We start from the raw sequence: 57,671 nt of genomic DNA, 5'->3' as shown, positions 1-57,671 counted from the left end.
ATGATGTTCGTTATGAAAAATATTCAAAATATGCACTTGGAGGTTATTATATTCCTAATTATACTTCATTTACAAATTATTTCAGCAGAGTTACTTATAGAGCTGGTTTGAAATATGAAAAAACGGGATTAGTAATTAATAATCAGGAAATAAATGATGTCGGAATGACGTTAGGAGCTGGTTTCCCAATTACAGGTTCGTTCTCAAATGTGAATATCGGAATTGAATTTGGAAAAAGAGGTACTACTTCTGCAGGTTTGATTCAAGAGAATTATTTGAACTTTAGTGCAAGTTTCTCTTTCAACGATAGATGGTTCTCACAACGAAAATTTGACTAATACCTGAGTTATATTTTTCTAAGCTCATTACAATTTACTACTTTTGGCAAATGAATTTACCAAAAAGATATACTATAGCCGTTGTCACAGCTCTTGCTGTGACACTGTTTTTTGGATGCGAAAGTAATTTTAAGGAAGTGCAAAGAAGTAATTTTGCAGAATTTGTTCCAGGAAGCGATGTTGATACGGTAAATATAAAATATACAGATTCTGGGCGCATAACCGGTGTTTTGATTAGTCCAAAAATGCTGGATTATTCAAATCTTGAATTTCCTTTTACTGATTTCCCAAAAGGAATTGATGTGACTTTATATGACAAAAAACAAAAACGTACTTTTATTAAATCGAATTACGCAATCTCATATAAGGCAACCGGAATTATTGATTTGCAAGGAAATGTAAAAATTACTTCGGAAACGGGACAAATGTTGGAAACCGAACAACTTTATTTCGATCAGAAAAACGAATGGTTTTACACCGAGAGAAAATTTAAGCTTACAGATGCCAAAGGAGTGTCTACAGGTCAGGGAATAGATTTTAGTAAAGATTTTAAAATGATCAATTCACAGCGAATAAGCGGTGAGATTGAATCAAACGAATAAAAATAGTATGGGTTATTTAAAATACACACAATACGTATATATTGCATTTGCAGTTTACTTTATATATGACGGAATTACAAAAATGAATGAAGGCAATGAATCTTATGCCTTAAGTTTTGTAATTGCTGGAATGGCAGTATTTATGTTTTTCTTCAGAAGAAAATTTGTCAAGAAATTTGACGACCGTAACAAAAAGCAGTAAAAATGGAAATTAGTATTATAATATTGTGTTTAATACTATCAGCCTTTTTTTCGGGAATGGAAATAGCTTTTATTTCCTCTAATAAAATTTATCTTGAAATCGAGAAAAAGCAAGATAATTTTTTATCAAAAATCCTAACCAGACTTACTCAGAATCCTTCAAAATTTATTGCCGCAATGCTTATTGGCAATAATGTCGCGCTCGTTATTTATGGGTTTTACATGGGAGATTTGCTTCTGGAATGTATGGCAGGTCTGGGATTTCAATTTTCAGATTTGACAAGTTTGTTGATTCAAACGGCACTTTCTACTTTCATTGTTTTGATAACGGCAGAATTTCTTCCGAAAGTCTTCTTTCAAATTTATGCCAATTCATTAGTTAAGTTTTTTGCTGTTCCGGCTTATCTTTTTTACAAGCTGTTCTATTATATTTCGACTTTTTTTATTTGGATTTCTGATTTCGTTCTAAAGAAGTTTTTCAAGACCGAAGGTGATCAGGTGCAATTGTATTTTAGCAAGGTCGAATTAGGGAATTATATAACCGAGCAGATGAATGCTGTTGAGGATGACGAAGAAGTGGATTCAGAAATTCAGATTTTTCAGAATGCATTAGAATTTTCGGGCGTAAAAGCACGTGATATCATGACGCCTCGTACTGAAATCGTCGATGTTGATTTGTTTGACAGCGTTTCAGATCTAAAAGCACTTTTTATAGAAACAGGCTATTCAAAAATCATAGTCAGTCAAAATTCTCTTGATGATATAGTAGGTTATGTGCATTCTTTTGATTTGTTCAAAAAGCCTTCTACAATCAAATCAGTTTTAATGACAGTCGAGTTTGTTCCAGAAACTATTTTGATAAAAGATGCTTTAAATCTTCTTATTAAAAAAAGAAAAAATGTCGCTGTAGTTCTTGATGAATATGGAGGGACATCTGGAATTATTACCATAGAAGATATTGTTGAAGAACTTTTTGGAGAAATTGAGGACGAGCATGATCTTGATGAAGAGCTTGTTGAACAGGAATTGGGAGATGGAAAATACCTTTTTTCTGCCCGATTGGATGTTGAATACTTAAATGAAACCTACAAATTAGAAATTCCAGAAGAAGATTCATACGGGACATTAGGAGGTTTTATAGTGAATTCCACTAAGAAAATTCCGCAAAAAGGAGACGAAATTGTAATCGATAGCTATCATTTTGTGATCGAAGAGGCGACAAACAAGAAAATTGAATTGGTGAAAATGTCCATAAAAGACTGATTTTTTTCAATAATTAAAAAAATTGTGCAAAATAAAACGCTAGTTGTATTGTTATTAACTAGATAATTGTATTTTCGCAAACTGAATATAAAATTAACGATAATAAAAATGGCAGTTTTAGCAAAAATTAGACAGCGTTCCGCTTTGTTGATAGGAGTTATTGCACTTGCATTATTTGCATTTATAATACAAGATCTATTCACAAGAGGGACATTTAGTCAAAGTTCAAAAGATGTGGGAAGCATCGACGGAAAAGATATTTCATTTGAAGACTTTAGAGTTAAAGTTAGCAATGTTGAAAAAAGTGGTCAAGGAATTACTTCCACTGAAGCTGCAAACAGAGTTTGGGATCAAGAGGTTTCAATCGCATTATTATCTACTCAATTTGAAAAATTAGGATTAAGAGTAGGTGAAAAACATTTGATTGAGGTTTTAAAAGCAGATCCAAATATTGGTAAAAATCCAATGTTTTTAAACGCAGCAGGAATATTTGATGTTGTAAAATTCAAAGAATACTTCAAAACTAATCCTGAAGCGGCTCAATATATTTCTCAAAAAGAAAAAGATGCTGAGTTGAATGCAAAATTCCAAATCTACAATACATTAATCAAATCTGGACTTTACACAACTGCTAGTGAAGGAAAGTTGAAATATGAAATGGAAGCGAACAAAGTAAACTTTAGTTATGCTGCAGCTTTATATTCTTCTATTAAAGATAGCGACGTGAAAATCTCTGATGATGAGATTGTAGAATACATGAAGAAAAACGAGAAAAAATTCAAAGCTGATGAAACTCGTGAAATTCAATATGTTTTAGTTGAAGACAAAGCTTCAAAAGAAGACGAGGCTGAAATTAAAGCTAAAATCACAGGATTGTTGAACGGAAGTGTTGTTTACAATGCTAAAACTGGTAAAAATGATACTTTGCCAGGATTTAAAAACGCTACAAACATCGCTGATTTTGTAAACTCAAATTCTGATGTTCCTTACGATTCTACTTATGTTCCTAAAAACGCTTTGCCAGCTGTTGATGCTGACAAATTATTCAGCTTGCCAGCTGGAGCAATTTATGGTCCATACGTTTACGGAAGATATTATGCTATCTCTAAATCTTTAGGATTTAAAGCTGGTGTTAACGCAAAAGCTAGCCATATCTTAATTGGTTACGAAGGATCTCAAACACCTAACCAAAAAGAGAAAAGAACTAAAGAAGAAGCTAAAGCTAAAGCAGAAGAAATTTTAGCTCAAGTTCAAGCTAATCCAGATAGTTTCATGATGCTTGCTTTCACAAGCTCTGATGATTCATCTGCTCAACAAGGTGGTGATTTAGGATATTTTGGTCAAGGCCAAATGGTAAAACCATTCAATGATTTTGTATTCAACAACGGAATTGGTAAAGTTGGATTAGTTGAAACTCCATTCGGTTTCCACATCATCAAAATTACTGACAAACAAGACGGTATTCGTTTAGCTACAATTGCTCAAAAAATCGAGCCTTCTGAAGCTACTTCTGATAAAGTATTTACATTAGCAACTAAATTTGAAATGGATGCTGCTGATAAAGATTTTGCTGCAACAGCAAAAGAATTAGGTTTAAAAGTTGCTGCTCCAGTAACTGCTAAAGCTATGGATGAAGCGTTTGGTCCTCTAGGAAACCAACGTAACATTATCAGATGGGCATTTGACAAAGAAACTAACATTGGTGATGTAAAGCGTTTTGAACTAGCAAATATCGGACACGTAATTGCACAATACAAAAGTGAAAACAAATCAGGTTTAGTATCTGTAACTTTAGCTAGACCTTATGTTGAGTCTATCTTGAAAAACAAGAAAAAAGCTGAAATGTTAAAAGCTAAATTAACAGGTTCAACAATCGAAGCTGTAGCTAAAAGTGCTGGTGTAGCAGTTCAACAAGCAACTAATGTTACTATGGACAATCCTGTTTTGCCAGGTGGAGTTGGACAAGAGCCTAAAGTTGTTGGAAATGCATTTGCTTTAGCAGCAAACAAAATTTCTGCACCAATTGAAGGAAACACTGGAGTTTATGTAGTGAAAAACGTAAGTACAGTTAAAGCGCCTGCAATTGCAAACCACGCAGAATATGTGGCTAAATTAAAAGCTCAAAGTGCATCTGACGCAGGTAGAGTTTTGCCAGCCTTGAAAAGCAATGCTAAAATCGAAGATAATAGATTACAATTTAACTACTAGTTTTAGAAGTTAAACCAAAATATAAAAACCCGAAACATTTAAATGTTTCGGGTTTTTTGTTTTAAAAAAAGGAAGAAACGTATTTGTTTTGTAAGGCAAACAACAACTTTTTTTGTAAGTTATATAGGAATAATAGAAATATAATTTAAAAAATTTGGGTTATTAGAATTATTGCATTTAATTTGTTAAAGTTTTTATTTAAACAGAATAAATTTTATCCGTACGATATTTAAAAAATTGTGAGAGAAAATGAATGAGTACTTTAATAATCAAATAGTTAATGTTTTTTTCGTTTAACCCTTTTAGAAGAAAAGCGAGAGTATATTCCAAAATTGAGAATCATATTTACGGAATTATTATTGAGCTTTTGAAAGTAAGCAGTACTGACATCAATGTTGATGAATTGGGTGGCAAATACTATTTAAGCAACGAGGAGCAACATTTTAAAGTTACAATATTGAGCAATGATTATGTGATTAGATTAACTAATACGCGTGATTCTGTTGCTGAAAAATATGACAAAGGATTTGTTGAAGATGTTTTGAAAGCGGTTAAGGAAGAAAAACATCGAAGAATGGAACTTGTTTATGAGTCGATCAATAATAGCATCGAAAAGATGGCGGAGCGTCTTCATAATACGCTTATTGAATCTAATGAATTAGAGAATCAAAAGGTCCGTCATTTGCAATCTGAACCTTCTGAAGATAAAAAGGTAAATTCTTAAGTTTTATAAAATCATTTCTTCATACGTAAGAATCGTTGGATATCCTTTTGAAAGAAAATAATCTTTTGGGTCTTCTTTAGAAATAACCATCACAAAATCGCCTCCCCACGCGCCAAGACTTTTAATTGTACCATTAAAATCAGGAAAGACTTTTTCTTTAATTGTGCTTAATTCAAGAATATCGCTTAAATGGTTTTCATGTCTTTCAATTGCGTGTGCAAACTCTTTCAACGTTTTGGCATGCAGGATTGCATTTGTGATTTTATTGTTTTCGGCAACGTTTTTAGTTAAGTTCTGATTTTTATGTTTGTTGTAAGCATGAATGGCTGTTTTGCTGTTCTGCTTTTTATTTAGATAAACAAAATATAAGTTTTTTGTAAAATCAGGATTGAAAGTTACAGGCTCAACAGCGTTGTTTTCTATTTTGTAAAGAATAGGCGTATCGTTTTGTGCGCAGGCAATGTCGTAACCGCTTCCGCCAAAGCTATTTCGCAATAAGGTAAAAGCATTGATTTTCGTCCATTGTGCAATGTTGTTGATCAAAGTCGACGAAGTGCCTAATCCCCATTTTCTAGGAAAAGTAAGGTTTGTAGTGATTTTATACCCTTCCGATTGATTAATGAAATCTGGATTTAGCAAATAAGCTTCATGTAAAATATTGATCAGAGTGCTTTTTACAGTTTCAATTTCTGAATTCACATTATTGATAACTTCTTCAAATGTGATTGTGTTTTCAAACCAAAGCGTGTTGTCAAAATCATAGCTTTTCCAATCAATGATTTTGTCTTTTGCATTTTCAACAATCAAGTTCTGTCCAAATTTAGTTGGCAAAGCAAAAGCATCTGCACCGTCTAAAACTAAATATTCTCCAGATATGAATAATTTTCCGTTACTGTAAAAAGTTGTTTTCATGCTTCAATTTTTTAAAAAACCAATATCTAAATTCCAAATTCCAATTATTTTTGGAATTTGGAATTTTATTTTGACGTTATAAATTCTTGGAATTTTTATTTATTTTATTTTCTTAAATTTTCAATAAACTCAACTACTGCGCTGTGGGAAACGGCAGTTTTCTTAAAATGAGTTTTGATCAAATGGCGTTCTTCTGCTGTTGCTTCAAACTGATTGATAATGTTGTTCAGGTGCATTTTCATATGTCCTTCCTGGATTCCTGTTGTAGTCAAAGAACGCAATGCCGCAAAATTTTGCGCCAATCCGGCAACGGCCGTAATTTCCATTAATTCTGTTGCTGAAGGTTTTTCAAGTATTTCTAAACATAATTTGACCATTGGATGCAACGAAGTCAATCCACCGACTGTTCCTAGTGCTAAAGGGATTTCCATCCAAAATGTAAAAATTCCGTTTTCGATTTTTGCGTGAGATAAACTTGAATATTGGCCATTTCTTGATGCATAAGCATGAACTCCTGCCTCAATTGCTCTAAAGTCGTTTCCAGTTGCTAGAACAACGGCATCGACTCCGTTCATGATTCCTTTATTGTGTGTAACGGCTCTAAATGGTTCCACTTCGGCAATTTGCACTGCTTGAACAAAACGCTCGGCAAATTCATGTGGATTCGTAATGTGTTTTTCTGATAAATCTTCAATTGGACATGAAACTTCAGCTTTAACAAGGCAATGCGGAACGTAATTTGATAAAATACTCATAATTACTTGCAGATTGTCTTCTTCGGAAAATAAATCAGAATGCTGAAATTCATCTTTTAAGGTTGAAGCAAATTGCTCTAGACATGAATTGATGAAATTTGCACCCATGCTGTCTTTCGTTTCAAAAGTGGCATGAAGCTGAAAATAATTTTCAAGCAAATTTCTTTTGTCTTTTAATTGTATGTCCAAAATTCCACCACCACGCTGTTGCATGTTTTTGGTAATGTTTTGGGTTTCAGAGAAAAATTTTGGCTTTATTTCGTCAAAGAAAGAATGCAGTTTTTCAGCATTTCCTTTGAATGTAAAATGAACTTGCCCAATTTTTTCGGTATTGATTATTGTAGTTTTGAAACCGCCACGTGTTGACCAGAATTTGGCCGCTTTTGATGCTGCAGCAACAACTGAACTTTCCTCAATTGCCATTGGAATAGTTTTATACTTCCCATTTATTAAAAAATTGGGTGCAACTCCAAGGGGAATATATAAATTGGTGATTGTGTTTTCAATGAATTCATCATGAAGTTGTTGAAGCTTTTCGTCTGAATTCCAGTAATTTCTTATAATATTTAGCGCCTCTTCGGGTGTAGAAAAATATTCGTTGGCGATCCAATTAATTTTTTCTTTTTTGGATAATTTAGAAAATCCGGAAACAGCGTTGTTCATTCTCAATGTATTAAATAATATTGTGTGCACAAAGATACTATTTTAAGAGTTTTGATTGCAATCTATTTCATACATGAAAGTACGCAATCGTTATTTTTTTTAACATTTAACACTTAAAATGTGTATTATGTTTATTTTTTTTACTAAAATTGGGCTCTTTTTATATTTAAAATAATTATAATGAATACAAGTAAATTTACTGCAGTACTTTTATTTTTAACTGCGGTTGTTTTTGGACAGCAGAAAATAACTGTCGAAAACATTTTTGGAGGTACGTTTCGGGCTAAAGGAATGGACCAAATGCAATCCCTAAAAAATACTAATCAATATACTGTTTTAAATGTCGATCAGGCAAGCAGAAGCATGCAGGTTGATTTATATGATTTTGCAACTTTAAAGAAAGTTTCGAATTTAATTGACACAAAAAACTTTAAAGAACTTGCCGACGGAATTGATAGCTACACTTTTGACGCTTCTGAAAAAAAGATGCTAATTGCTTGTAATTCAAATAAGATTTTCCGTCACTCTTTTACTGCTGATTATTTCGTTTATGATATCGCAGGAAAGACTTTGACAAAATTGGTTGATTCTCAAATTCAAGAACCAACTTTTTCACCTGACGGAACAAAAATAGCTTACGCAAAACAAAACAACCTTTATATCTACGATGTAGCTTCTAAAAAAGCAGTTGCAGTTACAACAGACGGTAAAAAGAATGCTGTAATAAATGGTATTACGGATTGGGTTTATGAAGAAGAATTTGCATTTGTGCGGGCATTTGACTGGAGTAAAGACAGTAAAAAATTAGCGTATATTCGTTTTGACGAAAGCCAGGTTCCTGAGTTTTCGATGTCAAAATTTCATAAAGATTTATATCCAACGATCGAAACGTTTAAATATCCAAAAGCGGGAGAGAAAAATTCAGAAGTTTCATTGCATATTTTTGATGTAGCAGTTTCGACTTCTAAAAAAGTGGATTTAGGAAATTATAATGATTTCTACATTGCGAGAATGCAATGGACAAATGACAATAATATACTGTCGGCTCAAGTTTTAAATCGCCACCAAGATAATTTAGATTTGTTGTTTATCGATGGAACTACAGCTGCTGCAAAAGTGGTTTTGAACGAAAAAGACAAAGCTTATGTTGATGTTACTGATAATTTGACTTTCTTGAAAGACAACAGTTTTATCTGGACAAGCGAAAAAGACGGATTTAATCATATTTATGTTTATGATAAAACCGGAAAACTTAAAAATCAAGTTACTAAAGGGAACTGGGAAGTTACTAATTACTACGGTTTCGACGAAAAAACAAAAACTATTTTCTACCAATCTACAGAAAATGGTTCTATCAACAGAGCAGTTTACCGTATTTCATTAGACGGAAAAAACAAAACAGCTTTAACTTCTAAAATTGGAACAAATGCTGCGACTTTTAGTCCGAATTTCCAATTTTTCATCAATACATATTCTAGTGCTTCTCAGCCAACAATTTATACTTTGAACGAAGCAAAATCTGGAAAAGAGATTCAAGTTATTGAAAACAATCAAGCACTTTCTGATAAATTGAAAGCATATGATCTTCCTACAAAAGAATTTTTTGTTTTAAAAACGGCTAAAGGAAACGAATTGAACGCTTGGATCTTGAAACCAAAAGATTTTGATGCCTCAAAAAAATATCCAGTATTTATGATTCAATATTCTGGTCCAGGTTCACAACAAGTAGTAAACGGATGGGGAAGTTCTAATGAATATTGGTTTGAAATGCTAACACAGCAAGGTTATATCGTTGCTTGTGTAGATGGAAGAGGAACTGGGTTTAAAGGTGCTGCTTTCAAAAAAGTAACACAATTACAATTAGGTAAATATGAAGTTGAAGATCAGATTGATGCAGCAAAAGTAATTGGTTCATATCCTTATGTTGATGCTTCAAGAATTGGTATTTGGGGATGGAGCTATGGTGGATTCATGGCATCTAACTGTATTTTCCAAGGAAGTGATGTTTTCAAAATGGCAATTGCTGTTGCTCCAGTTACAAACTGGCGTTTTTATGACAGCGTTTACACAGAAAGATACATGCAGACACCACAGGAAAATCCAAACGGATACGATCAAAACTCACCAATAAATCACGTTGAGAAATTAAAAGGGAAGTTTTTATTGATTCACGGTTCAGGTGATGACAACGTGCATGTTCAGAATTCAATGCAAATGATGGAAGTATTGATTCAAGCGAACAAACAGTTTGATTCTCAAATCTATCCAGATAAAGATCATGGTATTTATGGCGGAAAAACGAGAATTCAGCTGTACAATAAAATGACTAACTTTATCAAAGAAAATTTATAATCTAAATCTAATAACTTAAATTAATACTGAATAAATATGGAAGAAACTAAAGTAAAAACTGGGCATCCAAAAGGGCTATGGGTATTGTTTGGAACGGAGATGTGGGAGCGGTTCAATTTTTATGGAATGCGTGCTTTATTGACTTTATTTCTTGTAAATTCATTGTTGATGAAGGAAGAAGAAGCTTCATTGATTTATGGAGGCTTCCTTGGACTTTGTTATTTAACTCCAATGCTTGGAGGATTTATCGCTGATAGATATTTCGGAAATAGAAATTGTATCATATTGGGAGGTTTGCTTATGGCGCTTGGCCAACTTTTGCTTTTTACCAGTGGAAGTGTTTTTGAAGGAAATCAGGATTTGGCGAGAGTGATTATGTTTTGTGGTTTGGGAACAATTGTGTTTGGAAACGGTTTTTTTAAGCCAAATATTTCTAGTATGGTTGGTAGCTTGTATCCAAAGCAAGAGAAAACAAAACTAGATTCTGCTTTTACAATTTTCTATATGGGAATCAATATTGGAGCCTTCTTGGGGCAGTCTATTTGTCCAATTTTAGGAGATGTTAAAGACGCGTCAGGTTTTAGAGATGTTCATGCGTTTCGATGGGGATTTTTAGCGGCTGCTATCGCAATGCTTTTAGGAACGATTTTATTTTATTTTTTAAAGAATAAATATGTGGTTTCTCCAGAAGGAAGGCCATTAGGAGGATTGCCGTCAAAAAATGTTGCTGAGGATTTTGAAGAAGGAGAAGCGCAAAAAGCTAATTTTTCAAGTCAAGCATTAACAATTGCAGGAGTGGCATTTTTAATTTTAGGAGCAATTATTCATTTTGTTTTTGGCCAGAATTTAATCTATACTCTAATTTATTCGAGTGGTTTGGCTTTGGCTGGATTGATTATTTCAGATAAATCTTTAACAAAAGTTGAGCGTGATAGAATTTTTGTAATTTACATAGTTTCATTCTTCATTATTTTCTTTTGGGCGGCATTCGAGCAGGCAGGTTCTTCTTTGACATTTATTGCAGACAATCAAACTGATAGAAACTTCTTTGGGTTTTTAATGCCGGCTTCTATGGTTCAGATTTTTAATGGAATGTTTGTAGTGATATTAGCTTTGCCTTTTAGTATTTTATGGGATGCTTTAAGAGCAAAAGGAAAAGAGCCAATTTCTCCGGTAAAATTAGCATGTGGTTTAGTAGTAATTTCTATAAGTTTCTTTATGATCGCTACTCAGGTTTCTTACATTGGAACTTCAGGTTTGCTTTTAGTTAAATGGCTGATTTTATTATATTTCTTAAATACTTGCGCAGAATTATGTTTATCTCCGATTGGTTTGTCATTAGTTGGTAAATTATCTCCAAAACGTTTTGCTTCTTTATTATATGGAGTGTTTTTCTTGTCTAATGCTTCAGGATATGCATTAGGAGGAACTTTAGGGGCAATTTTGCCTGCTACTGGTGATAAATTTGCTAAAGCAAAAGAGTTAGGTATTGATCTTCAGGCTGTTTTGGACAAAACGGTTACACCTACAGCAGAGCAATTAGCATTGTTGGAAAAAAATCAAATCAGCGCCGCAAATCACTTTTTTGCAGGATTTGAAATTCATAATCTTTATGAATTCTTTATGGTGTTTGTTGTGCTTACGGGTATCGCGGCAGTTGTATTGTTTGCTTTGACTCCGCTTTTAAAGAAAATGATGCACGGGGTTAGATAATTAGAATGGAAAAGAATATTACTTTAGAAGAAATTCAAAATTTTAAAGGCAAATATCCAAAGCAATTATGGTATTTGTTTTTAGTTGAAATGTGGGAACGTTTTTGTTTCTACGGAATGAGAGGGGTTTTGGCATTTTTTATGGTTGACCAATTAGGCTTGCTAGAAGGAAAAGCAAATCTTCAATATGGTGCCATTCAAGCTTTTGTTTATGCATTTACTTTTATCGGTGGAATTTTTGCTGATAAAATTTTAGGATTCAAAAAATCACTTCTTTTTGGAGGAATCATTATGATTTTGGGGAATTTGCTTATTGCGGCTTCTCCACATGATTTCTTTTATTACGGAATAACACTTTCGATTATTGGAACAGGTTTTTTCAAGCCAAACGTTTCGTCAATGGTTGGTGAATTGTATCATGAAGAAGATGGAAGAAGAGATGCTGGTTACGGATTATTCTATGCCGGAATCAATATTGGAGGAATGTTGGGTGGAGCTATTCCTATTTACTTAGGGAAAAACTATTCATGGAGCCTTTGTTTCTTGTCTTCGGCAATTGTAATGATCATTGGAGTTGTGACATTTTTGCTGACTAAAAAACATTTAGCGCCAATTGGAAATTCTCCTCTTGCAGATGCCTTGCCTTCAAAAAGGAAAACGTATGAAATTGCGGTTTACGTAGGATCGTTACTAGTTATTCCACTTATTTATATAATGGTGATCAACTCTGATTTCACAGATTATTTCATGTACACAATCGGAGCTATTGCGGTGGGCTATTTTATTTTTGAATTAATATTGATTAAAGATAGGAATCAGCAATATAAATTATTGGCAGCATTTATCTTTATTTTTGGGTATTTTATGTTCATGGCAATTTCTGAACAATCTGGAGGATCACTGTCATTGTTTGCGAAGGATAATTTAACTAACAATCTGTTGTTTTTTAATATCGATCCGAATGTTGTAAATAATAGTATAAACTCTTTATACGTAATTATCTTTAGCCCACTAGTTGGTTTTCTTTGGATATTTATGGGGAAGAAAAAAATTGAACCAAACACTGTAATTAAATTTGGATTCTCATTTGTTTTATTGGCAATAGGATTTTTTGTTTTCTATAGTGCAAGATTTTTTGTGAATCCAGAAGGATTAAGTTCTTTAAATGTTTTTGCATTTGGGTATTTGGTTTACACACTTGGCGAATTATGTATTGGGCCAATTGGAATGTCGGTAATTACGAAACTTGCTCCGAAACGTTTGTTTGGAATGATGATGGGGCTTTGGTTCTTGTCAAGTGCATTCGGACAATTAGCGGCAGGGAAACTTGGATCTGAAATGTCAGACGCAAATACCGGAACAACTTTAATGTCTAAGCTTATTGCATATACTGATGGATACTATCAATTAGCGTTATATTCTTTAATTACAGGTATAGTGTTGATCGTTATTACTCCATTGATTAAAAAATTAATGCAAGAAGTAAAATAGAAGATGTTTTCTGATTCCTTTTTTGTTTAAATTTGTGGAAAAATATAGAATATGAAAAAATTTTATTTAGTCGCTTTGTTTTTCATCGGAGCTTTTGCAACTCAAGCGCAGGAACTTAAATGGTACACTGATGTCAGAGAAGCTATTACAGTGAGCAATACTGTACACAAGCCAATGCTGATGTTTTTTACAGGAAGTGATTGGTGTGGATGGTGCATTCGTTTGCAGAATGAAGTTTTGAAGACACCAGAATTTAAAAAATGGGCAACTGATAATGTTGTTTTGGTTGAATTGGATTATCCAAGAAGAACACCTCAAACACCTGAAATTAAAAATCAGAACAATGAATTGCAACAAGCTTTTGGAATTCAAGGTTTTCCAACTATCTTTTTCACAAGTGCTGAATCTAAAGATGGAAAAGTAAATTTTAAAGGTCTTGGTCAAACAGGTTACGTTGCTGGTGGTCCAACAGCATGGTTGACTGTAGCTGATGGAATAATAAATCCGAAGAAATCTTAAAGATTAAAATATAAAAATTTAAAGCTCCTTGTGCTCTTTGCACAAGGGGCTTTTTTTTGTTTAGTAGGAAAGTTTTTATATTAGTGATGGTTGAATTGTGTATTTGATATTTTATTGTGTATAAAAAAACACATTATGTATTTTTTGTATTAATAAAAATTGGATAATTAAAATATTATGTTAATTTCGTCAATCTAATCTAACCAAAACCAATTATAATATGACCAAAAAATTACTTTTCCTACTATTTTTTTTAGGTTCATTTTTTATGCAGGCGCAAAATCTTCTTTGGAAAACAAATATGGCCGATGCAATTGCAATGAGTAATGAACAAAGAAAGCCAATGTTAATTCTTTTCACTGCCTCAGGTGTACCAGAGAATCTTCAAAATGAAATTTTTAAAACGCCAGATTTTGCTGTTTGGTCACGAGACAACGTGATTTTAGTGAAGCTTGATTTGTCTGATAATTCGGCATCTGATAGTGATAAAGAGCAAAATCTTAGATTAAAAAGTGCTTTTGGTGTTGACGAACTTCCTCAGGTTTGTTTTGCCAGCGCATCGATCAGAAAAACTAAAACTACTTTCAGTGCTTTAGGAAAAATATCTTATAAGCCAGGAGGAGCAAAGGCTTGGATCGCCGAATCTAACGCGATTTTGCACCCAAGCGAGTAGGTAGAAACTGAAATTTCTTGTGATATTAATCCCTTTTTACAATGTAAAAAGGGATTTTTTTATGATAGCTACAGCTAGTTTGATAATTTAGGACAGGTTTTTTTTTCATTTTTATATTTATTTAACTTTTAATTAGCAATTTCGATTTTCTTAAGTTTTTTTTCATTTTTTTGTTTAAAGATGGGCTTTTTAGTGGGATATTATATTACTTTAGTCGAAATTAACCTACTCCTAAAACCCAAATTATTATGACTAAAAAAACACTTACCCTGTTATTTTTACTTGGTTCGTTTTTTATGCATGCGCAAGGATTAGTCTGGAAAACTTCTATGACTGATGCAGTTGCAGCAAGTATGGAACAAAAAAGACCGCTATTTATTTTCTTTACAATTGCGGGTGCCCCAACAAGACTTCAAAACGAAATTTTCAATACCCCAGATTTTGTGGTTTGGGCTAGAGATAATGTTGTTTTGGTCAAACTAGATTTATCTGATACGACAATATCTGATGCTGAAAAAGAGCAAAATGTAAGTTTGAAAACAGCTCTTGGTGTCGTTGAATTGCCACAGGCTTGTTTGACAATAGCTGCCGTGCGAAAAACTAAAACGACCTTTAATTTATTGGGCAGATTGCCTTATAAACCCATAACGGCGAAAGCATGGATTGCCGAGGCTAACATTATGATGAATCCAGACTAAAAACTTTATTTTAACTTATAATATCCCTTTTCAGCAGTGGCATGAAAAGGGATATTTTTTTTGAGACAGCTTCTTTTCCATTTTTTTTGAATTGTGTTTGAATTTGAAGCATCGGCGATTATTATTCGTGGATGTATTTCTTGTAAGACTCGATCTAAATTTATTTTTGGAGATTGAGTCAATAATAAAATATCAGGTTGGATTTTATTTTTATAAATGCCTGAACTATCAATGATGAAGATTTTTTTGCCATTGTAAAACAATACATTCTTAATTTGGTTGGCCGATTTAATTTTGCCGAAATTTCCAACTAAATAGGAATTCAATATGTTGTTTTTTGGATTGGCTAACATGGATTTATTATTGGTAAAAAGTGTAATATTTTTCCCTGAACACATTGTAATCAAGGTTTGCTTCTTTGCATTGTAAATAATCATTTCGTTTTTAGTCTCGTTTTCCTTTTTGGTATAAATGAAAGAAATCTGTAACACGATTATCGAAATCATAAACGTGACTAATTTGGGATAATCGGGTTTTTTAAGCCAGATAATGATCGAAATTATTAAGAGGTAAAAAGTAATTAAGAAATAAAAATTAAAACTGATGTCCAAAATGACAAATGATTTTATCGAAGCGACACTATGAATGATTTGGTTTAAAAGATAAATGCTTTTTTCTAGTATTTTGGCCAGAAATAGTGGAGGAGAATCAAAAACAGCATAAGTCATGACTAGAATTCCAGCAATCATTACAAAAGCCAAAACTGGAATAATAGCAATATTGGTGACGAAAAATAATCCAGGAAATTGATGAAAATAATAAAGGCATAATGGAAAAGCGCCAATTTGTGCTGCAAATGAAACAGTTAAAGCGTTCCAGATGTAAAGTGCAATTTTGTTTTTTGGACTCCATAATTTTTTTAATAATGGCTGAAGCCAAAGAATAAAAAATAGGGCAATATAGCTTAACTGAAAACCTGCATCAAATAAGAAGTAGGGCTCAAAAAGTAAAATCAGAAGCATGGAAACTAGTAAGGTATGGTAAATATTTCCTGTTCGGCGAAGATGATTTCCAATTGCAAGAAAGGAAAACATAACAACAGAACGCAAAACAGAAGGAGATAAGCCAGAGATAATGGCGAAAAAACTTAGAGCGATTAAAATGGAAATCAATTTTATAAACGAACCTTTTCTAGTGTTTGGAATTGGTTTCAAAATAAAATTTATGAGAAGCATTATAAAACCAACGTGCAATCCTGAAACGGATAAAATATGCGTTGCGCCCGAATATTGGTAATCTTGGATAATATCTGAAGAGATTTCTTGTTGTTGGCCAAGAATTAATGCAAGCGCGACATTCATTTCGGCAGGATTGAAGTGCGATTTTTCAAGATTTTGAATGATGCGCTGATGAAGACAATCGGAGTAATACCAAATATCCTTTTTTATGTTTTTATTGATTTGGATCTCTGTTTTGTTGAGATAAACTTGTGCGTAAATTTGACGATCGGCCAAGTATTTGTCGTAATCAAATTGATTTGGGTTTTTGTTCGAATTGTTTTTCTGTAATATGGTTTTTGCTTTGATATGACTGCCAATTATGAATGAATTTTTGAGACTGTCTTTTGCAATATTTACAATGATCTTTCCAGAATGTTTTTTCCCTTCAATTGTTTGTATGAGTGCAGTAAAGCGATCACTATAGGAATTGCTTTTGAGTTTTTCGCGTAATACAAATGTTATTTCCGTTGGAAGTTCAAAAGCTTTTTGGCAATGAATATAATTTGATTTTTGAAGCGAATTAGTGTGTGCAATAAGCGTAATTCCGCCAATAAAAAACGAAATGAAATATGTGCTGATGCCAAAAGATGAAATGAATATTCTATTTCTGTTGCTGAAAAAATAAGAAACAAAAAATAGTAGGACGCCTAATGCCAACGCTATTTCAGAGATGAATAACGGGATTTTAATATAGTAGAAAAATATAATGCCAAGAACGAACCAAGTGGTAATTCGGGTCAACGGAAAATCTAATACTTTCATGGTATAAAAGTATTAAAATTTTGTAAGAAAAAGAATATAAAATTTTTATTCCAGAATTCTGTTCACTTGAGCTAATGAATTTTGGTAATAAGGTTCTTTTGTTGAAGAAATAATGACACCTTTCGAGGTTGAAGAATGGATGAATTTAATCTCCGAAGCATTTACTTCTGTAATCAACCCAACATGATTTATTTGCTTGCTTTTATTGGTTTTAAAGAAAATCAAATCTCCTTTTTTAGCATCTTTCAACGGAATAACGGTTCCAATTTTTGCTTGTTCGAATGAACTTCTAGGCAATGTTATGTGCTCTGATTCAAAAGTCGTATAAACAAGTCCGGAGCAATCAAAACCGTTTTTAGTTGTGCCACCGGCCTTATATTTTACCCCAAGATTATCTGATGCTGTTTCAATTAAATGATTGACAACAGTCTTGTTTTCTCGTTTTGTCTCCTTTTTGCTGACAGCGCTTGAAGAAGATTTGCAAGACACAAAAACGATTGCTAAAAGCAGTAAAACAATTATTTTTTTCAAAATTAAAATAGGTTTAGGCTTGCTTTAAGTCGGCAACTATTAGTTTAGCGGTTTTCTTGCTTGCGCCAACACCACCAAGTTTTTGTTCTAAAATATCGTAATTCTTCAATAGCTTTTCGCGATATGTTGGTTCTAATAACTTTTGAAGTTCTTCTTTGATTCGTTTTGTGTTACAGTCATTTTGAATCAATTCGGTTACCACTTCTTGATCCATAATTAGATTGACAAGCGAAATGTATTTTAACGTAATAATTCGTTTTGCAATTTGGTATGAAATCTCGCTTCCTTTGTAGCAAACCACTTCTGGAACTTTAAAAAGAGCAGTTTCAAGAGTTGCTGTCCCTGAAGTTACTAATGCCGCAGTCGAAGAACGCAATAAATCATAAGTTTTGTTTGAAACAAATGCGATATTTTTATTCTTTAAAAACTGTTGGTAAAATTCATATTCCTGACTAGGCGCGCCGGCAATTACAAATTCATAATCTTGAAAATCATCAACAACGCTCAACATTACGCTCAGCATTTTCGTGATTTCTTGTTTTCGGCTTCCCGGAAGAACAGCAATAATAGGTTTTTCACCTAAATTATTTTCTTTTCTAAAAACAGTTTCGTCAAATGCGGGCTGATTTTGAATAGCATCAATTAATGGATGTCCAACAAAATCTACCGGGAAATGATGTTTGTCTTCATAGAAACTTTTTTCAAACGGAAGAATGACAAACATTTTGTCAACATCCTGTTTGATGGCTTTGATCCTGTTTTCTTTCCAAGCCCAAATTTGAGGTGAAATATAATAGTGCGTTTTGTAATTTAGAGCCTTCGCCCATTTTGCAATACGCATATTAAAACCTGGGTAATCAATAAAAATGATTACATCTGGCTTGAATTCAGAAATGTCTTTTTTGCAGATTTTGATATTGTTTAAAATGGTTTTCAAGTTAAAAATAACTTCAACAAACCCCATAAAAGCTAAATCACGATAGTGTTTTACTAAAGTTCCGCCTGCTTTCTGCATTAAATCTCCGCCCCAAAATCTGATTTCGGCTTGCGGATCTTCTTCGTACAAAGCTTTCATTAAGTTAGAACCATGCAGATCTCCAGAAGCTTCCCCAGCTATTATGTAATATTTCATATCAATTTTTTTAAAAGTACGCTTCAATTATTGAACACGACATTTTTGCGCACAAAGATAAGGTTTATATAAATAAAGTTGAAATTGCTAAAACAATCACGGCAAATACAACGCCTCGAGCCATTAATTCTTTGTTTCTTTTTAATAGGAATAAAAACAAAAGCAGGTCTAAAATAGTTCCTAGCGTAATGACTTTTCCTAAATATCCATATTGTTTTATGGTTTCAAGTCCATTTGAGAGATCAAACGAAGTAAATAATTTAATGAAAAGATAACTTCCAATAAGTGAAGTGATGATTCCGAGAATGAAACCAATTAATAGGTCTATTTTATTCATTTAATTTCCAAGTATTAAGTTGTTGCATTGAGTGATGAGCGGTTAAATCGAACTGAACGGGAACCACAGAAATATATCCGTTTTCCAAAGCCCATTCGTCTGTATCTTCGCCTTTGTCTTCATTGGTGAATTTTCCCGTAAGCCAGTAATAATCTTTTCCGAACGGCGTTTGGCGTTTGTCGAATTTTTGCGCATAATAGGCTTTCGCTTGGCGGCAAATTTTAATTCCTTTGATTTCGTTTTCTTTTAACTTCGGAAAATTGACGTTTAAAACGACGCCAGTAGGTAATTTATTGGCAAGCGTTTCTAAAACTATTTTTTTGACGAAAGATTTTACAGGTTCAAAATCGGCATTCCAATCAAAATCCAAAAGTGAAAATCCAATTGCCTGAATGCCTTCGATACCAGCTTCAACGGCGGCACTCATTGTTCCTGAATAAATTACATTGATGGATGAATTTGATCCGTGATTTATTCCAGAAACACAAAGGTCTGGTTTACGTTTTAAAATTTCATTTACAGCAAGTTTCACACAATCTACAGGAGTTCCAGAACAGCTGTACTCGGTGATTGCATCATCTTCTTTCGAAATTTTATCTAAAAATAAAGTGTTGTTTATGGTAATAGCGTGCCCCATGGCGCTTTGAGGTTTGTCTGGTGCAACAACCACAACTTCGCCAATAGTTTCCATAACGCTGATCAAAGCTCTGATTCCAGGAGCAAGAATTCCGTCGTCATTGGTCACTAAAATTAAGGGTTTTTCGTCTTTCATGCGCTGATGTTATTTTTTAATTTTTCAAAATTAAGGCTTATTTAAGCAAATGTAGTAACAGATTTTGGTAGAATACTAACAAATAAATAAAAATTGCAAACTAAATCTTAAAGGACTTTTGAACAACAAACTATTTTATATCTTTAACAAAAAATTATAGTGAGCTTGGCTTTGTTGGCACAGTTTTTACCGTAACTTAGATTAAAAAATTTGATGAATGCTATTATTAAGTTTATGAAAAGAAATTATAAAATACTTATAGCCGTATTATGTTTGTCAGTTACCTTGTTTGCATTTAAGATAAATGCTGATAAGTCTGAAGATCCGGATCCAAATAGAGACAAAACGCTTTTAGAATTGCTTGCCTTTGTTATTGAAAAAGGACACTATAGTCCGGCTGAGATTAACGATGAGTTTTCTAAAGGTATTTTTAAGGATTATATCGATGCACTTGACCCTTCAAAAAGGTTTTTCCTGCAATCGGATATTGACGAATTCAAGCAGTATGAATTACAGCTTGATGACCAGTTTTTGAATAAAGACTTGACGTTTTTCAATCTTACTTATACAAGATTGATGAAACGTATGGAAGAAAGTAAAAAACGCTACAAAACGATTTTGGCACAGCCTTTCAACTACAATGTTGATGAGACTTTCAATGCCGATTACGAGCATCTTCCTTATGCTAAAAATGCTACTGAAATCAATGAAAGATGGAGAAAACAAATTAAATTGTCTACACTTTCTTCATTGGTTACAAAACAAAAATTAGAAGAAGACAAAAAGAAATCGGATCCTAATTATAAAGAAAAATCTTTTGAAACATTAGAGAAAGAAACTCGTGAGAGCTCTCTAAAATCATTGGATGACAATTTCAGTTTAATTAAAGATTTGAACAAAGAAGATTGGTTTTCTGTATACGTGAACTCAATCATGACGCGTTTTGATCCTCATACAAGTTATTTTGCTCCAGAAGAAAAAGATCGTTTTGATGTTAACATCAGTGGAAAATTAGAAGGAATTGGAGCTCGTTTGACTAAGAAAAATGATTTTACTCAAATTGACGAATTAATCTCTGGCGGACCAGCTTGGAAAGGAAAACAGCTTGAGGCAGGAGATATGATCTTGAAAGTTGCTCAAGGAAACGAAGAGCCTGTTGATGTTGTTGGAATGCGTCTAGATGATGTTGTGAAAAAAATCAAAGGTCATAAAGGAACTGAAGTGAAGCTTACAGTTAAAAAAGTTGACGGAAGTATTAAAGTGATTTCAATTATTAGAGATGTTGTTGAAATTGAAGAAACATACGCAAAATCTAGTATTGTTGAAAGAAACGGATTGAAATACGGAGTAATTTACTTGCCTAAATTCTACATTGATTTTGAAAATAAAGATGGCCGCGATGCCGGAAAAGACATTGCTCTTGAAGTAGAAAGATTGAAAAAAGAAGATATCAATGGTATCGTACTTGACGTTCGTGATGACGGAGGAGGATCTCTTTCTACAGTTGTGGACATTGCAGGTTTGTTTATTGAAGAAGGACCAATTGTACAAGTAAAATCTGCTGGTAAAAAGAAAGAAGTTTTATACGATAAAGATAAAAAAATCGAGTGGGACGGGCCATTAGTAATTATGGTTAACAGCTTCTCGGCTTCGGCTTCAGAAATTTTAGCAGCTGCAATTCAAGATTACAAGCGTGGTGTGATCATTGGAAGTAAACAAACTTACGGAAAAGGAACAGTACAAAATGTTCTTGATTTAAACCAATTTGTTCGTAATGCAAACTACGGTGATCTTGGAGCTTTGAAAATTACAGGACAAAAATTCTACAGAATCAACGGTGGTTCTACTCAATTAGAAGGTGTTCATAGTGATGTTGTGATGCCAGATCGTTATGCTTACTTGAAAATGGGAGAGCGTGATATTGACAATGCAATGCCATGGGATAAAATTGATCCAGCTGATTACAGCACTTGGACTTCTAATGAAAAATTCAACCAAGCGATCAATAATAGCCGAAACAGAATTGCAAACAATGATCAATTCAAATTGATTGAAGACAATGCAAAATGGATTGATATCAAAAATAAAGAGAACACTTATAGTTTGAATATCAAAAACTTTAAGGCAACTCAAGAACAAGTTGAAAGTGAAGGTAAAAAATACAAACCAATTGCTGATTACAAAAACAATTTGGTTTTCAAATCATTGCCTTACGAAGAACTTGAAATGAAAAACGACGCTACATTAAAAGAAAAAAGAGATGCTTGGCACCAAGCATTGGCAAAAGATGTTTATGTAGAGGAAGCTTTGAATGTTTTGGATGATTTACAAACTAAAAGTTACGTAAAAAATACAGTTGCTCCTAAAATGAAAAAGGATAAACTAGTTAAATCTTAATTCAATACAGAATTAATTTGTTATTAAAATGCTCCATAAATTTTATATTTGTGGAGCATTTTTTTTGTAAGTTTATTTTTAAATAAAATTAAAATTGATGAAGAAGTATATTGTTTTGGGATTGATTGGATTAGGATTGTTTTCGTGTAAAAAAGAAAATATTGTGAAGGAAGAAATGACACAGGAAAAGCCGACTTCGTTTGCAACTACAAATTATACTTCGGATTCTTCGTACCCGATTGCATATTTACCGACATCAACTACTGGGCAAATTGTGAAGCATACTTATTATACGCTTTCGTATAATGAAAAATACGAACAAGCTGAATGGGTTGCTTATGAATTGAAAAAGGAATATTTAAAAAATGGAGATTATAAGCGTCCTTATTTTATTGAAGATCCAAAAGTGACAACAGGTTCTGCAGATTGGAGAAATTATAAAAATTCAGGTTATGACAAAGGACATCTTTGTCCAGCTGGAGATATGGAGTTTAATAAAGAGGCTTATAACGATACTTTTTATACTTCGAATATTTCACCTCAAAAGCACGATTTTAATAGCGGAATTTGGAATAGGATTGAGCAAAAGACACGTTATTTTGCTCAAAAATACAACGATATTTATGTTGTAACGGGTGGAATTTTGAAAGATTCAGATAAAAAAATAGGGACAGAAAATGTTGCTGTCCCTAAATATTTTTATAAAATTGTCTTGACTAAATCTGGAAAAGAACATAAAGCAATTGCATTTTTAGTTCCGAATGAAGACAGTTATAAATCAATTTATGATTTCGTGGTTCCGATTGAAACTTTAGAAAAAATGACCGGAATTGATTTCTTCCCGAATTTAAAAAACTTAAAAAGCAGTAAGGACTTTTAATTCGGCTATTGTATTAGTTGGATTTTCAGCCTTAAAAACAAAGCTTCCTGCAACTAAAACATCAGCACCTGCTTCTACTAGTTGTTTTGCATTTTTGCTTGTTACGCCACCATCAATTTCAATTAAGGTTGAAGCATTTTTGCGTGTAATTAAAGCTTTTAGCTTCTTTACTTTGTCATAAGTGTTTTCAATGAAAGACTGTCCGCCAAAACCAGGATTCACACTCATAATGCAAACAACGTCGATATCATTAATAACGTCTTCTAGTAAATCAATATTTGTGTGAGGATTCATGGCAACTCCAGCTTTCATTCCTTCGGCTTTAATGGCTTGAAGTGTTCTGTGCAAATGCGTGCAAGCTTCGTAATGTACTGTTAATCCGTTTGCGCCTAAATCAGCAAAAGTTTTGATGTAACGATCTGGATCAATAATCATTAAATGTACATCGATATATTTTTTTGCATGTTTTGAAATGGCTTCTAAAACAGGCATCCCAAAAGAAATATTTGGAACAAAAACCCCGTCCATGATATCAATATGAAACCAATCGGCTTGACTGTCGTTGATCATTTCGATATCGCGCTGCAAATTGGCAAAATCTGCCGCAAGAACTGAAGGAGCTATAAATGTATTTTTCATTGTGTAGTTATGTTTATGCAAATATAAATTTTTAACCGCAAAGAGCACAAAGGTTTACGCAAAGAGCGCAAAGTTTTTTATTTTGAATTTATGTCAAGTTTATAAGGCTAACAAGGCTTTGCGAACTTTGCGTTTGAAATAAATTTAGCTTAAATAATCTTTGCGTGCTTTGCGATTAAATAACAAAAATAAAAAACTCCGGTAATCAGCCGGAGTTTCAATCATCAATCAAAAAACGAACAGTCAATCAAACTGTTGTTTGGGATAAAATTCCAAATTATAAATTCCAAATCCCAATTAGATTGGAATTTGGGATTTTAAACATTGAAATTTAATATTGTTTTATCCTAAGTATGTTTTAAGGATTTTACTTCTAGAAGTGTGTTTCAATCTACGGATTGCTTTTTCTTTAATCTGACGAACACGCTCACGAGTTAAGTCGAAAGTTTCTCCAATTTCTTCAAGAGTCATTGGGTGTTGGTCGCCAAGGCCAAAATACAAACGAACTACATCAGCCTCTCTTGGAGTCAATGTTTCTAATGAACGCTCGATTTCAGTACGAAGAGATTCGTGAATTAATTCTCTGTCTGGGTTTGGAGATTCACCAGAACGTAATACGTCATAAAGGTTAGAATCTTCACCTTCAACAAGAGGTGCATCCATAGATAAGTGACGTCCAGAGTTTTTCATAGACTCTTTTACGTCATTTACAGTCATGTCAAGTTCTTTTGCAATTTCCTCAGCAGAAGGTGGGCGCTCATTAGATTGCTCTAATAATGCATACATTTTGTTGATTTTATTGATAGAACCAATTTTGTTCAAAGGTAAACGAACGATACGAGATTGTTCTGCCAATGCCTGAAGAATCGATTGACGAATCCACCAAACGGCATACGAGATAAATTTGAAACCACGAGTTTCATCAAAACGTTGCGCAGCTTTGATAAGACCTAAGTTTCCTTCGTTAATTAAGTCAGGAAGAGTTAATCCTTGGTTTTGATATTGTTTAGCAACCGATACTACGAAACGCAGGTTGGCTTTTGTTAATTTTTCTAATGCTCTTTGATCACCCGCTTTAATTCTTTGTGCTAATTCTACCTCTTCATCTGCGGTAATTAGGTCAACTTTTCCGATTTCTTGTAGATATTTATCTAACGATGCAGTTTCACGATTGGTTACCTGCTTGGTGATTTTAAGTTGTCTCATGTTTTTGTCTCCTCAATTTTTAAGTGTACAAATGGTTATACGTACGAAGTATCAAAAAAGTTACAACTAATTTAAAAAAAAATTAAAACTTGTATAAATTACACTTTTGAATCGTGATAAATTATACAAGTTTGCTTTTAGTTTTTATTGTAAATATCTTGTAGTCAGTCTTTTTTTTGTGTTTTGCCTGTCTTTTTTTTTTGGGATTTAATTACTTTCTTTTTCTTTTATTTCTATAAAATCTTTTATAAAAACAGGTTTTCCAGAAGCAGAAAATCCTTCAAGCGTTACTTCATATTTTCCTGAAACATCAGAAGCATAAAATTTAATGTTTGAGTTTGTTTTGCTCAAATCAATGCTTGGTTGCCATAAAAGCTGATGTCTGTAATCAGGAATTCTTGCATTCTTGTTATCTGTGTAATCAGGGCTAAAATAATTTTTCTTTACTTCAGGTCTTAAAATTTCAGGTCTCACAATAAACTTGCCTTTAAGCTTGGTGTCATAATCGCCATTTTTTGTTGTAAACGAAACAATACCGTTGAATGATTTTGAGCCATAATAGTAAAGCCCTCTAACTACATTTACTTTATAAATACTTTTAGGAGTAAAGGCAAAAAACTCATTCAAATCTTCAATAATTAATCCGTCAACAACAATTAATGCTGGCAACGCAGATTCATAATTTTCATCATAATCGAAAACATGAATGGCATATTGGTTATTGTTTTTTCTGTAGTAAACGCCTTTTATAATTTCAGTAATCGTTTCTTCCATATTTGGGAATCGCGTATAATCATCCAATTTGAATTCTTCAGATGATGCCCCAAAAAATGGAAGAGAAGCGCCAGGGGGAAGTAGGCTGTCTTTTTTGACATCATAATAAGCATTTTCAACTTGAGTAGAAATTAATCGGTCCTTTATGTTTTGTTTGAAATCTGAATTGAATTGAACAGCAGGGAAAGTTACATTAGAAAAATTTATATCTTTTTGTTTGTCGATTTCAATTACATAATCTTCTTTTCCACTTTCAAGTACTTGAACAATAATATTTGAATTTGGATTTTCTTTCTCCAAAATAAAATAGAATTTGCCTTGCTCATCGGTTTTTGCAATTTTCAAGTCAGAATTTTTTCCAACAATTGAAAGTGCTACTTTCTTGTTTTTAATTTCAGCATTTGTTGAAGTTATTTTTCCTGTTATGATTTCACCACGCAGTTCTGGAAGTGCAAATTGACCGTTTGTTATTTCACCGTTTTGATTTGTGATGTTGCTGAAAGTGGATTTGCTTTGAACCAAATAACCATCTGTTTTTCTAACTGAAACCGTGTAATTTCCTTTCGTAAATTCTTCTGAACCAGCTTTGATGTTTAGTTCAATCAAATCACGGGTGTTGAACGATTTGGTTTTTATATCAAATGAAATATTGCTGTTTTGTATAGCTTCAGAAGAAACGGCATTATAAGAAACAGTATTGCTGCTTGGATTTTCTTTATATGGATTTACAATATAGATATCCGCAGAAAAATAATCTGGAGCATTTTTATTCAACATCCAGTTTGTGTATCCAATCAATTTATAGCTTCCGGTTTCTAAGGTTGTTGGAATAAAAAAGTCGCCATTTCCTGTTGCTTTGTTAAGGAACAATTTATGTGTAAAGACTGTTTTCTTATTATTGTCAATCAACTGCACATAACCGATTTTGCTGAAAATTGAAGCAGTATTCGTTATTTTGTCAATGCAGAATAATTTGTAATACAACGTTTCACCTGTCAAAAATGAATTTGCATTTGTGCTAATGTAAATTGACTCATTAATTTTTTTGTCAACTTCATTCAGTTCGCTTACAGAATTGTTTTTTTGAGCCAATACAATCTGCTGGCCACTAAAAACGAGTGCTATGAATAATATGTATCTTAATCTATCCAAAATGGTGGTTTTATGTTTGATGAAAATGAAGTGCAATCGCCGCATTCTATTGGGTATAAAATGTAACTTGTAGGGAATTCGGTAGGGAAATAAACTTTCTCACCACTTGATAAAAAGTTTAAAATGGCCTCTCCCTGACATCCAAATGCTGGATTTTTGTTGAAACAGTAGCTAAAAATATAGTCGCCTACATTCTGTTCTGTAAATTCTATAGGACAATTATATTGATATGCCGGAATAGGTTGCCCATTTAGTAAATCTTTGAAATTAAAAAAGATTCTTTTTTCTGAATAAGAGGACACATCAAAATAGCCAATAACTTTTTCTGAAGGATTTTCAACAGATTTTATGTTTCCGTAGAAAAAACCAGGTTGTGTTTGTGATAAAATGCTTCCTGAATTTGAAATTTCTTTAAGTGTTTCAGAAAATGTATGAGCAGCGAGACTTTGAACATATTGCTTAACAAGTATGCTGTATCTATTTCTGATAATTGGATCAGTGCTAGGAATAAATCGCACTGGAAAATTCGTTACTCTATCTTCTGATAAATCATTTGTGCTGGTTAAAAGTAATTCTGTAGAACTCTGGCTCGAAAAACAAACTTTTGCTTCTTCAGTGCGATCTTCAATAACAACTTTTCCAGGAGGATAAGTGCCTGGTGGAAAATAAACGGCTGTTGCTTTTTGAGGATACCAGTTTGGAGCTACAATTTTATAGGTCTCGTCATATTCGTATCTGTAATAGTGTGAGCTGTTTGTTGGATCATAACTATTTACGGTGATTTCAATACCAAGTTGTTGACCTTTGGTTTTTGCATTAGCTTCTACACTTTCAATTTCGGTTTGTTGTGGCAAAGTTTCTGCACTGGAAATATAAGATCTGCCATCTTTTGTACGGACATGTAATTGATACTGTTTGTTAGGCGCCACCTGAAAAGAGGTTACTGAAGTATATTTGTCAGTATTTTGTTTGAAATCGTATTTGTTGCCGGTATTGTCTGTAACATATACGGTCGCTCCAGCTTCAAAAATTGGTGCTTTATCATCAAGTTTATAAGCTCTTGTAATTTTTACTTCTTGTGTTTTATTTTGATTTGTGATTGTTGATTCAATTACAATAATATCTTCATAGCCGCTGCTTGCTTGGTAATCATAAGGTGTTGTACAGCCAAATACCGCAACGAGTAGTGTTGTTATTAGAAATCTAGTTAAAAAGATTTTTTTCATAACGATTAAAATTTAAAATTATAAGTAATAGTTGGTACTGGAACTGCAAAGATTGAGGTTTGATAAGCTTTTATCTGGCCGTCTTTCGTTACAAAAAATACGGAATACGGATTGTTTCTTCCTAATACATTATAAATTGATATGTTCCAGAAACTATGCGCTAATTTTTTTATTTTGTGATTTCCTTCGATGTTTAATCCGATGTCTAAACGGTAGTAATCGGGAATTCTGAATTTATTTCGGTCTGTGTATAAGGTATACTCTGCACCGTTATAATAATATTTTCCAACAGGATAAGTGATTGGTCTTCCTGTTTGATATACAAAATTAGAAGAAAAACTGTAACGATGTGTAAACTTGTAATTCATTACAATGCTGAAATCGTGCGGTTTATCAAAATTGCTTGGAAAGTATTCGCCATTATTTACTTTTTCATCATTAAACTGACTGTCTAATTTTATAAAAGATCTTGAATACGTATAGCCAATCCAACCATTAAGTCTTCCGATTGATTTTCGTAATAAAAATTCAATTCCGTACGCTTTTCCGTCACCTTGAAGCAATTCGGTTTCTAAGTTTTGATTTAGTAAAAGTTGCGATCCCACTTTGTAATCCAAAATGTTTTTTGAAGTTTTGTAGTATCCTTCAAGGCTTAATTCAAGATCGTTATATTCCAATTTTTTGAATATTCCCAACGAATACTGCAAACCGCTTTCTGGCTTCACATTTAAATCAGATAATTTCCAAGTATCAGTTGGCGATTGCGTTGTGTTGTTTGTAAGCAAATGAATGTATTGGTAGTTTTTGTCAAAACCAGCTTTTACAAAAAGATTTTCGTTGAAAATATAACGCAAACCAACTCTAGGTTCAAAACCGCCGTTTTTAGTGATTACTTCATTGTTGCCATACGTTTTTTGTTCGATTACGGTTGCTGGAGTTTTAGGCACGCCATCTGCATAAATATTTTGTGTTGATGGGCCAAGAGCCATATAATAGGAATATCGCGCTCCAACATCTAAGAGTAATTTTTCAGAAATTTGAAATTTATCAGAGAGAAAAGCGGCAGATTCCAGACCTTTTTCACTCTCTATAGTAAGTGGCGTGACTATTGAATTTTCGCCATTTGGTGATAATTCTCCTGGATTTACTTTGTACAGTTTGCTTGAGATTCCGTACGTCAATTTATGCTTGCTGTTAAGTTCGCTAGTAAATTTAAAAACAGCCTGGCTTTCGTTTATTTTATACTTTAAAAGAAACGATTCCGGATTTACAGATTGGTAATTAATGCTGTATTTGTATTCACTATTTGTAACATTAAATTCGCTATTGTTTTTTTCATTAAAAGCGTGTTTCCATTTCAATGAAATTAATCGATTGCTGTATTTAAACAACGAGTCTGGAGTCAACGTATAAGAATCCTTGCTGTAATAACCTGTTCCTTCAACTGAGTTATTTTTATTGATTTTATGATTGTATTTTGCAAATAAATCATAAAAAGAAGCATGGCTGTTTTTCAATCTTTCATCATCCAAAGTTTTTAAGATCCAGTCCGAATACGTTGCACGTCCGCCAACAAGCAAACTTGCTTTGTCTTTTACAACGGGAACAGAAAGAGTAAGATTGCTGGTTACCGGGCCAATTCCTCCTTCTCCAGAAATTTTTTCTGTATTTCCGTTTTTGGAAATAATATCAAAAACAGAAGATAAACGTCCTCCAAATTCAGAAGGAATACCGCCTTTGTAAATATCTACTTTATTAATTGTGTATGGATTGATCGAAGAGAAAAAACCAAACAAGTGCATCGGATTGTAAATTGTTGCATTGTCTAATAGCACTAGATTTTGATCTTCTTTTCCTCCTCTAACATTAAATCCAGAAGATCCTTCTCCTGCGGTTTTGATTCCAGGAATGGTTAAAGCGACTTTCAAAATATCTCGCTCTCCAAGAACTAATGGAACAGTTTTTACACCTTCGGCTTCAATTGTGGTAACTCCTGTAATAGCAGTCCTGATGTTTTGGCTGTCTTTTCCTTTAACTAAAACTTCATCTAGTTGATTAATTTTTTCAATTACTGAAAAGTCTAAAGTACCATTGCTGTATATCATTATTTTTCTGGAAGTACTGTTGTAAAATAATGATTCAACTTCAATTGTGCTTAATCCTGTTGGAAGTTTAAAGCTATAAAAACCTTCTGCATTCGTGGTCGAAACGATTGCTGTATTTTTTACTTTGACATTAATATCTGCTAAAGGTTTACCATCTTTTAAGTCGGTAATATGACCTGATAAAGTATATAAATCTACTTCTGAATCCGTAGCTTCTTTACCAATTAATGCAATTGGTGCAGTTGTTCCAGATTTATCTTTTTTGACCGAATCGTATTGCTGGAAAAAGATTGGAGCATTTGCATCCTTCTTATTGTTTTGAAACTTATCATAAATGATGCTGTTTTTTGTCAATATGATTTTGTTCTTGCTGATGTAAAAATTAAGCTCGGTATCTTCTAAAACTTTTGACAAAACTTCTTCAATTGTTTTGTTTTGATAATCTCCAGAAATCAATACTTTTTTATCAAACCAATTGTCTTGGAAATAAAATTTGTATGAAGTTGAGGCTTCAATTTTCTCCAAAACAGCAACTCTGTTTATGTTGCTAAAAGTAATGTTTATTGTCTTTTTTTCGCCTTGTGAATGCAGTAACTGATTAAAACCGAAAAATAGTAAAAGGATAGTAAATATTCTCATTTGTATGTTTCTTCGAGGTTTAATTGTTGATGTATTTCATTAAGTTTTTCATGAATAATGATGTGTTTTCCTTTCTCAACGTTCTATTCATAAGATAGTAGTCATTTATTTTTCGTTTGCTTTCTGGAAACATTTTTATCAGCGCATTTTTGTCATTGATTAAATTGAATTTGTTGTCTTTCCATAAAACAAAGTCAAATCGAGGAATGTATTCGATCAAATTCATTTCTACTTTGGCGTTTTTCTTCTTCTCTTTATAATACTTGATGTATAATGTTTGATTGTTGCTAAGATTGATTTCTTCGTAGTAACCACTTCTAAAAGCAGTATTGCTCAATTCTTTTAAATTGACAAAGGTTTCAGTGCCAATTTTAAAATAAGAAATGTTTGATTTTACGAGATTTATTTTTGTTACATTTTGCTCGTCATAAGGACGCCAAACAAGCTCATCAGCGTAGATGTCGTATTTTAGGGACAAATCAAAGTAATTTTGACCGTTGTATGTAATGTTTCCTTTTTTGAATTCATCTGCACCGTAGTATCGATGCTGATTATCGACCGTTTTGTCAAAGTTTAAATGCGCAGGCCCATTTTTAATATCTAATGATTCTACACTTGCATTTTTGTCAAACCAATTGAATACTTCTATTTCTTTGACGCTTTGACTGTGTATCGAAGGAATGTTTAATAATAATCCAAATAAACATGGGAATATTATCTTTTTTTTGGAATTTTTCAAAAGATTGGTGGATTTTTGGTTTTGTTTCGGTTAATTTCAAAAGTATTAAAAAAAAGTTATAAATGGCAGTCAAAACTGTTAAAATGTGATAAAATGTTTTGATTTTGTTTTAAAAAACAGCTTAATGTTTAAACAAATAACAAAAGCAATTGTAGGGTATTTGATCTTTGCGCCTTGATTTTAGAGATTTTGGTTTTGTATGAACTTAGTCAAGGCACAGCTGCTTTATATTATTTTACTTCAAAACTTTCTTTTAATGAAACCGGGATTCCATCTTTTGTAAATCCTTCTAGATTTATTTCATATTGCCCAGAAACATCAGAAGTGAAAAATGAAATCGTCTTTTCTTTCTCTTCTAATGATAACTCAGGTTCCCAAAGCAATTGATATCTATAATCGGGAACACGATCAAATTTGGTTTCCGAATAATCTTGTTTAAAGGGTATTATTTTGTTTAAAGGTCTTTGAATTTCTGTTTTTAAAATATAAGAGCCTTTCTCTTTTGCGTTGTAATCATTATTTTTTGTGGTAAAGCTAATAATGCCATCAAATGCTGTAGGGCCATAAAAATAAATGCCGGGAACTAAACTAATTTTGTAAATATTATCCATTTTAAGGTCGATTAGTTCATTTGTATTTTGAACCAACAAACCGTCTACTAGAACTAAAGATGGCTCTGAGAAAAAATTAATATCACGATTGATATCTCTCACGTGCAAAGTGAAATTTTTGTTTTCTTCGCGATAGTACATTTCCTTAACTATTTCGATCGTAGTTTCTTTTAAGGTTGGAAATCGTGTATAATCGTCGAGAATATATTCTTTTTGTAATGGATGAAAAAACGGAAATGTCTTTGCGTCTGTTTGAACGCTATCCTTTTTTAAATGATAATAAGCATTCTCGATTTGATTAGCAATTGATCTTTCTTCAAGGCTGGTTTTGTAATCTGAGGTAAGATAAAAATCTTCATCTTGTTTTATTTCAGCTAAATTATATCCGTAGTTTTTGCCGATTTCAACAGTATAATCATTTCTGTCATTCTCAATAACCTGAATGATTGCATTAGAATAGTTTGGACTTTTGTCGAGAATAAAATTGAATTTCCCATTTTGATTAGTTTTTGCAACTTTAAAAGCGAAAGCTTTTCCAGGCAAAGATAATGCGACATTTTTGTCAGCTATTTGGTTAGGGTCTTTATTGTTCTTTATCGTTCCCGATATTATTTCACCTCGTACTTCAGGTAAAAATGTTGCAGGATTATTTGAATTGTCTTCAGTGTTGGATTTTGCAAATTCATATGAATTTATTTGCTCTTTAAAGGGCAAATTGTTTGTTTTTTTAATTGAAAGAGAAAAACTTCCTTTATTATCAAGGTTGTTTAATGACTTTATTTTAAGTGTAATTTGTTCTCTTTTCGAAGCCGTTTTTTTGCTTATTTCTAATGCAAAAAGTTGGTTTTTAGTAGAAGAATTTATTGTAGTAGATTGACTTTCGGTGCTTTTTTCTTTGTTTTCTTGTGTTGAGGATTGCGTTTGTTTTTTGTTGCTTGTTGTATAAGGGTTTATAATGATAAGATCAGTAACAGATGCTTTTGATATTTTGTTATTCAGCATCCAGTTTGTGTAGGCAATAAGTTTGTAGTTGCCTGTTTCAATTGTAGTTGGAATAAAAAAATCGCCTTCGCCCGTACCATTTTCAAGATAAACTTTATCGCTGGAAATAATTTGTTTCTCATTATTGACAATTTCGACACGAGCAATTTTGCTATTAGAACTGAAATTATTCGTAGGTGCGTTTAAGCAGTAAAACTTGCAATGCAACGTTTCTCCTGCGACTAAGGTTGTGTTATTTGCGTGTACAAATATATTTTCGTTATATATTTTCGTTTCATTTTTTGGCAATGAACTATTCTGCCCAATAACCATGTTTACGGTTACGAGCATCATGATGCGTATTATTTTTTTTAATCTATCCAAAATAAAGGTTTAATGTTAGATGAAATTTTGGTACAGTCCGTACAACCTGGCTCGTAAAATATCATGGTCATACCATCTTCGGCATAAAATACTTTTTCAGGCGCAGGTGATTTAATTAAGGCAAGTATAGTTGCTCCGCTACATCCTTTTGAAGTCCAGCAGTTGGCTAATAATGATGGACGGCATTCTGAATAAAATGGTGGATATTGATCATCTGGAAACAGATCTCTGAAATTAAAAAAGATCCTTTTTGATGAAACGGATGATACTTCAAAATAGCCAATTATTTTTTCATCAGGATTGTCATCGGACTTTAAATTGCCATAATTAAATCCAGGCTGTACTTGTGACAAAACACTTTTCGAAGATGAAAGGCTTTTTTGTGTAGTATAGTAAGTGTATGACTCTAAATTTTGAATATATTGTCGTACAATAATACTGTAACGCTCATTAAGGATAGGATTTTTGATATCGATGAAACGAATGGGAAGATCGATGCGATCTTCGCTTGAGCCAACTGTACTAAGTAGGATCAAATCATCTGATTTTTTTGTCGTATAACATATTCTCGTTTCGCCTTCTCTAGGAACGACCAGAAAATTTGGCTGTTCTTTATTGGGGCTATTTGGATCTACAATAAGTTTGTCGGCGCCCCATTGAGGAGATATTATTTTATATGTTTCTTCATATTCGTATCGGTAGAATTTTGATTTTGCACTTGGGTCATAATTAGTTACTTTAATTTGGACTCCTTTGTATCCATCGATAGTTTCTACTTTTGGTTCTACCTGAACATCACTAACAGCCGTCAAAGTTTGTGCTGCTGATGAATAGGATTTTCCATCTTTTGTCGTAATGTGTAATACATATGATTTTTCCGGAAGTGCTTGAAAAGGAACTTTTGAAACGTATAATCCTGAGTATTCTTCAAATTCAAATTCGTATGTTTTGTTACCATCTTCACTAATATAAACATTTGCACCCGCCTCCATTGTTGGCGTGGCTTCTCCTAAACGAAATGATCTCGAAACTTTTATTTCTTGTGTTTTAAGCTCATTCGTAATTCGAGCTTGAATTACAAGTATGTCTTCAAAAGTGTTAGATTGAAAAATATATTGTTCTGTGCAACTGCTTATGGTGATACAGAAAAGTACAAGAAATATTTTCTGGCATAAGTGTTTCGTATATAGTGTTTGAAATTTCATTTCGCTATTGATGCTTAAAATTTGATATTGTAAGTTATTGTCGGAATCGGAACAGAAAATATTGAAGTTTTGTAGGCTTTTATTTGTCCGTCTGTTGTCACGAAAAATATTGAATAAGGGTTATTTCTTCCCAAAACATTGTACACCGAGATATTCCAGAAACTATGTGTTAGTTTTTTGATTTTATGATTTCCTTCGATGTTAAAACCAAGATCTAATCGATAGTAATCTGGGATTCTGTATTTATTACGATCACTGTAAATAGTGTATGACATATCATTATAAACATAAGTTCCAATAGGAAAGGTGATTGGTCTTCCAGACTGATAAACAAAATTGCTTGAAAAGCTATATCGTTTAGTGAGTTTGTAGTTCAGAACAGTGCTTACTTCATGCGGTTTGTCAAAATTTGTTGGGAAATACTGACCGTTGTTCACTTTTTCATCAATAAAATCAGTGTTTATTTTTATAAATGTTCTGGAATAAGTATATCCTAACCATCCGTTAAGTTTTCCAATATTTTTTTTGACTAAAAACTCAACTCCGTATGCTTTTCCTTCACCTTGCAAAAGCTGGGTTTCGGTGTTTTCACTCAGCATTAAATCAGAGCCTACTTTATAATCCAAAAGATTATTTGATTTTTTAAAGTAGCCTTCGACACTTAATTCTAGTTCGTCATCTTTAAGGTTTTTGTAAAATCCTAATGAATATTGTCGTGCTTCTTGTGGCTTAATATTTAGATCAGATAATTTCCACGCATCTGTAGGCGATTGTGTGGTGTTGTTTGTTAGCAAATGAATGTATTGATACGTTTTGTCGAAGCTTGCTTTTACAGAGAAATCGTCATTAAACAAATAGCGCATGGCAATTCTTGGCTCAAATCCGCCATAGGTTTTGATCACTTCATTGTTTTTATAATAATTTGTGCCAATAACAGTATTATCGTTTACCGGAGCATTTGGCTGATAAACGCGCTGCGTAGATTCTCCCAACGCCGAATATGTCGAATAACGAAGTCCGAGGCTTAATAATATTTTATCGTTCAAAGTATAATTGTCCGAAAAATAAATCGCCGACTCTAATGCTTTTTCGCTGTCAATTTGTACGGGTACAATAGTCGACTGCGGACTTTTCGGATTTAAATAACCGGGGTCAACATTGTAAAGTTTGCTTGAAATACCGTAGTTAAAAGCGTGTTTAGAATTCAGTGAATAATTGGCGTTGGCAATAAATTGAGTGTCATTTAATTTGTATCCGTAATCAAATGAATTAGGAGTTCCGTTGTCAAAGTCAATATTGAATTTGTAGTTGCTATTTGTAAATATGAAATCGGCTTTGGTTTTTTCGCTAAATGCGTGATTCCACTTCAATGAAATTAATGCGTTGCTGTATTTGTAAACAGAATCAGAAGAAATACTAAAACGGTCTTTGCTATAGTATAACGTTGACTCAATGTTGTTTTTAGGATTTATTTTGTGGTTATATTTTATAATGCCATCAAAAAAAGCGGCTTGACTGTTTTTTAAATCCTCATTGTCGAGCTTCTTTAAAATCCAATCCGAATAAGTAGTTCTGAAACCTACCAATATACTGGCTTTGTTTTTTATGACTGGAGCTCCAATGGTTAGGTTGCTTGTAACAGATCCGATGCCACCTTCGCCTGAAAATTTTTCTGGATTGCCATTTTTAGAAGCAATATCGAAAACTGAAGACAGTCTACCTCCGAATCTTGCCGGAATACTTCCTTTGTAAATATCAACTTTGCTTGTTGTATATGGATTTACAGCAGAGAAAAAACCTAGAAAGTGTGATGTGTTGTAAAGAACAGCATTGTCCAAAAGGATTAGATTCTGGTCATCTTTTCCCCCTCTCACATTAAATCCTGCCGAGCCTTCACCGGTTGTTTTAATTCCCGGCAAAGTAGTTGCAACTCTAAAAATGTCTCTTTCGCCTAGAACTAAAGGAACATTTTTTATTTTTTCGACATCAATTGTTGAAACTCCGCCTATAACATCTTTTACATTTTTGTTAGCGCTAGTTTTAACAACAACTTCATCTAATTCATTAAAACTTTCATCAAGAAATAGGTCAAGTTTTCCATCGTCATAAACCATTACGGTTTCTGTGGTTTTTTTATGATTGACAAGTTCTACATCAATATAATTAAGGCCGTAGGGTACAGCAATTTTATAATTTCCGTCATTGTCTGTAACGGTACTGCTGTTTTTTCCACGGACTCTTATGGTTGCATTAGAAAGAATATTTTTTGTTTTTCCATTTTTTACAGAACCAGAGAGCGTGTACGATTTTAGTTCGGCTCCCTTTTTTTCTTTACCAATGTATACGATTCCTGATACATTACGATTTTGTGTTATAGTATCGTATTGTTGATGAAATACTGGTTTTGCAGATGGTTTGTCTGACGGGGATGTAGTTTTGTCAAAATAACCTGCAGGCAGTGAACTATGGATTGTGCTGCTTTTAGTTAGAATGATAATGTTATTATTTATATAAAAATTTAAAGTTGTAGTTTCGAAGAGATCATGCAATAAATCTTCAATAGAAACATTGTTATAGGCTTTGTTGATTAAAATTGGCTCGTTTTTAAGCCAGTTTTCATCAAAATAAAACTTGTAATTTGTTGTTTTTTCAATGCTTTCTAAAGCTGTCTTTAGATCAGCATTCTTGAATTCAATGGAAATTTTATTGCTTTTTTCCTGACCGAATGTTATTGTGCAAAAAGCTAATAAAAAGATGACAAGTATAATTTTTTTCATTTTTAATTCGATTCAGTGGCGTGTAAATTGCTGATTTCTTTTATCAGATTTTCAATAAAAATTTTATTGTCCGATTCTTCTAACCGATAATTACTACTGTAATAATTTTTTATTTTGCTTTTATATTCTGGGAAAATTTTGATGAGATCGTTCTTAGAAGCTATTTTGTAGTAAATGTTTTTAAGTTTTAATACAAACTCATTTTTTTCTGTAAATGAATCTGTTGTAGATTGAGTGGTTCCATCTGCAACAGATTTGTCCATTACGGTTGATCTGTTTTTATGGTGTTTGATATAGAGTGTCATTTCAGGAAAAGTAATTTCCTGATAATATCCATTCATAAAATCAGGACATGAAGGATTGTTATAATTTATATTGATGAATTTCTTATCGTAAATTTTAAAATTGGCAATATTTTGTTTTATGGTATTGATGCCGAGAAAATCATATTTACCGATCGGTTTTAGGACTAAAATATCGTTGTTGATGTCGTATTTCAAATCGACATTGGCGTAGGTCTGATTTTGATAATCGAGGTTTCCAGAAGTATAGTTGCCAGATATATAGTAACAGTGTGTATTGTCTAAAGATCTATATTGATTTACATAACGAGATCCATTGTAAATAGGCAGATTTTCATTTCCAATCGCTTTGTCAAACAGGTTTTGAATAGGTGTGTTATTGCTGTTATTTTGGCTGTAGATTGATAGAATGTTTAAGGATAATCCAAATAAGATGAATATGATATTCTTTTTTTGGTAATTTTTCAAAGGATTAATAGATTTTTGGATTTATTTCGGTTACTTTCAAAAGTATAAAAAAAAAGTTACAAATGACACTCAGGATTGTTAAAATGTAATATTTTTTCTATTTTTGTTTAATAAGAATTTGATTTTATTGAACAAATCTAAAAAGCAAAAATTGAATTTTCAATAATGAAAAGAAACGAAAAACCCCAATTTAATTGAATTTGGGCCACTTAAGGAAGGCGATATTAAAAATGTAAATCTACCTGAGAATTTATTTTTTCTAAATAATGATCTATTTTTCTAATTATTCTATTGAAGAATAGATTTTGTTCTTTTAAGCCAGACTGTTTTAGCGATTTTGAATTGATGATTTGCTGTTTGAAAAATTGATGAACATTTTTGCAACTATCTTCATTGTCAGTAATAAAATAGCCTAATAATGTATAAGGAACAAACATGGTTAATTTTTCTTCCGTTTCAATTAACATATTATTATTTAACAGAATCAGTTCATTATAATAAAGTGAAAAGTTGCTAGTTGAAGAATTGCATTTTTCCTGAATTAAATTCACTATTCTTTTTAAATCTTTACATAATGCATTGGCACTCTTTAGGTTTAATAGGCCAGCTTCATAAAAATATAAAATCTGTTGTAGACTGCTGTTAACGGTAGTATCATTCCAAATTTCACAAACATTAGCCTTTTCGTATATTTTTTTCAGTTGTTGCATGTACTCAGAAAAAGATTCTTCAATAACAAAGTTTTCAAATGAAACCTTCTTTTGGCTATTATTTAAAAGATTCAGCCAGACATATGCTTTGAACTTGGAAAGAATGGTTCCATCCATAAAATAAAACAATGGAATGTCTTTGGCAGAATAAAAAAGGGTTGTATTAGGGTTTGTTGTTAAAAAGCTAATTTGGTTTGCTGAGGTTTTGAAATATTCCAACATATCTTTCATAGTAGCTATTTCAATAGTTTTTTCCACAATTATTTTTTCCTTTTTTGAAAATAATCGATCTAAGGAAATATTGAAATGGTGAGCTAATTTGATTGTTTCATCAATTGAAAACTTGCTTTTTTGCGATATCCTTCTGTGCGAAGCATCATAGCTGATCTCTAAAACGGAAGCGATTTCTTCTATTAAAGATAATGATTGAGGTATTTTGCTTCTGATTGCTTTTAAAAATGATTCTTGATATTTCATAATTTGTGATAATCGCAAATATAATAATTTGTTTAATTGATTTTTGCAATAGCATATGCGATAATTGCAATAGGTTTGCTTTTATAATTTTAAATAAATCTTATGAAAATATTTAATTTAATTACAAGTGAAAGAATTTTTAAAATTGCTGTTGGCATACAATTGATTGCGCTGTTTTTATTTAGCGGATTTTGTGTTGGGCAGAATAATTCATCAAGGGTCGCGGATAGTGTAAAGATAAAAAATACCGATCCGTCCATTTCCGGAATATTGGATGGTAAGGAATTAAATCTGAAATATTTTAAATGGAAGTCTGATGCTAATTTAAGAAACGACAGTATTAAGATTTTTAGTTTGTCGCCAATCTCTAAAAGAGTGAATAAGGTAAACGGCTTTGTTCTTGGGGTAGGACATTATGAAAATCAGAATATTAAACTTCAGACAGTTAATGGGTTAAATGTGGAGGCGAGTCCACTTTCATTGGTTTTGTTTACTTATTGTATTAATGTTCCATTTGAATCGATTTTTGTTGGTATCAATGATAATGCTATTAGCAATGTTGCTTTTTTTGATGATTTACGAAAAACCTATATTAAGATAAATGGTGTGAATTTGAGCTCGGGAGGTTTTATGGGAGGTGCAGAATTTAGAGGCATAAATGTTTCAATAATTTCTGCAATGAATAAGATGAATGGTTTTTCTGTTGGAGGAATTTTGAATACAAAAAGTTTTGCAGGAGTGAGTATTTCGGGCCTGGCTAATTTGTCTGATTTTGGAAGTGGGATTCAAATCGGTGTTTCTAATGTTTCACGTAGGCACAATGGGGTTCAAATCGGATTGTTCAATAATTCTAAAAATTTAAGAGGAATGCAATTTGGGCTATGGAATACGAATGGAAAAAGAAGGCTTCCTTTTGTGAACTGGCAGTTTAAGAGCTGAGGCAGGTTGTATTAAAAACGAAAAACCCCAATTCAATTGAATGAATTGGGGTTTCCTATGAATAAACCTTTAGTAAACTAAGATCTGATTACTCTTTTTTCTCCTCACGTGGAGGTCTTGGAACAAGTGCTTTTTTAGACACTTTTTCTTTTTTAGTTTTAGGGTCGATTCCTAGGTATTTAACTTGGAAAACATCTCCCATTTTAACTACGTCAGCAACATTTTCAGTGCGCTCCCAAGCTAATTCAGATACGTGAAGCAATACTTCATTTCCTGGTGCAGCAGTATATTCAACTACAGCTCCAAAATCAAGCATTTTGATCACTTTTACTTCGTAAGCTTCTCCAACTTGAGGTTTGAAAGTTAATGCATCAATTTTAGCCAATACAGTTTTGATACCTTCTGGGTCAGTTCCTAAGATTTCAACAACTCCTTGTTCGTCAACTTCATTGATTACGATAGTAGTTCCAGTAGCTTTTTGTAATTCTTGAATTACTTTTCCTCCAGGTCCGATTAATGCTCCAATAAAGTTTCCAGGAATAGTTCTAGTAATGATTTTAGGTGCATGAGCTTTAACATCTGCTCTTGGAGTCGCGATAGTTTCAGTTAATTTTCCTAAAATGTGCAAACGTCCATCACGAGCTTGAGCTAAAGCTTGTTCCATAATGTCATAACGCAATCCTTCGATTTTGATGTCCATTTGGCAAGCTGTAATACCGTCAGCAGTTCCAGTTACTTTAAAGTCCATATCTCCTAAGTGATCTTCATCTCCTAAGATATCAGACAATACAGCAAATTTCTCACCGTCAGTAATCAATCCCATAGCAATACCAGAAACTGGTTTTGTCATTTGAACTCCGGCGTCCATAAGAGCCATTGTTCCAGCACAAACTGTTGCCATAGAAGAAGAACCATTAGATTCTAAAACCTCAGAAACAACACGGATTGTGTAAGGACAATCTGCAGGAATCATATTTTTTAAAGCTCTTTGAGCTAAGTTACCGTGACCAACTTCTCTTCTTGAAGTTCCTCTTAATGGTTTTGCTTCACCAGTTGAGAAAGGAGGGAAGTTATAGTGTAAGTAGAATTTCTCTTCACCTTGCTCAGATGGAGAATCGATTTGGTTAGCTTCTCTAGAAGTTCCTAAAGTTACAGTAGCTAAAGCTTGAGTTTCTCCACGTGTAAATAAAGAAGATCCGTGAACAGATGGCAAATAATCAGTTTCACACCAGATTGGTCTGATTTCTGTTGTTTTTCTACCGTCTAAACGAATTCCTTTTTCAAGAATTACGTTACGAACTGCTTCTTTGTTTGTTTTGTAGAAGTATTTTCCAACTAAACCTGCAAGATCTGCATTTTCAGCATATTCTTCTTCTGTAAATAAAGCTTTTGCTTCTTCTTTTACAGCTGCAAATTTTTCACCTCTTTCTGATTTTCCAGAAGCTTCTTGAGCAATTGCATAGCATTTGTCGTAAGCAGCAGCTTTTACTTTAGCGTAAACAGCTTCGTCTTCAACTTCGCCTTCGTAAGTTCTGTATTCTTGAGAGCTTAATTTTGCTCTTAATTTTTGTTGAGCAACAATTTGAACTTTAATAGCTTCGTGAGCAAATTTAATTGCTTCAACCATTTCAGCTTCTGAGATTTCTTTCATCTCACCTTCAACCATTGCAACAGAATCCATAGAAGCTCCAATCATCATATCGATGTCTGATTTTTCTAATTCTTCTCTGCTTGGGTTGATCACTAATTTTCCGTCGATGCGTGCAACACGTACTTCAGAAATTAAGTTGTAAAATGGAATATCTGAAACAGCTAATGCAGCAGATGCAGCTAAACCAGCTAATGCATCTGGCATAACATTTTCGTCATGAGACATTAATTGAATCATAACTTGAGTTTCAGCGTGGTAATCATCTGGGAAAAGCGGACGCAATACACGGTCAACTAATCTCATTGTTAATACTTCGCTGTCGCTTGGTCTTGCTTCTCTTTTGAAAAATCCTCCTGGGAAACGTCCTGCAGCAGCAAATTTTTCACGGTAATCTACCGTTAATGGTAAAAAGTCAACACCTGGGTTAGATGTTCTTGCAGAAACTGCAGTTGCTAAAAGCATACAGTTTCCTAAACGTACAACAACTGAACCATCGGCTTGTTTTGCTAATTTACCAGTTTCGATTGAGATGCTTCTTCCATCTCCCAAATCGATAATTTCTTGTGAAACTTGTGGAATCATAAATTTTTCCTTTTTGATTATACAATGGGTTTTAGTTGTGTTGTAGTTGTTGTTGTGTGTAGTTGTTGTTATCTAAAACCCAATGAAAAACCAAACTTTTTTTCTTGTAATATGCTTATTATAAACAGTTCTAATGTAAAAACAAAAAGAGGCACTCTCGCACCTCTTTTCTATATTGATTATTTTCTGATATTCAATACTTTGATAATCTCACGATATCTGTTGATATCTTTCTTTTTCAAGTAGTCCAACAAAGCTCTTCTTTTACCTACTAATAGGACAAGAGAACGCTCAGTGTTGTAATCGTGACGATTTTTTTTCAAGTGTTCAGTTAAGTGAGAAATTCTGTAAGTGAACAATGCAATTTGACCTTCTGCGCTTCCAGTGTTTGTTGCACCACCGTGTTGTGCGAAAATCTCTTCTTTCTTTTCTTTAGTTAAATACATTCCAATATTATTTAATGATTTTTATGTATGTCAATACAACTTTTGTAAGACGGGTGCAAAATTAGGGTAAAAAAACAAAAGAATCAAACAAAAGTAAAAGAATCTGAGAAAAAGATCGCTTATTAGAAATTTTTGAGTAATTGGTCTTGATAATTGTTTATGTTGTTTGTTCCTGTTGGATACGGCTGAATTGAATTTGTTTTATTTGTTGCGGTTATTGTTATTGGTATCGAATATAATACGCTTTTTGGAATTCCTTTGAATTTTCCAGGAATCCATTTTCCGTAACCTACAATTGTTCTAATGGCTTCTTCTCCTGTTCCGTAGCCAATATCTCTTAAGATTTTTAGTTTGGTAGGATTGCCATCTTTGTCAATTACAAAACTTATGTATATTTTTCCTTGAAGCCCTTCGACTTTTGGCGTTTTGAAAGTTCTTCCAATATATCTGTAAAAATTCTCTAATCCTTTTACGGGAAGAGGTTTTTCAAATGGATCTTTGTAGTCGTGTGAAATATTGTTTTCGTCGATGCTGGTTCCTGAAATTAACTCTCCGTCATTGTAAGTTTCTTTAAAGCTATATTTTTCCTTACTATTTTTGCCTTCCCAAACACCATTTTTTTCTCCGTTTTTTATTTCTCCTTTTTCATAGAAATATTCGCCGGATTCTTCAATATATCCATTGCCATTTGTAACGGTTTGCTCTTTTTCCGGATTCCAAAAATGATTGATTTTAGAATTGGTTTTCACATCCTTATTGTCGAAATACTCCACTTCCGACTTCATGTTTCCGTTTTCATACCAATTAAATTCCTTTCCTGTTTTTTTTCCGTTTGAATAAGTTGACATTGACTTTTTTTTGCCATCTTCATAGTAAGAGATAAATTGTCCATCTCTTTTTATAATGTCCTTGTCTAGAGTAGAACCAATACATTTTATTTTTGAAGATTTGTAATATTCCTTGAAAACATAACTTTTTTTAGCCGAAAAATAGTCTTCAACAACTCTTGTGTATTTAAAGTTTTCTGGGGTACTTTCTGCTTCAGTCGAATCTATATAAATTAATTTTCCAACCGGAGTAGAGGCTTGCGGGAACAGCCTAAAGGAAATAAAAAAAAAGAAGAAAAGGCGTAAAATAACTTTCATAAAATGACTAGTTGATTATTACGCCAAAGTAATATTATTAGTACAATTTGGCAACTTCTTGGTTCACAAATTCTAAAAATCTTTCGTCTGCTTCAGTAAATGGATCAATAACGTGGCTGTCAATGTCGATTTGGCCAATGTTTATGCCGTTTACAAACAAAGGGACAACGATCTCTGATTTTACAGTTAAGCTGCAGGCAATATAATTGTCTTGTGCTTTAACATCTGGCACCACAAAATTAGCATTGCTTTCGGCAACTTGTCCGCAGATTCCTTTTCCAAACGGAATAACAGTATGATCTGTTTCAGCTCCAACATATGGTCCTAAATGAAGTGTTTTGTTTTCGTGATTAGCAAAATAAAAACCAACCCAGTTGTAATACGCTACATTTTCATTTAATAATTGACAGATCGCCAATAATTTTTCGTCTCTAACGGTATTGTTTTCAGCGACAATAGCGCTTATTTTTGGTTGTAATTCTTGAAAAGTCATGATAAATAAATTTTATACAAAAGTATTTAAAGCCTGACTTAAAAAATACATAAATTTGAAAAAAAATTCCGTTGAAAAAATATTTAATACAATTTAAACCTTTCCTGATTTTTATAGGCACTTTTTTCTCCGCTTATATTTTACTTACAATCGTTTATAAATTCTATTTGAATAGTTTTAGCCCGATTGATCTTGACGGAATTTCAAAGTTTGTCGGGAAAAATGTCGAACAGCTGATGTTGCTTTTTAATTGTAATGTCGATATTGTAAAAAGCCTTTCGCAACCTGCTTTGGAAGTTTGGTACAACAATAAATTTACAATTCGAATAGTCGAAGGTTGCAATGCAGTAAGCGTGATCATTTTGTTTGTTTCATTTATAATCGCTTTTTCTGGAAAGCTCAAAACGACTTTATTGTTTATTCTCTTTGGAACACTTTTTATTTATGTTTTAAACATTTTCCGCATCATGTTTTTAACGATCTTGCTTTTTAGATATCCAGAAAATGAACATTTTTTGCATGGTGTTTTATTTCCGCTGATTATTTACGGACTGGTTTTTCTTTTATGGGTTATTTGGGTAAATAAATTTTCGAAGTATGCTAAATAGTCTGTTGGAAAATAAATTTAAAATTTTGATTTCAGTTTGTATTGTAATTTGTTTTGGAATTATTCGTGCATTTGAAAACAGTCTTTTTTATGATCCTTTTTTAGAATATTTTGAGAAAGATTTTAAAAATTTGCCCTATCCTGAAATCGATACGATTAAGCTTTTCTTTGGGCTTTTTTTTCGATATTTTTTGAATACAATCCTTTCTGTGGCATTGATTTATATACTGTTTAGGGATGTTGATATTTTTAAATTCAGTTCCTTTCTATATGTCTTTTTTGGAGTGATTCTTTTCGTAGCATTTTTAGTGATTTTGGAGTATTTTCCAAATGCAAATTGGCTTCTTTTTTACGTTCGAAGATTTATAATTCAGCCCATATTTGTATTGCTTTTTATTCCTGCATTTTATTATCAGCAACAAAATTTAAAAAAATAACAAATCATTTAAATATTTTTTCGGTCTTTTTGAATAGTTTTGCAGTATGAATTTAAAAAAGTGCACAGGATTATTTTTAGCGTTCCTATTGTTGGTCTCCAACATTGGGTTTGCTTTTGATGTGCATTATTGCGGGGGCGAAATAGCTTCTGTGTCTTTGAATACTTCAGTAAAAGCTTCTCCAGAAAAAAAATGTTGTGGAGAACAAGAAAAAAAATCTTCTTGTTGCAAAGACAAAGTAGTTCATATTCAAAAAAAATCAGACAATGCTACTTTTAAGATATTCTTTTTCCAGCTTGATTTTCCGGCTGCGATCCAAGAATATAATACAATTGCTTTTTTATCAATACCAAATTTCAAAAGCAATCAAATAACTTCGTATTATTCTGATGCGAATGCGCCTCCTTTTTACAAGTTATATAATCAATACATTTTTTATTCCTGATTTTAATGTTTAGAATCAAGCCGATTTTTCGTGCTTGAAAGTCGCTGTTTGTCTTAAATCAAAAACAGCTTTTCTAATAACATTAAAATTATTTATATGCACAAAAATATACTGCTTTTTGGCATGATTTTGTTGTCTGCTACTGCTTTTTCGCAGGAAGATTTGCAGGAAGTCAAAGTCAGCAAGAAGCAAAAAGGAATTAAAAAATCCTATACACTTACATCCAATACATCTGTTATTACGAGTAAAGAACTGCTAAAAGCGGCATGCTGTAATTTGGCCGAAAGTTTTGAAACAAACCCTTCAATAGATGTCAATTTTTCGGATGCTTTAACGGGAACTAAACAAATCAAAATGTTAGGTTTGACGAGTCCTTATTTAATGATTACTGAAGAAAATATTCCTTCGGTTCGTGGGGCTTCTCAAGCTTACGGATTATCATTTACGCCGGGAACTTGGATCGAAAGTGTTCAAATTACGAAAGGCGCGGGGAGCGTTATTAATGGTTACGAAAGTATTTCGGGTCAAATTAATACAGAACTTTTAAAGCCTTTAAGCGATATTCCGTTTTTCTTAAACGTTTATGTTTCAACAGATGCACGTTTTGAATTGAATACACATTTCAATAAAAAATTATCTGATAAATGGGCGACAAGCCTTTTTGTTCACGGAAATACACGAGTTGCCAAAAACGACATGAATGATGATGGATTTTTAGATAATCCGCTAGGAAAACAAATCAATGTTTTAAATCGTTATCAATATTATGATCCAGAAAGCGGTTTGGTAAGTTTTATCAATTTCAGATATATGAATGATAAAAAACAAACGGGTGAGGTTGATTTTGATAAAGATATTGATCGCGGTACTACGAATCATTGGGGTTCAGAAATCAATACGGAGCGTTTTGATGTTTCTACAAAAATTGGATATGTTTTTAAAGATATGCCTTATCAAAGTATCGGGTTTCAAAATGCTTTCAATAGTCATAATCAAAATTCTTATTTCGGGTTGAATTTGTATGATATCAAACAGAATAGCTTTTATTCGAATTTGATTTTCAATTCGATAATAAACAACACGATGCATAAATTTACGACTGGATTAAATTTTGCATACGATCAATATCAGGAATTTGTGAATACTGTAGATTACAGCCGAATCGATAATTCAGTTGGAGCATTCTTTGAATATACCTATGATAACACGGATAATTTTAGTTTGATTTTAGGCGGAAGAGTGGATAATCACAATAGATTGGGCTTTTTTGTGACGCCTCGCTTGCATATGAGATACAATCCTTGGAAAAATGGTGTTCTTCGTTTTTCTGCCGGAAGAGGAAAACGTTCAGCTAATATTTTTGCAGAGAACCAGCAACTTTTTGCTAGTTCTAGAACGTTCTCAATTTTAGATTCAAATGGAAAAATCTATGGGCTAAATCCTGAAATTGCGTGGAATTACGGAATAAGCTTTTCGCAAAAGTTCAAGATTTTCAATAAAAATGCTGAAGCAGGATTTGATTTCTACAGAACTGATTTTCAAAACCAAGCTGTAGTAGATTTAATGCAAAGTCCACAACAAGTTTTATTTTATGATTTAAAAGGAAGTTCCTTTGCGAATAGTCTGCAGGTAGAATTTAATTATGAGTTGATTCATAACCTGAATTTGAGAACAGCTTATAAATATTATGATATTCAAACAGATTATTTACGAGGAACATTTCAGCGTCCGTTGCAGGCAAAACACCGTTTTCTTGGGAATTTAGAATACGAAACTACATCTGACGATGGAAGACAATGGAAGTTTGATTACACGTTCAACTGGACTGGAAGTCAGCAATTGCCTTATACAGCGTCAAATCCTGCTGAAGATCAATTTCCTGATTTTTCTCCTTCGTATGCAGTCATGAATGCACAGGTAACAAGAGTTTTTTCAGACGTTTTTGAAGTGTATATTGGTGGAGAAAACATTGGGAACTACAAACAGAAAAAGGCAATTTTAGGAGCTGAAGATCCGTTTGGACCAAATTTTGATGCCTCTATAGCTTATGCGCCAATTTTTGGGCAAATGTATTACGCAGGTTTGCGATTTAAAATAAAATAATAAGGCAAATATCAATAACAATATCAAATATTTTAAAAATGAAAAAATTAATTTTAATAGCGATCATTGGGTTTTTGGGATTTTCAGCGCAAGCTCAAACCAAAAAGAATAAAAATTTAAAATATACTACAGAAGTAAATGGAAATTGCGAACAATGTAAGAAACGTATTGAAAAAGCGGCTTTTAGTGTTCCAGGCGTAAAAACGGCAAATTGGGATATCGCTTCGCATCAGCTTTCTGTAATTTTAAATGAAGAGAAATCATCTCCAGCTGATTTGAATAACGCAATTGCTAAGGTAGGGCACGATACTAAAGATGTGAAAGCTACTCAAGCTGATTATGATAATTTGCACAGCTGTTGCAAATATGTAAGAGAATAATAATATTTGAAGCCTCAGGAATTATTTCCTGGGGCTTTTTTTATAGTTAATTTATCTTTAAAATACCGCATTTTATTGTGGTTGAACTAAATTATTGTTACTTTCACAAACTTAAATTAAGTATAACCAAACCATTTTTATGAATAATTTTGATTGGACACAATTAGTCAACCCTGAATTTTATATTACTTTAAGTATCGGTGGTTTTCAAATTGGTTTATACATCGTGCTGTTTATTGTTTTTGCCGAAACTGGGCTTTTTGCTGGTTTCTTTCTTCCTGGTGACAGCTTGCTTTTTTTATCAGGTATTTACAGCCGTGACCTAATCGAAAATGTGGTTTCTATTCCGAGTGATTTTATAAATGTTTTTATCCTGTCAACATTAGTTGCCATGATGGGTGTTTTTGGAAACATGACTGGATATTGGTTTGGTGCAAAAAGCGGTTATTATTTGTTCAAGAAAGAAGATACATTTTGGTTCAAGAAAAAATATTTGCTTCAATCTAAAGACTTTTTTGAAAAATACGGCGGGAAAGCAATTATTTACGCTCGTTTCCTTCCAATATTTAGAACTTTCGCACCAATCATTGCTGGAATAGTTTCTATGGATAAAAAGAAATTTATGTTCTATAATATTTTGAGTTCATTTTTATGGTCTTTCGTATTGATCTTTTCAGGACATTACTTATATGGAGTGTTTTTAGAACACGGAATTGATTTGAAAGAACATATTGAAGTAATTGTAATAGGAATTATAATTGTGTCAACGTTTCCAGTTTTCTTAAAGCTTATCAAGAAGAGAACAAGCGGAGAGAAGGTATAATCATAAAGGATAAAATATAAAAGTCCGAAGTTTTAAGCTTCGGACTTTTTTATTGGAATTCATTCATTTTAATGTGAATGAAATTATTTTGAATCAATAATTAAGATAAAATTCGATACTCTTTTTTGGATTTGATTTGGGATCTGGTGCTTTACATTTGGAATTTAAATTACCATTCATTCACTTTATTAGCGTCCATTTTTAAGAAGATAAACAGCAAAATAGTGAATCCCCAGAGTCCAGAACCTCCATAAGAAAAGAACGGCAAAGGAACCCCAATAGTCGGGAAAATACCAATAACCATGGCAATATTTACAAAGAAATGGATAAACAAAATTCCGGCAACGCAATAGCCATAAACACGGCTAAATTTAGTTTTTTGTCTTTCTGCCAAATAAATTACTCTTAAGAATAAACCAATAAAAAGCGCAATCACAACTAATGAACCCACAAAACCCCATTCTTCACCAACAGTTGTAAAAATATAATCGGTATGTTGTTCTGGTACAAAACCTCCTTTGGTTTGTGTTCCTTGTAAAAAACCTTTTCCTAGCCATCCACCAGATCCAATAGCAATTTCAGATTGGTTGGTATTATATCCAATACCTTTCATATCGACAGTTTTACCAAGCAAAATATTAAAACGGTCTCTATGGTGCTGTTTGAAGACATGTTCAAAAACGTAATCTACAGAGAAAACAAAAGCCGAAATAATAGCTAAAAGGATACTGCTCATTAATAAATTTCTGTCAACAACTCGGCCTTTAAAATGTATGATTGCAAGAACAACTGCTGCTAGAATAATAACAACATACGGTTCAAGAACTAATGTTAATACAAACAATAAAATAGTAATAAAACCAGTCCAAACGTACCAAGATGGCAATCCTTCTCTATATAAAACAATTATAAAAATACTATAGATCAAGGCGCTTCCCGGGTCTGGTTGCGGTAAAATAAGCATAACAGGCAAAAACACAATGGCTAATGCTTGTATTTGCCTATTGACATCTTTGAGGTTGATTTGTGTGTCACTCAAGTATTTTGCCAATGCAAGCGAAGTGGCGGCTTTGGCAAATTCAGAAGGTTGCAGAGTGAATCCTCCAATCGCGTACCAGCATCTTTGCCCAGCAATGGTTTTTCCAAAAAGGAATAATCCAGCCAGCGACAAAAGTGAGACTACAAATATGATACTGGCATATTTTTCATAAAATTTTCCGTCAACAAAAAGAACTACAAAAATCAACGGAATGGTACATCCAATAAAAATCAGCTGTTTTTGGTATGTTCCTTCAGTTGATAGTAAAGAAGAGGAATAGATATTCAACCACCCTAATATCACTAACGTGCTGTAGATAAAAACACTTATCCAGTCAATATTATTTTTTACACTTTGATTTTTCATTTGAAATAATCTTTGTTAGTTCTCTTGGGTGGAGTCAATGGTTACTTTTTTAACGTCTGTTTTAGTTGGTACTTTTGGAGTAACAATTTTTGCTTTTAAAACAGAATCTTTTGGTGTTGTTTCAATTGCACTAGCATCGGTCATTCCTCCTAATTTGGCATATTCGCTAACCAAACTTTTATTTAGAACACGAACTTCTAAATCAGTTCTTGTGATTTTTTTTCTTAAATATTTTTCAATCATCAAACTCGCAATAGGCCCGGCTACATTTGCACCAAAACCTCCATTTTCAATCATAATTGCAATGGCGATTTTAGGATTGTCTTTAGGAGCAAAAGCCACAAAAATAGAGTGGTCTTTTAGTTTTGTTCTAACTCCGTTAATTTTTGCATAGTTTTCGGCAGTTCCTGTTTTTCCACAAATATCAATGCCTTGAACTTTAAGCGCATAAGCGGTACCTTTGTTATAAACGTCAAATAATCCGTTTATTACAGGCGGAAAATATTTTTTGTCAATCGTGGTTTCGTGTCTTGTCGTAAATTTTGCGTCAATCTTTTTACCTTCGATTTTTTTGATGATATGAGGCGTATAATAATAACCTTGATTTGCAACGGTTGCCATCATGTTTGCCAATTGAATAGGAGTCATTAAAACTTCTCCTTGTCCAATCGCATTAGAAACAATTGTTGTACTTCTCCATCCGCCATTTGGATATATCTTTTTATAGGTTTTAGAAGTTGGGATGTTACCTTTTCTTCCTGTTGGCAAATCATAACCCATAAATTGGCCTAGTCCAAAACTTTTTACGTGATTACTCCATACATCAACAGCATAGCCAGGGTTTCTGTATTTGTTAATTGTCAACATATACGATTGTGCAAAGTATGTGTTGCAAGAATTGTATATACCATTATTCAGTTGATGCGGACCAAAACCGTGGCATTTCATAAATCGGCCTCTACCATAACTGAAACCATGATGACACATAAATGTAGTGTGCTCATCAATAACTCCTTCTTGAAGAGCAACCAATCCTGTTAAGATTTTAAATGGAGATCCGGGAGGATACTCGGCTAAAAGTCCTCTGTCGTATAATGGTTTTGCAATAGAATCACGATATAAAAGCGTATAGTTTTTAGATCTTTGTCGTCCAACTAAAATGCCAGGATCATATGAAGGAGCAGTAACAAGGGCTAAAATTTCTCCTGTTTTTGGCTCTAGCGCCACAATTCCACCTCTTTTGTTGATCATTAATTCTTCGCCATATTTTTGAAGTTCAGCATCAATTGTTAAATTGATATCTTCTCCTGCCACGGCGATGGTATCGTATTTTCCGTCTTTATAAGAACCTATTTCACGATTGTATTTGTCCTTCTGAATGTATTTTACACCTTTTATACCGCGCAAAACTTCTTCATAGCTTTCTTCTACACCTTGTCTTCCAATTAAGTCACCGCTATTGTAATACGGATTTTTGGCAATCTGGCTTTCATTTACCTGAGTGACACCTCCAAAAATGTTTGCACCATAGTCTACTTCGTAATCTCGAAGTGATCTTTTTTGGAAATAAAAACCTTCGTATTTTCTGATTTTCTCTTGAAAAGCGGCAAATTCATTTTTGTTCAATTGTGCCAAAAATACAGAGGGAAGTCTTGGGCTATAAACTTTTGCCTTGGCTATTCTTTTATCGTATTCTTCTCTTGTAATGTTTAATAAAGCACAAAATTCAGTAATATTCAAGTCCTCTTTGATTTCGCGAGGAATAACCATGATATCATAAGAAGCCTGATTGGCTACTAGTAATTTGCCGTATCTGTCGTAAATATAACCTCTTTCAGGGTAGTCATACTGTTTTTTTATTGCGTTGTTTTCCGATTTTAGCTTAAATGAATCGTCTACAATTTGCAAATAAAATACCCTGATCACCAGTAAAGATCCTGCAATGATAATTAAAGCGGGCAGCAGAACTTTTCTCATCGTTTATTGGGCTTAATAAGATAAATTATTATGATTGAAGTTATTATTGTGAATATTGAACTAAATAATGTTCGGAGTAAAATGTCCCAGATAAATTTAAATTGAAACGCTTCTAAAACAAACAATATAATATGATGCAGCAAAACTGATACCAAAATAAATGAAAACCTTTCCGGTGTTAAAGATTCGTTTAATTTGATGGTTTGATATTCATAACTCAGTCCAAACGAAAACTTAAATATATATGGCCTGTAATAAGCGAGAATTACACATGCTGTCGCGTGGATTCCGCCCGAATTGCAAAACATATCCATTGTCAATCCAAGTAAAAAGCTTGAAATAATCAATCCTGATTTATTGCTGTTGACAGGATAAAGAATGATATATAAGATATACGGAAAAGGACTTATGTAGCCTAGAAAGTTCATATTGTTGAAAATAACAATCTGAATTGCCAGTAACATAATAAATCGAAAAATATTGACTAACAATGCGCTATTCATCTTTTTCCTTTTTTTCTAAATTAATAAGTTCTTCTCTGTCTTTGCTTTTGATAATATAAACATGTCCAAGATTTGTCATATCGTTAAATAGTTTAACTTTTATGACATAGAAACTTGTCTGTTCTTCTTTATAAACGGTTTCAACGGTACCAATGTTGATTCCTTCAGGAAAAATTACAGATTGTCCTCCTGTTACAATGGTGTCGCCTTTTCTAACAGTAGCCAATCTAGGAACATCTCGTAACTGTACAAAACCTGTGCTTTTTCCATCCCAAGTTAAAGAACCAAAGTGATTTGATTTTTTAAGTTTGGCATTGATCTGTGACTTCATGTTCAAAATACTAACTACAGTAGAATATCTTGGAGATGTATTATCAACTACTCCTATAATTCCTAAACTGTTGATTACACCCATATCTTGTTTCACGCCGTCATTAGCTCCAGAGTTTAGAGTAATGTAGTTTTCGTGTGTGTTATAAGTGTTGTGAATTACTTTTGATACAATTATGTCAGCAGGTTTTACTCCTTTAATTGTATCAGGCAAAGGTAATTTTGTTGTGTCTTCCTTATTGAATAAAAGACTTTTTAATCTTGCGTTCTCAAGTACAAGTTCGTCGTTTTCAGCTCTTAAATTCAAATATTCGTTCACATGATTAATCCTTTCGTAAACACCTCCGCTTAAGAAATTGGCAGAACTGATTACTTTGCTTCTGTGATAGGAATGAGATTGAATAGTGAGTCCTAACGAAATACCTAAAAGCAGCAAAAACAGCAATCGATTACTGTTTCTTATAATGAAATTAAATATTTGCTGCATTTCTTGTCTGGTTATTTTGTTTCAGGATATGCTTTAGGTTTCAAGTTTTATAAAGGTCAAATCATAGAAATTTGACCTTTATAAAAGTAAATTAGTTTGTTATTTCGAATCTTATTTGATTAAGATGCTTTTAAATTTTGCAATGTTTTTAAGCGCCATTCCGGTACCGCGAACAACAGCTCTCAATGGATCTTCAGCAATATAAACTGGCAAATCTGTTTTTTGAGAAATACGTTTGTCAAGACCTCTCAACATAGATCCACCACCTGCTAAATAGATACCAGTGTTGTAGATATCTGCTGCTAACTCAGGAGGAGTTTGTGATAATGTTTCCATTACCGCATCCTCGATACGCTGAATAGATTTATCCAATGCTTTTGCAATCTCACGGTAAGATACATCTACTTGTTTTGGTTTACCAGTAAGCAAATCTCTACCTTGAACTGACATATCTTCTGGTGGTCCATCTAAATCCTCGATAGCCGCACCAATTTGAATTTTGATTTTTTCAGCCGTACTTTCTCCAACGAAAAGGTTGTGTTGCGTACGCATGTAATACACGATGTCATTTGTGAAAACGTCACCCGCGATTTTTACAGATTTGTCACAAACAATTCCGCCTAATGCAATAACAGCGATTTCTGTAGTGCCACCTCCGATATCTACGATCATGTTACCTTTTGGCTGCATAATATCGATACCAATACCAATTGCTGCCGCCATTGGCTCATGAATCAAGTAAACTTCTTTTCCGTTTACACGCTCACAAGATTCTTTTACTGCACGCATTTCAACCTCAGTAATTCCAGAAGGAATACAAACAACCATTCTTAAGGCTGGTGTGAACATTCTCTTTTTTAACGCAGGAATACTTTTGATGAACATGTTGATCATCTTTTCCGAAGCATCAAAATCGGCAATAACACCATCCTTCAAAGGCCTTATGGTTTTGATGTTTTCATGCGTTTTACCTTGCATCATGTTGGCCTCTTTACCAACAGCGATGATTTTGCCTGAAACTCTGTCGCGTGCTACGATAGAGGGGCTGTCAATAACAACTTTATCATTATGAATGATTAAAGTGTTTGCGGTACCAAGGTCTATTGCAATATCCTCGGTCATGAAATCAAAAAATCCCATAAGTTTTTTAGGGGTTTAAAATGTTATAAATTATTTATCGAACAAAGTTAAACAAATTAATGTTTAAAATGACGAGTTCCTGTAAATACCATTGCAAGATTATTTTCATTGCAATAATTTATGCTTAATTCGTCTTTTATCGAACCTCCTGGCTGAATTACAGCAGTTATTCCCGCTTTTTTAGCTAATTCAACACAATCCGGAAATGGGAAAAATGCGTCACTTGCCATCGAAGCTCCTGTTAAATCAAATCCAAAAGCTTTTGCTTTGTCTACAGCCTGCATTAATGCATCAACTCTAGAAGTTTGACCTGTACCTGAAGAAATCAATGTTCCGTTTTTAGCAAATACAATTGTGTTTGATTTTGTATTCTTGCAGATTTTAGAAGCAAAGATCAAATCTTCGATCTCTTGAGCAGTAGGTTCTGTAATGGTAACGGTTTTTAAATGCTCTTTATTATCCGTAATATTATTTCTGTCCTGAATTAACAAACCATTAAGACAAGTTCTTACTTGACGAGCTGGTAATTCAACTTCATTTTGGACTAAAATAATTCTGTTTTTCTTTTCTTGTAAAACTGTAACAGCCTCATCATCATACGCTGGAGCGATTACCACTTCACAGAATAATTTGTTGATTTCTTGTGCAGTTTCTAAATCAATTTTTGTGTTTGAAATCAAAACTCCACCAAAAGCAGAAGTTGGATCACAAGCTAAAGCCGCTAAATAAGCCTCGCTGATTGTTTTTCTTGAAGCCAATCCGCAAGCATTGTTGTGTTTCAAAATCGCGAATGTTGGTCCGTCAGTTTTAAATTCAGCAATTAAATTAACTGCAGCGTCAACATCTAATAAGTTGTTGTATGACAATTCTTTTCCGTGAAGTTTTTTGAACATAGCATCAAAATCTCCAAAGAAGAATCCTTTTTGGTGAGGGTTTTCACCGTATCTTAAAACTTGACCGTTTGCAATACTTTCTTTGTAAATAGTCTCGTCTGTGTTGAAATAATTAAAAATAGCTCCATCATAGTGAGATGAAACATGGAAAGCTTTAGTAGCAAACAATCTTCTGTTTTCTAAAGTTGTAGAACCATTTTGCTCTGTAATCAAATCCAAAAGCAAGCTGTATTCGTTAACAGAAGCCACAATTACAGTGTCTTTGAAGTTTTTTGCGCCTGCGCGGATTAATGAAATTCCGCCAATATCAATTTTTTCGATGATATCTTGTTCGCTTGCACCTGAAGCAACAGTTTTTTCAAAAGGATACAAATCAACAATTACCAAATCAATTTGAGGAATGTCAAATTCTTTCATTTGCTGCACATCGCTCTCGTTGTCCTGGCGGTTTAAGATTCCTCCAAAAATTTTCGGGTGCAATGTTTTTACTCTTCCTCCAAGAATTTCTGGAAATGAAGTAATATCTTCAACAGGAACTACAGGAATTCCAAGATTTTTGATGAAATCTTCTGTTCCTCCAGTAGAGTAAAGTGTTACATTTTGTTCGTGTAATTTTCTAACGATTGGCTCTAATCCGTCTTTAGAAAAAACCGAAATTAGTGCTGATTGTATTTTTTTAGTTGTGCTCATTGTGTAGTTATGATTTTCAGACTGCAAAAGTAGTTTTTTTATATATTATTTTAAAGAAAATTAATGTAACATTATGCTAAAAAAATCTACTGATGAGTAAGTTAAGTTTTATTAGGTTTTTGAATTTAAATTATTGAATTTTACTTTATTGAAAAATACTATTATATGTTTCTTTACCTCCGATTATTAAAAGAAAGTTTCAGTTTTGCCATAAATGCGTTGCGAAATAATAAATTAAGAACTTTATTGTCTTTGCTGGGCGTTACTATTGGTATTTTTTCGATTATTGCTGTTTTGGCTGCTGTTGATTCTTTAGACCGAAAAATTTCTAAAGATTTGAGTAGCTTAGATAAAAATACGATTTATTTAATGAAATATTGCTTTGGACCATCCGAAATTCCACAATGGAAAAGAGAGCAGTTTCCAAATGTAAAATATGATGAATATGTTGGGCTGAAAAATTCGCTGAATAATACGGATCAAGTGGGCTATCAGCTTTTTGTGGCGAGAGAAACTTTAAAATATGATTCTAGAACAGTTGCCGATGTAAATATTATTCCGTCGTCATTTGAAATGGTTGACATTGACGGATTGAGTT

Annotated in this window: 50 protein-coding genes (2 of these 50 only partly in view); 22 read left to right on the top strand and 28 right to left on the bottom strand. The window is 32.9% G+C overall.

Going from position 1 to position 57,671, the window contains the following annotated elements:
• The 6 genes from bamG to AAYQ19_RS10160 form a co-directional block, all read left to right on the top strand.
• Nucleotides 1-338, top strand: the end of a protein-coding gene (gene bamG / locus AAYQ19_RS10185) for a BamG family beta-barrel-assembly machinery protein (RefSeq protein ID WP_343536104.1). It extends 892 nt beyond the left edge of the window; only the last 338 of its 1,230 coding nucleotides appear in the window; its start codon lies off the left edge, out of view; its stop codon occupies nucleotides 336-338.
• 50 nt (nucleotides 339-388) lie between these two features.
• Nucleotides 389-940: an LPS export ABC transporter periplasmic protein LptC gene (lptC, locus tag AAYQ19_RS10180; protein ID WP_343536103.1), complete on the top strand. Its 552-nt coding sequence runs from the start codon at nucleotides 389-391 to the stop codon at nucleotides 938-940.
• 7 nt (nucleotides 941-947) lie between these two features.
• Nucleotides 948-1,142, top strand: coding sequence for a hypothetical protein (locus tag AAYQ19_RS10175; RefSeq protein ID WP_343536102.1), 195 nt, complete (start codon nucleotides 948-950; stop codon nucleotides 1,140-1,142).
• Nucleotides 1,143-1,144: 2 nt separating this feature from the next.
• A complete protein-coding gene (locus AAYQ19_RS10170) occupies nucleotides 1,145-2,404 on the top strand; it encodes a hemolysin family protein (RefSeq protein ID WP_343536101.1) in 1,260 nt (419 codons plus the stop codon).
• Nucleotides 2,405-2,512: 108 nt separating this feature from the next.
• Nucleotides 2,513-4,612, top strand: a complete 2,100-nt coding sequence (locus tag AAYQ19_RS10165) for a peptidylprolyl isomerase (protein ID WP_343536100.1) — start codon at nucleotides 2,513-2,515, stop codon at nucleotides 4,610-4,612.
• Between the two features lie 280 nt (nucleotides 4,613-4,892).
• Nucleotides 4,893-5,336: a hypothetical protein gene (locus AAYQ19_RS10160; RefSeq protein ID WP_343536099.1), complete on the top strand. Its 444-nt coding sequence runs from the start codon at nucleotides 4,893-4,895 to the stop codon at nucleotides 5,334-5,336.
• 3 nt (nucleotides 5,337-5,339) lie between these two features.
• Here the strand turns inward: AAYQ19_RS10160 and AAYQ19_RS10155 are convergent, their stop codons facing one another.
• Together AAYQ19_RS10155 and AAYQ19_RS10150 are read right to left on the bottom strand one after the other, a co-directional pair.
• Nucleotides 5,340-6,248 (bottom strand): GYDIA family GHMP kinase, encoded by a 909-nt coding sequence (locus AAYQ19_RS10155; protein ID WP_343536098.1) that lies wholly within the window; start codon nucleotides 6,246-6,248, stop codon nucleotides 5,340-5,342.
• Nucleotides 6,249-6,352: 104 nt separating this feature from the next.
• Nucleotides 6,353-7,666: a hydroxymethylglutaryl-CoA reductase, degradative gene (locus AAYQ19_RS10150; RefSeq protein ID WP_343536818.1), complete on the bottom strand. Its 1,314-nt coding sequence runs from the start codon at nucleotides 7,664-7,666 to the stop codon at nucleotides 6,353-6,355.
• Nucleotides 7,667-7,846: 180 nt separating this feature from the next.
• On the opposite strand from AAYQ19_RS10150, the gene AAYQ19_RS10145 reads away from it, so the two are divergent.
• The 6 genes from AAYQ19_RS10145 to AAYQ19_RS10120 all read left to right on the top strand — a co-directional run bounded on the left by AAYQ19_RS10145 (nucleotide 7,847) and on the right by AAYQ19_RS10120 (nucleotide 15,111).
• A complete protein-coding gene (locus tag AAYQ19_RS10145; RefSeq protein ID WP_343536097.1) occupies nucleotides 7,847-10,018 on the top strand; it encodes a S9 family peptidase in 2,172 nt (723 codons plus the stop codon).
• A 36-nt stretch (nucleotides 10,019-10,054) separates the two neighbouring features.
• Nucleotides 10,055-11,731: a peptide MFS transporter gene (locus tag AAYQ19_RS10140; RefSeq protein WP_343536096.1), complete on the top strand. Its 1,677-nt coding sequence runs from the start codon at nucleotides 10,055-10,057 to the stop codon at nucleotides 11,729-11,731.
• Nucleotides 11,732-11,736: 5 nt separating this feature from the next.
• Nucleotides 11,737-13,221, top strand: coding sequence for a peptide MFS transporter (locus AAYQ19_RS10135; protein ID WP_343536095.1), 1,485 nt, complete (start codon nucleotides 11,737-11,739; stop codon nucleotides 13,219-13,221).
• Nucleotides 13,222-13,272: 51 nt separating this feature from the next.
• Entirely contained in the window at nucleotides 13,273-13,740 is a 468-nt protein-coding gene (locus tag AAYQ19_RS10130; protein ID WP_343536094.1) for a thioredoxin family protein, read from the top strand.
• Nucleotides 13,741-13,960: 220 nt separating this feature from the next.
• Complete coding sequence (locus tag AAYQ19_RS10125; protein ID WP_343536093.1) at nucleotides 13,961-14,413, top strand: thioredoxin family protein; 453 nt, start codon at nucleotides 13,961-13,963, stop codon at nucleotides 14,411-14,413.
• Nucleotides 14,414-14,661: 248 nt separating this feature from the next.
• Nucleotides 14,662-15,111: a thioredoxin family protein gene (locus AAYQ19_RS10120; RefSeq protein ID WP_343536092.1), complete on the top strand. Its 450-nt coding sequence runs from the start codon at nucleotides 14,662-14,664 to the stop codon at nucleotides 15,109-15,111.
• A 5-nt stretch (nucleotides 15,112-15,116) separates the two neighbouring features.
• Here the strand turns inward: AAYQ19_RS10120 and AAYQ19_RS10115 are convergent, their stop codons facing one another.
• From AAYQ19_RS10115 to surE, 5 genes are all read right to left on the bottom strand, one after another.
• Nucleotides 15,117-17,153: a ComEC/Rec2 family competence protein gene (locus AAYQ19_RS10115; RefSeq protein ID WP_343536091.1), complete on the bottom strand. Its 2,037-nt coding sequence runs from the start codon at nucleotides 17,151-17,153 to the stop codon at nucleotides 15,117-15,119.
• 45 nt (nucleotides 17,154-17,198) lie between these two features.
• Nucleotides 17,199-17,684 (bottom strand): C40 family peptidase, encoded by a 486-nt coding sequence (locus tag AAYQ19_RS10110; protein WP_343536090.1) that lies wholly within the window; start codon nucleotides 17,682-17,684, stop codon nucleotides 17,199-17,201.
• Between the two features lie 13 nt (nucleotides 17,685-17,697).
• On the bottom strand, nucleotides 17,698-18,816 hold the full coding sequence (lpxB, locus tag AAYQ19_RS10105) for a lipid-A-disaccharide synthase (RefSeq protein ID WP_343536089.1): 1,119 nt from the start codon (nucleotides 18,814-18,816) through the stop codon (nucleotides 17,698-17,700).
• A 64-nt stretch (nucleotides 18,817-18,880) separates the two neighbouring features.
• On the bottom strand, nucleotides 18,881-19,153 hold the full coding sequence (locus AAYQ19_RS10100) for a hypothetical protein (protein ID WP_343536088.1): 273 nt from the start codon (nucleotides 19,151-19,153) through the stop codon (nucleotides 18,881-18,883).
• The gene (surE, locus tag AAYQ19_RS10095; RefSeq protein WP_343536087.1) at nucleotides 19,146-19,925 is read right to left on the bottom strand and encodes a 5'/3'-nucleotidase SurE; all 780 of its coding nucleotides are present in this window, start codon (nucleotides 19,923-19,925) and stop codon (nucleotides 19,146-19,148) included. Before surE ends, AAYQ19_RS10100 begins: the two co-directional genes overlap by 8 nt.
• A 213-nt stretch (nucleotides 19,926-20,138) precedes the next feature.
• Here surE and AAYQ19_RS10090 point away from each other — a divergent pair, with 213 nt between their 5' ends.
• Both AAYQ19_RS10090 and AAYQ19_RS10085 read left to right on the top strand, forming a co-directional pair.
• Entirely contained in the window at nucleotides 20,139-22,322 is a 2,184-nt protein-coding gene (locus tag AAYQ19_RS10090; RefSeq protein ID WP_343536086.1) for a carboxy terminal-processing peptidase, read from the top strand.
• A 97-nt stretch (nucleotides 22,323-22,419) separates the two neighbouring features.
• A complete protein-coding gene (locus AAYQ19_RS10085) occupies nucleotides 22,420-23,202 on the top strand; it encodes a DNA/RNA non-specific endonuclease (protein WP_343536085.1) in 783 nt (260 codons plus the stop codon).
• Here the strand turns inward: AAYQ19_RS10085 and rpe are convergent.
• The 11 genes from rpe to AAYQ19_RS10030 all read right to left on the bottom strand — a co-directional run bounded on the left by rpe (nucleotide 23,179) and on the right by AAYQ19_RS10030 (nucleotide 39,597).
• Entirely contained in the window at nucleotides 23,179-23,841 is a 663-nt protein-coding gene (gene rpe, locus AAYQ19_RS10080; RefSeq protein ID WP_343536084.1) for a ribulose-phosphate 3-epimerase, read from the bottom strand. The two genes, AAYQ19_RS10085 and rpe, sit on opposite strands and share 24 nt — an antisense overlap.
• Before the next feature lie 342 nt (nucleotides 23,842-24,183).
• Complete coding sequence (locus tag AAYQ19_RS10075; protein WP_007804760.1) at nucleotides 24,184-25,047, bottom strand: sigma-70 family RNA polymerase sigma factor; 864 nt, start codon at nucleotides 25,045-25,047, stop codon at nucleotides 24,184-24,186.
• 207 nt (nucleotides 25,048-25,254) lie between these two features.
• Nucleotides 25,255-26,973: a hypothetical protein gene (locus tag AAYQ19_RS10070; protein WP_343536083.1), complete on the bottom strand. Its 1,719-nt coding sequence runs from the start codon at nucleotides 26,971-26,973 to the stop codon at nucleotides 25,255-25,257.
• The gene (locus AAYQ19_RS10065) at nucleotides 26,961-28,199 is read right to left on the bottom strand and encodes a DUF4249 domain-containing protein (protein ID WP_343536082.1); all 1,239 of its coding nucleotides are present in this window, start codon (nucleotides 28,197-28,199) and stop codon (nucleotides 26,961-26,963) included. Before AAYQ19_RS10065 ends, AAYQ19_RS10070 begins: the two co-directional genes overlap by 13 nt.
• Before the next feature lie 5 nt (nucleotides 28,200-28,204).
• Nucleotides 28,205-30,943: a TonB-dependent receptor gene (locus tag AAYQ19_RS10060; protein ID WP_343536081.1), complete on the bottom strand. Its 2,739-nt coding sequence runs from the start codon at nucleotides 30,941-30,943 to the stop codon at nucleotides 28,205-28,207.
• Between the two features lie 19 nt (nucleotides 30,944-30,962).
• Nucleotides 30,963-31,682, bottom strand: a complete 720-nt coding sequence (locus AAYQ19_RS10055; RefSeq protein ID WP_343536080.1) for a hypothetical protein — start codon at nucleotides 31,680-31,682, stop codon at nucleotides 30,963-30,965.
• Between the two features lie 230 nt (nucleotides 31,683-31,912).
• Nucleotides 31,913-33,628 carry a hypothetical protein gene (locus AAYQ19_RS10050; RefSeq protein WP_343536079.1) on the bottom strand — a complete coding sequence of 572 codons (1,716 nt, stop codon included), beginning with the start codon at nucleotides 33,626-33,628 and terminating at the stop codon, nucleotides 31,913-31,915.
• A gap of 17 nt (nucleotides 33,629-33,645) precedes the next feature.
• Nucleotides 33,646-34,863, bottom strand: coding sequence for a DUF4249 domain-containing protein (locus AAYQ19_RS10045; RefSeq protein ID WP_343536078.1), 1,218 nt, complete (start codon nucleotides 34,861-34,863; stop codon nucleotides 33,646-33,648).
• 14 nt (nucleotides 34,864-34,877) lie between these two features.
• Entirely contained in the window at nucleotides 34,878-37,640 is a 2,763-nt protein-coding gene (locus tag AAYQ19_RS10040) for a TonB-dependent receptor (RefSeq protein WP_343536077.1), read from the bottom strand.
• 2 nt (nucleotides 37,641-37,642) lie between these two features.
• The gene (locus tag AAYQ19_RS10035; protein WP_343536076.1) at nucleotides 37,643-38,410 is read right to left on the bottom strand and encodes a hypothetical protein; all 768 of its coding nucleotides are present in this window, start codon (nucleotides 38,408-38,410) and stop codon (nucleotides 37,643-37,645) included.
• Between the two features lie 224 nt (nucleotides 38,411-38,634).
• The gene (locus AAYQ19_RS10030; protein WP_343536075.1) at nucleotides 38,635-39,597 is read right to left on the bottom strand and encodes a hypothetical protein; all 963 of its coding nucleotides are present in this window, start codon (nucleotides 39,595-39,597) and stop codon (nucleotides 38,635-38,637) included.
• A gap of 102 nt (nucleotides 39,598-39,699) precedes the next feature.
• Here AAYQ19_RS10030 and AAYQ19_RS10025 point away from each other — a divergent pair, with 102 nt between their 5' ends.
• Nucleotides 39,700-40,536 carry an LA_2272 family surface repeat-containing protein gene (locus AAYQ19_RS10025; RefSeq protein WP_343536074.1) on the top strand — a complete coding sequence of 279 codons (837 nt, stop codon included), beginning with the start codon at nucleotides 39,700-39,702 and terminating at the stop codon, nucleotides 40,534-40,536.
• Nucleotides 40,537-40,624: 88 nt separating this feature from the next.
• Here AAYQ19_RS10025 and AAYQ19_RS10020 read toward each other — a convergent pair whose 3' ends face one another.
• The 4 genes from AAYQ19_RS10020 to AAYQ19_RS10005 all read right to left on the bottom strand — a co-directional run bounded on the left by AAYQ19_RS10020 (nucleotide 40,625) and on the right by AAYQ19_RS10005 (nucleotide 44,853).
• The gene (locus AAYQ19_RS10020) at nucleotides 40,625-42,769 is read right to left on the bottom strand and encodes a polyribonucleotide nucleotidyltransferase (protein WP_320569722.1); all 2,145 of its coding nucleotides are present in this window, start codon (nucleotides 42,767-42,769) and stop codon (nucleotides 40,625-40,627) included.
• A gap of 179 nt (nucleotides 42,770-42,948) precedes the next feature.
• Entirely contained in the window at nucleotides 42,949-43,215 is a 267-nt protein-coding gene (gene rpsO, locus AAYQ19_RS10015) for a 30S ribosomal protein S15 (RefSeq protein ID WP_008466503.1), read from the bottom strand.
• Nucleotides 43,216-43,337: 122 nt separating this feature from the next.
• Entirely contained in the window at nucleotides 43,338-44,360 is a 1,023-nt protein-coding gene (locus AAYQ19_RS10010) for an energy transducer TonB (protein ID WP_343536073.1), read from the bottom strand.
• Between the two features lie 37 nt (nucleotides 44,361-44,397).
• Entirely contained in the window at nucleotides 44,398-44,853 is a 456-nt protein-coding gene (locus tag AAYQ19_RS10005; protein ID WP_343536072.1) for an XrtF-associated fRMsr-like GAF protein, read from the bottom strand.
• A gap of 71 nt (nucleotides 44,854-44,924) precedes the next feature.
• Here AAYQ19_RS10005 and xrtF point away from each other — a divergent pair, with 71 nt between their 5' ends.
• From xrtF to AAYQ19_RS09975, 6 genes are all read left to right on the top strand, one after another.
• Complete coding sequence (gene xrtF / locus AAYQ19_RS10000) at nucleotides 44,925-45,461, top strand: exosortase family protein XrtF (RefSeq protein WP_343536071.1); 537 nt, start codon at nucleotides 44,925-44,927, stop codon at nucleotides 45,459-45,461.
• Nucleotides 45,451-45,897, top strand: a complete 447-nt coding sequence (locus tag AAYQ19_RS09995) for an exosortase F system-associated membrane protein (RefSeq protein ID WP_343536070.1) — start codon at nucleotides 45,451-45,453, stop codon at nucleotides 45,895-45,897. Before xrtF ends, AAYQ19_RS09995 begins: the two co-directional genes overlap by 11 nt.
• Nucleotides 45,898-45,943: 46 nt before the next feature.
• On the top strand, nucleotides 45,944-46,342 hold the full coding sequence (locus tag AAYQ19_RS09990; protein WP_343536069.1) for an HYC_CC_PP family protein: 399 nt from the start codon (nucleotides 45,944-45,946) through the stop codon (nucleotides 46,340-46,342).
• Nucleotides 46,343-46,438: 96 nt separating this feature from the next.
• Nucleotides 46,439-48,445: a TonB-dependent receptor plug domain-containing protein gene (locus AAYQ19_RS09985; RefSeq protein ID WP_343536068.1), complete on the top strand. Its 2,007-nt coding sequence runs from the start codon at nucleotides 46,439-46,441 to the stop codon at nucleotides 48,443-48,445.
• 38 nt (nucleotides 48,446-48,483) lie between these two features.
• Nucleotides 48,484-48,825, top strand: a complete 342-nt coding sequence (locus AAYQ19_RS09980) for a heavy-metal-associated domain-containing protein (protein ID WP_343536067.1) — start codon at nucleotides 48,484-48,486, stop codon at nucleotides 48,823-48,825.
• Nucleotides 48,826-48,964: 139 nt separating this feature from the next.
• Complete coding sequence (locus AAYQ19_RS09975) at nucleotides 48,965-49,648, top strand: DedA family protein (RefSeq protein ID WP_343536066.1); 684 nt, start codon at nucleotides 48,965-48,967, stop codon at nucleotides 49,646-49,648.
• 169 nt (nucleotides 49,649-49,817) lie between these two features.
• Here the strand turns inward: AAYQ19_RS09975 and rodA are convergent, their stop codons facing one another.
• The 6 genes from rodA to purH form a co-directional block, all read right to left on the bottom strand.
• Nucleotides 49,818-51,053 carry a rod shape-determining protein RodA gene (rodA, locus tag AAYQ19_RS09970; protein ID WP_343536065.1) on the bottom strand — a complete coding sequence of 412 codons (1,236 nt, stop codon included), beginning with the start codon at nucleotides 51,051-51,053 and terminating at the stop codon, nucleotides 49,818-49,820.
• 15 nt (nucleotides 51,054-51,068) lie between these two features.
• Nucleotides 51,069-53,030, bottom strand: a complete 1,962-nt coding sequence (mrdA, locus tag AAYQ19_RS09965) for a penicillin-binding protein 2 (protein WP_343536064.1) — start codon at nucleotides 53,028-53,030, stop codon at nucleotides 51,069-51,071.
• Nucleotides 53,027-53,533 carry a rod shape-determining protein MreD gene (locus tag AAYQ19_RS09960; RefSeq protein WP_320569732.1) on the bottom strand — a complete coding sequence of 169 codons (507 nt, stop codon included), beginning with the start codon at nucleotides 53,531-53,533 and terminating at the stop codon, nucleotides 53,027-53,029. The genes mrdA and AAYQ19_RS09960 overlap by 4 nt, the downstream gene beginning before the upstream one ends.
• Entirely contained in the window at nucleotides 53,526-54,350 is an 825-nt protein-coding gene (gene mreC, locus AAYQ19_RS09955) for a rod shape-determining protein MreC (protein ID WP_343536063.1), read from the bottom strand. The genes AAYQ19_RS09960 and mreC overlap by 8 nt, the downstream gene beginning before the upstream one ends.
• A gap of 111 nt (nucleotides 54,351-54,461) precedes the next feature.
• Nucleotides 54,462-55,490 (bottom strand): rod shape-determining protein, encoded by a 1,029-nt coding sequence (locus AAYQ19_RS09950; RefSeq protein ID WP_008466528.1) that lies wholly within the window; start codon nucleotides 55,488-55,490, stop codon nucleotides 54,462-54,464.
• 56 nt (nucleotides 55,491-55,546) lie between these two features.
• The gene (gene purH, locus AAYQ19_RS09945) at nucleotides 55,547-57,073 is read right to left on the bottom strand and encodes a bifunctional phosphoribosylaminoimidazolecarboxamide formyltransferase/IMP cyclohydrolase (protein ID WP_320569734.1); all 1,527 of its coding nucleotides are present in this window, start codon (nucleotides 57,071-57,073) and stop codon (nucleotides 55,547-55,549) included.
• Between the two features lie 165 nt (nucleotides 57,074-57,238).
• Between purH and AAYQ19_RS09940 the strand changes: the two genes are divergently transcribed.
• Nucleotides 57,239-57,671: the 5' end (the start) of an ABC transporter permease gene (locus tag AAYQ19_RS09940; protein WP_343536062.1), read on the top strand. It continues 815 nt past the right edge of the window; 433 of the gene's 1,248 nt are visible here — the first part of the coding sequence; it begins with the start codon at nucleotides 57,239-57,241; its stop codon lies beyond the right edge, outside the window.

It is taken from the genome of Flavobacterium mesophilum (assembly GCF_039581405.1).
Classification (GTDB): Bacteria; Bacteroidota; Bacteroidia; order Flavobacteriales; family Flavobacteriaceae; genus Flavobacterium.
The sequence above is the reverse complement of the archived record's forward strand: the minus strand, read 5'-3'. Positions and strand labels throughout refer to the sequence as shown.

Bases quoted from the DNA above. Each gene is read 5' to 3' on its own strand.
- AAYQ19_RS10050 (WP_343536079.1), bottom strand. From the start codon at position 33,628: ATGATGCTCGTAACCGTAAACATGGTTATTGGGCAGAATAGTTCATTG.
- AAYQ19_RS10140 (WP_343536096.1), top strand. From the start codon at position 10,055: ATGGAAGAAACTAAAGTAAAAACTGGGCATCCAAAAGGGCTATGGGTA.
- lptC (WP_343536103.1), top strand. From the start codon at position 389: ATGAATTTACCAAAAAGATATACTATAGCCGTTGTCACAGCTCTTGCT.
- rodA (WP_343536065.1), bottom strand. From the start codon at position 51,053: ATGAAAAATCAAAGTGTAAAAAATAATATTGACTGGATAAGTGTTTTT.
- AAYQ19_RS10125 (WP_343536093.1), top strand. From the start codon at position 13,961: ATGACCAAAAAATTACTTTTCCTACTATTTTTTTTAGGTTCATTTTTT.
- rpsO (WP_008466503.1), bottom strand. From the start codon at position 43,215: ATGTATTTAACTAAAGAAAAGAAAGAAGAGATTTTCGCACAACACGGT.
- AAYQ19_RS10130 (WP_343536094.1), top strand. From the start codon at position 13,273: ATGAAAAAATTTTATTTAGTCGCTTTGTTTTTCATCGGAGCTTTTGCA.
- purH (WP_320569734.1), bottom strand. From the start codon at position 57,073: ATGAGCACAACTAAAAAAATACAATCAGCACTAATTTCGGTTTTTTCT.
- AAYQ19_RS10005 (WP_343536072.1), bottom strand. From the start codon at position 44,853: ATGACTTTTCAAGAATTACAACCAAAAATAAGCGCTATTGTCGCTGAA.
- AAYQ19_RS10025 (WP_343536074.1), top strand. From the start codon at position 39,700: ATGAAAATATTTAATTTAATTACAAGTGAAAGAATTTTTAAAATTGCT.
- AAYQ19_RS10120 (WP_343536092.1), top strand. From the start codon at position 14,662: ATGACTAAAAAAACACTTACCCTGTTATTTTTACTTGGTTCGTTTTTT.
- AAYQ19_RS10040 (WP_343536077.1), bottom strand. From the start codon at position 37,640: ATGAAAAAAATTATACTTGTCATCTTTTTATTAGCTTTTTGCACAATA.
- AAYQ19_RS09950 (WP_008466528.1), bottom strand. From the start codon at position 55,490: ATGGGATTTTTTGATTTCATGACCGAGGATATTGCAATAGACCTTGGT.
- AAYQ19_RS10090 (WP_343536086.1), top strand. From the start codon at position 20,139: ATGAATGCTATTATTAAGTTTATGAAAAGAAATTATAAAATACTTATA.
- AAYQ19_RS10135 (WP_343536095.1), top strand. From the start codon at position 11,737: ATGGAAAAGAATATTACTTTAGAAGAAATTCAAAATTTTAAAGGCAAA.
- AAYQ19_RS09995 (WP_343536070.1), top strand. From the start codon at position 45,451: ATGCTAAATAGTCTGTTGGAAAATAAATTTAAAATTTTGATTTCAGTT.
- AAYQ19_RS10030 (WP_343536075.1), bottom strand. From the start codon at position 39,597: ATGAAATATCAAGAATCATTTTTAAAAGCAATCAGAAGCAAAATACCT.
- AAYQ19_RS09980 (WP_343536067.1), top strand. From the start codon at position 48,484: ATGAAAAAATTAATTTTAATAGCGATCATTGGGTTTTTGGGATTTTCA.
- AAYQ19_RS10155 (WP_343536098.1), bottom strand. From the start codon at position 6,248: ATGAAAACAACTTTTTACAGTAACGGAAAATTATTCATATCTGGAGAA.
- AAYQ19_RS10115 (WP_343536091.1), bottom strand. From the start codon at position 17,153: ATGAAAGTATTAGATTTTCCGTTGACCCGAATTACCACTTGGTTCGTT.
- AAYQ19_RS10060 (WP_343536081.1), bottom strand. From the start codon at position 30,943: ATGAGAATATTTACTATCCTTTTACTATTTTTCGGTTTTAATCAGTTA.
- AAYQ19_RS09990 (WP_343536069.1), top strand. From the start codon at position 45,944: ATGAATTTAAAAAAGTGCACAGGATTATTTTTAGCGTTCCTATTGTTG.
- mrdA (WP_343536064.1), bottom strand. From the start codon at position 53,030: ATGAGAAAAGTTCTGCTGCCCGCTTTAATTATCATTGCAGGATCTTTA.
- AAYQ19_RS10170 (WP_343536101.1), top strand. From the start codon at position 1,145: ATGGAAATTAGTATTATAATATTGTGTTTAATACTATCAGCCTTTTTT.
- AAYQ19_RS10175 (WP_343536102.1), top strand. From the start codon at position 948: ATGGGTTATTTAAAATACACACAATACGTATATATTGCATTTGCAGTT.
- AAYQ19_RS10085 (WP_343536085.1), top strand. From the start codon at position 22,420: ATGAAGAAGTATATTGTTTTGGGATTGATTGGATTAGGATTGTTTTCG.
- mreC (WP_343536063.1), bottom strand. From the start codon at position 54,350: ATGCAGCAAATATTTAATTTCATTATAAGAAACAGTAATCGATTGCTG.
- AAYQ19_RS10065 (WP_343536082.1), bottom strand. From the start codon at position 28,199: ATGAAAAAAATCTTTTTAACTAGATTTCTAATAACAACACTACTCGTT.
- AAYQ19_RS10100 (WP_343536088.1), bottom strand. From the start codon at position 19,153: ATGAATAAAATAGACCTATTAATTGGTTTCATTCTCGGAATCATCACT.
- AAYQ19_RS10010 (WP_343536073.1), bottom strand. From the start codon at position 44,360: ATGAAAGTTATTTTACGCCTTTTCTTCTTTTTTTTTATTTCCTTTAGG.
- AAYQ19_RS10045 (WP_343536078.1), bottom strand. From the start codon at position 34,863: ATGAAATTTCAAACACTATATACGAAACACTTATGCCAGAAAATATTT.
- AAYQ19_RS10165 (WP_343536100.1), top strand. From the start codon at position 2,513: ATGGCAGTTTTAGCAAAAATTAGACAGCGTTCCGCTTTGTTGATAGGA.
- rpe (WP_343536084.1), bottom strand. From the start codon at position 23,841: ATGAAAAATACATTTATAGCTCCTTCAGTTCTTGCGGCAGATTTTGCC.
- AAYQ19_RS09985 (WP_343536068.1), top strand. From the start codon at position 46,439: ATGCACAAAAATATACTGCTTTTTGGCATGATTTTGTTGTCTGCTACT.
- AAYQ19_RS10145 (WP_343536097.1), top strand. From the start codon at position 7,847: ATGAATACAAGTAAATTTACTGCAGTACTTTTATTTTTAACTGCGGTT.
- AAYQ19_RS10160 (WP_343536099.1), top strand. From the start codon at position 4,893: ATGTTTTTTTCGTTTAACCCTTTTAGAAGAAAAGCGAGAGTATATTCC.
- surE (WP_343536087.1), bottom strand. From the start codon at position 19,925: ATGAAAGACGAAAAACCCTTAATTTTAGTGACCAATGACGACGGAATT.
- AAYQ19_RS09960 (WP_320569732.1), bottom strand. From the start codon at position 53,533: ATGAATAGCGCATTGTTAGTCAATATTTTTCGATTTATTATGTTACTG.
- AAYQ19_RS09975 (WP_343536066.1), top strand. From the start codon at position 48,965: ATGAATAATTTTGATTGGACACAATTAGTCAACCCTGAATTTTATATT.
- AAYQ19_RS10020 (WP_320569722.1), bottom strand. From the start codon at position 42,769: ATGATTCCACAAGTTTCACAAGAAATTATCGATTTGGGAGATGGAAGA.
- lpxB (WP_343536089.1), bottom strand. From the start codon at position 18,816: ATGAAATATTACATAATAGCTGGGGAAGCTTCTGGAGATCTGCATGGT.
- AAYQ19_RS10075 (WP_007804760.1), bottom strand. From the start codon at position 25,047: ATGAGACAACTTAAAATCACCAAGCAGGTAACCAATCGTGAAACTGCA.
- AAYQ19_RS10150 (WP_343536818.1), bottom strand. From the start codon at position 7,666: ATGAACAACGCTGTTTCCGGATTTTCTAAATTATCCAAAAAAGAAAAA.